Genomic DNA, 56,386 nt, shown 5'->3' with positions numbered 1-56,386 from the left:
GCCCCGGCTGACGCCGGGAGGTGCTCCCTGAAGGCCTGGCTCAGCTTTCGGCCAGGATGTGGGAGAGCTCCTTGTCGAGATCGAAGTGCCGGTGTTCGGTCCCGGGTGGAACCGCGGCGTCCGTCCGCTTGAGGAACGACTCCAGTGCGCGGGCGGGTGCTTCGAGCAGGGCTTCTCCCTCCGGTGAGCTCAGGGCGATGCAGACGACGCCCTGACCGTGGCTGCGGGACGGCCAGACGCGGACGTCTCCGGTTCCGGTGGGCCGGTGGAGGCCCTCAGCGAGGAGGTCTCGGGCGAATACCCATTCGACCGTCTCCTCGGCGCCGGTGTGGAAGGTGGCGTGCACGGCGTAGGGATCGGCCGTGTCATACCGCAGGCCCGCCGGGACAGGCAGGGAGGACTCGCTCGACACAACGAGGCGCAGGTGCAGCTCGCAGCTGACCGTGGTGTTCATAAGCGCCAGGGCCTTTCGCTCAGTGTGCGCTCGGGGATTCGCACGTCGGCGAAATCGACATGCCACCTACGGTGCCGTTGTAAACCCCTCTGACCGTTTTGCGGACCTCTGGGTCCCTCGTACGGCGGATCCAAACCACCATTCACGTGTGCTTCCGGCTCCGGTAGATTCGGTGCCATGAATACGGGGAGTGACCGCGGGACCCGCGAGTCCACAGCAGACGACACCACTCAGCAGACCACGCCGAACGCGCCGCACGTCTCGAAGGCGCCAGCTTTCATCAAGTCGCGCCGCACCCTGCACCTCAGCTGGCAGGTCGGCGTCTTCGTCGTCGGCCTCGCCGTCGTCGGGGCGGGCGTCGCGATGCTCGTCCTCCCGGGTCCCGGCTGGGTCGCGATCTTCGCCGGCCTCGCGATCTGGGCCACCGAGTTCGCCTGGGCGTCGCTCGTCCTGCGCTGGACCAAGCACAAGGTCACCGAGGCCGCGCAGAAGGCCCTGGACCCGAAGGTCCGCCGCCGCAACCTCATCCTCACCAGTGTGGGGCTCGTGATCGCCGGCGCGCTGATCGGCTTCTACCTGTGGAAGTACGGCCTGACCATGCCCTGGGCCATCAAGGACCAGTGATGGTCGGGAACCACCGCTGACATGGGGTAATGTTTGCGGTGCGTCCGGGCGATTAGCTCAGTGGGAGAGCACTTCGTTCACACCGAAGGGGTCACTGGTTCGAACCCAGTATCGCCCACCCGGACCGAGGGCCCGGAGACTTCCAAAGTCTCCGGGCCCTCGGCGTTCTCATGGCGTTCTTCCCGACCGCCGTCACCCGAGCCGGCCGAGGGCCGCCCGCAGCCGGCGCGCGTCCCGCAGCCGCTTCTCGTACGTCGCGCCCACCACCAGGAGCAGCAGCCCCGCCAAGGCCGGCGGCAGCCAGCGCGGCAGCGCGTCGACGACCTGGACCACGTACGGTGCCAGCTCGTGCAGTGCCACCGCCGCGAGGGCGCCGCCACCGAGCAGCAGCGGAGCCTGGAGCCGCCGGTGCGCGCCGAGCAGCGTCACCGCGAGCGCCGCCAGGCCCAGCAGCAGCGGCCGCAACCAGTGCGGATCGCCCCATGCGGCGATCAGGCTCGGCAGCAGGGTCGCGGCCAGCCCCGGCCCGTAGGCCGTCCAGGACGAGGCCCGCCCGTCCCCGCGGCGGCGCAGGAAGCCCACCGCGAGCGCGAGCACCGTCACCGGCAGCGTGTACGCCTCGGGCGCCGCCACGCCGGACACCCAGAGCCGGATCCATGTCGCCGCCACGAACAGGACCCCGGCCGCCGGGCCGAGCCCGCGCCGGTCCGCGCGTACCGCCCCGCCCGCGCAGATCACCCCGACCAGGGCGCACACCAGCGCCAGCAGCGGCAGCTCCGCTGCCGCGAGGAGCAGCGCTGCGGCGCCGACCGCCGCCGCAGCGACCTCCGCCGGGATCCGGACCCGGCCCAGGCGCGGTCCGAGCGCCACCACCGCAGCCGGGACCGCCAGCACCGGCAGCGCCCACCAGGACACCGCCAGGCCCTGCAGCGCGCACAGGGCCGCCACCGTGGCCGCCGCGTACCCGACGGCGAGCACCGCGCCGCCCGCCCGCGTGGGCTGCGCGCCGGGCGCGTACGCCGCCCCCGCCGCGCAGCCCGCGCCCACCAGCACGAACACCGCGAAGGTGGCCGTACGGCCGTCCAGCGCGGACACCGACAGGTTCAGTGCGCCCACGGCGGTGCACACCGCAGCCGCGTACCCCGGGCCCCGCGCGGCCTTGAGCGCGAACACCCCGGCCGCCGCCGTCACCGTCAGCTGCGCCCCGAGCACCACCGCCACCGGCAGTCCGTACGGCATCGGCGCAACGAACAGCCCCGCCCAGCCGAGGGCCACCGCGATCACGCCCGGCTCGGGGCGCGGCAGTACCCGCGCCAGCCACCACGCCGCCCCCGCGGCGACGACCAGGGTCAGCGGGACCGCCGTACCCGGCCCGTACGGCCCCTCGGGCGGGGTTGTCGCCGCCCACACCTCGCGCAGTACGCCGAAGCGGGCCCCCAGCGAGCCCGCCGCGGGCAGCAGCGCCGAGAGCGCGGCCAGCGCGGCCACCCCGGCCCCGGCGAGGGCCAGGCCGCGCCGGACCGCCGCCGGGAGCGCGTTCGCCCGTACCGCCGCCAGCAGTGGCAGGGCGAGCACCAGGAAGACCACCACGGCCCAGTCCCGCGACAGGGCGGGCCGAGCCGGCCCGCCGAGCGCCGCCACCCCCGACAGGGCGCCCGCGACCGCGACCGCCGTCGCCGAAGGCTCCCGCCAGGCCACTGCGACGCCCAGCGCCGCACAGGCCGCCAGCAGCAGCGACGGATCCAGCGCCGCCGCAGCCGAGCCGGCCTGCACCGACCCCGACAGGCCGATCAGCAGCGCTCCCGCGCCCCAAACGGCCCCGCTCGCCACCGCCGGACCGCACACCGGGCCCCGCGACCGGGCCCCCGGCACCAGCAGCACAAGGGCCGCGTCCAGCGCCGCCGTCGCCAGCAGCGCCCAGCCGAACCCCACCGGGTCCGCCCCGGCGGCCAGCGCCGCCAGCGGCAGGGGCAACTGCGCCGTCACCACCGCCGCCGGCAGCGGGACCACCAGCTTCCCCAGCAGCGGGGCGTACCCCGCCCACAGCGCCGCCAGCACGGCGGACGCGCCCGCCGCGTACGCGGTGCCGTCGACCTCTGGCAGGGCGACCGCGTACAGCGCGTACGCGTCCAGGACCGTCAGCAGCAGCCCCACCGCAGCCACCGACTCGGCCGTCGACCGCAGTCCGCGCCGCAGCAGCAGCGCCGGCGCACCCAGCGCGGCCACCGTCAGTACGACCAGTACGGCCGAGCGCCCGGCGATCCCCATCGCCCCCCAGCTGACCAGCGTGAACGCGAGCGCGGCCACCGCCAGCAACACCGCGCCCAGGATCAGCAGCACGTTCTGGGCGCTCGGGGCCGAGGCGTCCTTCGGACCGGCGGGGGCGACCGGAGCCCAGCCGGGCGCGACCGGCAGCCGCAGCAGCCAGGCACGGCGGGCCAACAAGTACGTGCGCCGGGCATCGAGTTGGGCCAGTTCCCGGTCGATGAGCGCCAGCTCCTGGGCGGGCGGCAGGGGTGTGTTCGGTGGTGGAGGTGCCATGCCCAGGAGTGTGGCGCCCGTCACGCCACCGGAACATGGGCGTGCGTACTCAGATCCGCCCTGAGTACACACAGAAGCGGCGGATGTGCGCAAGCGGCGCCTACGGAGGGGCCCCCGGGCCAGACTGGGCGCATGGACCGCAGCCACGGGGACCGCAGTCGTACGGACCGCAGCCACTGGGACCGCTGGACCCGCTACCGCTTCCGCAGCGTGTGGGACCTCGACGCCCCACCCGCGCGGGTCTACGGCGTCCTGGAGCGGACCGACGCGTACCCGTGCTGGTGGCCCCAAGTCCGCGGGGTCCGGCCGATCGACGGGCGCAGCAGCACCCTGTTCATCCGCTCCGTCCTCCCGTACGAGATCCGGGTGACCGTCACCGAACTGCTCCGCGATCCCGACCGGGGCCTCCTGGAGGCTGCCCTGCACGGTGACATCGAGGGCTGGGCGCGGTGGACCGTACGGGCGCACTGGGGCCGGGACGGGTACGGGACCCGGGCCCTGTACGAGCAGGAGGTCGAGGTGCGCAGCCCCCTGCTGCGACGCCTCGCGGTGCCCGCGCGGCCGGCGTTCCGGCTCAACCACGCCCTGATGATGCGGGCCGGCCGGCGCGCCCTCGCGACCCGTCTGGGGGCTTCGTCGGAAGCGGTTTGAACCAGACCCCGTGCCTCTTGTATTGTTCAACCCGTTCCCGGGCGATTAGCTCAGCGGGAGAGCACTTCGTTCACACCGAAGGGGTCACTGGTTCGATCCCAGTATCGCCCACCGGGAGAGGCCGGTCCGTCATCAGACGGACCGGCCTTCCGCATCTCCGGGCCCCGCCCCGGGCCGCGTTGCCGACCGGCCTAGGCCGCCGCCGACACCTCGGGCCGCAGCGGCCAGTGCGGGTCCACCGTCTCCGGCGTCCCCTGGCGCGCGAACCACGCCTGCAACCCACGGGCCTGCGCCGCGTGCCACACCGCCTGGAGCGTGTGCAGTTCGGCCGGGGTCAGCCGCTCCAGTCGGGCCGCGAACCGGCGCCCCACCGCCCGTACGACCTCCAGCGAGGCCAGCGCGTCCGCCGCCGCGTCGTGCGCACCCTCCAGCTCTATCCCGTAGTGCGCGCACAGGTCCGTCAGTGTCCGGCGGCCCTTGCGGTACCGGTCTAGGTGCTTGTCCAGCACCCGCGGATCCAGCACCGTCAGCGGCCGGTTGTCCAGGTAGCGGGCCAGCGTCGAGGCCCGGTGCCGGCGCAACTCCCGGTCCAACAGCGTCAGATCGAACGGCGCGTTCATCACCACCACCGGCCGGCCCGCCACCTGCTGTTCCCCGAGCGCGCGGGCTATCTCCTCCACGACCGGCGCGGGCCACCGCCCGTTGCGCTGGAGGTGCTCGTCGGTCAGACCGTGCACTTCCGTGGCCCCCGGGGGCACCGGAACGCCGGGATTGACCAGCCAGCGGGTGGAGCGGACCCGGCCGCCCGCACACTCCTGCACGATGAGCGCGGCGGACACGATCCGGTCCTGCTCCACGTCCACCCCTGTCGTTTCCGTGTCGAATGCGGCCAGCGGGCCCTCGTACCAGCGCGTCATGGCGAACTCCTCGTCCCGGATCGGCAGATGGGGCGCACCCGAAACACGCCACCCTTGCCCGAATCCGTGATACCCGGCCCGTTTGCGCCGTACGCCGTTTGCGACCCCTCTGGTACGGAGACAACTTCTTCGGGGGACCGCACACATGACCGGTCGTCACCCCGACCACCTCTCACTCGGCAGAGCCCGGAAGGCATGGGGAGCCGGCCATGGCGCTCGCGCAGCCCGAACCGGGCGGGGTGCTGCAGGGGCGGATCGATCCGCGGAGCGGGGCGCGGACCGAACTGCTGCGCGGCACACTCGCCACCACCGCCTGTATGGAGACCCTTCAAGTGGGATACCTGCACGCCGTCGCCGCCGCGGCCGGCTGCTCGCTCTCCCAGCCCTTCCCGGACAACGGCATCGACTGGCACGTCAGCCACGGCGCGCCCGAACACGTCATCGACGACGAGGTCACCATCAAGGTGCAGCTGAAGGCGACCTACCAGGTGCCGCCCAGGCCGGCCGGCCCCTCCTTCGCCTTCACCCTCGACAACGAACACCTGGTGAAACTGGCCCGCACGCCGGTCGCCGTCCACAAGATCCTCGTCGTGATGCTCGTCCCGCGAGACCGCGACCAGTGGCTGGCGGCCGGCCACGACCGGCTCGACCTGAGGCACTGCTGCTACTGGACCAACCTCGCCGGACACCCCGCGACCGGCCGGCGCCGGACCACCGTACGGATCCCGACCACGCGGATCTTCGACGACCGCGCGCTGTGCGAGATCATGACCCGGGTCGGGTCGGGAGGGACACCCTGATGCACCGGAACTCACCGAACCTCGAACCGTTGTCGTCCCCTTCGGAGTACGGGTACGCCGACTGGCCGGACGACTCGGGTGCACCCGATCCCGCCCTCGTGGACCCGGCCGTACTGGGGGCCCTGCTGCACCGGCACGGCTGGCAGCGCCGGGGCGGGTCGGCCGGGCGGTACGGGCGCTGGACGCCGCCCGGCTACGGGGGCACCAGCCTCCTCGTCCCGGAGAGCCGGGCCTTCCCCGACTGCGGCGACCTGCTGGAGGAGGCGCTGACCGCGCTCTCGCGCAGCGCGCTGCCGTCCGCGCGCGAGGTGCTGTACGGGCTGAGCGTGCCCAGCGACGAGATCCGGTGGGACCGACGGATCCCGGAGGGCCCGGGGGGCCCGTACGGGCCCCGGGGCGCAGCCGCGTGGACCATGCAGGAACAGCTCCGCTCGGCCGCCAGGCAGCTCCTGCTGGCCGGCGCCCTCGCGGACCGGGCGAGGGCCGGGTACTACGGCGCCCGGCACCGGGGACAGGCGGAACGGGCCCTGGACGGGGTCCTGGTGGGTCCGGCCCCCGGCGGGCGCAGGCTGACCGCGTACGTACCGGTGGACGGCGGCCGGGGCACGATGACGCGGCTGCACCACGCGCTGCACGCGGCCCGCGAAGCCGTGGACTACCAGCGCGCCACCGGTGGCATGGAGGCCTTCGACGCGGCGGTCGGAGCCGGCGTCAGCCGGGAACTCGCCGATGCGCTCATCGCGTTGGTCAGGGGTTCCGAGGGGGCCCGCATCGCGCTGGCCTGGGCACCGGCGGCCGGTGTACCGGCCGGGTGCGCGGCCCGGCCGGAGCCGGTGGAGTTCTCGCCCGGAGACCTGCCGGTGCTCCGGGACGCTGCGGCGCGGTACACCCGGGACGAACCGGCGGTCGCGGTCCGTGTGGCGGGGGCCGTGGTCCGGATGCGGCGCTCGGCCGCCGGGGGCGGGGGCACGATCCGGCTGCGGGTCCTCGCCGGGGCGGAGGTCCCCTACGTACGGGCGGTGCTGGACGAAGAGGCGTACCGGGTGGCGGGGCACGCGCACCTCGTGGGCGTGCCGATCAGGGTGAGCGGGCGCTTGCAGCGCCGCGGCGGGTTCCGGCGGTTGACCGAGGCCACGGACGTGACGCCGGTCCCGCTCGACGAGGTCGAGCGGGACCGGCTGATGAAGTCGCTGGACGAGTCCCTCGACGCGACGGACGTCCTGCCGACCGACGACTAGTGCGGTGAGCGGACGGGTCCGCCGCGGCCCCGGTGGGGATCTCGTCGGTGCGCTGGTCTCCCGCAGGGGATCGCACGCCCTCCCCTCGGCCGGGTCCACCTCGCCGCGCAGAGCGCGCGCTGCTGCTCGACCCCGTGGTGATCTTCCCGGCCCGGTGCCCCGGCCCCGGGCACCGGCGGATCCGCCCGCCGATCCGCCCGCCGATCCGCCCGCCGATCCGCCCGCCGATCCGCTCGTCGGCGGGTCGCCGGGCGGGTCGTTCCCGGGGTGGCCGGTGGGGCCGGGTAGGGGCAGGGCAGGGGCAGGGTGGGGCCGGCGGTGACAGCCCGGTCGATATCCGTTTCGCGGCGGAGCCGTTCGGCTCGGTACGATTCAAGCGCGCAGCGTTCGCTCGCGCACCCCCAGAGTTCAGGAGAGACCGGTGTCAGACGTCCGTGTGATCATCCAACGCGATTCCGAGCGGGACGAGCGCGTGGTGGCCACGGGCACTACGGCGGCCGAGCTCTTCGCCGGCGAGCGCACCATCGTCGCCGCGCGCGTTGCGGGCGAGCTCAAGGACCTCTCGTACGAGGTCAAGGACGGCGAGACCGTCGAGCCGGTGGAGATCTCCTCCGAGGACGGTCTGAACATCCTGCGCCACTCGACCGCGCACGTCATGGCGCAGGCCGTGCAGGAGCTCTTCCCCGAGGCGAAGCTGGGCATCGGCCCGCCGGTCCAGAACGGCTTCTACTACGACTTCGACGTTGCGAAGCCCTTCACCCCCGATGACCTCAAGGCCATCGAGAAGAAGATGCAGGAGATCCAGAAGCGCGGCCAGCGCTTCGCCCGCCGCGTGGTCACCGACGAGGCGGCCCGCGAGGAGCTCGCCGACGAGCCGTACAAGCTGGAGCTCATCGGCATCAAGGGCTCCGCGTCGACCGACGACGGTGCGAACGTCGAGGTGGGCGGCGGCGAGCTGACCATCTACGACAACCTGGACGCCAAGACCGGGGAGCTGTGCTGGAAGGACCTCTGCCGTGGTCCCCACCTGCCCACCACCCGCAACATCCCGGCGTTCAAGCTGATGCGCAACGCGGCCGCCTACTGGCGCGGCAGCGAGAAGAACCCGATGCTCCAGCGCATCTACGGCACCGCGTGGCCGTCGAAGGAGGAGCTGAAGGCGCACCTCGACTTCCTCGCCGAGGCCGAGAAGCGCGACCACCGCAAGCTCGGCAACGAGCTGGACCTCTTCTCCATCCCGGACGAGATCGGCTCCGGCCTGGCCGTCTTCCACCCGCGCGGCGGCATCATCCGCCGGACCATGGAGGACTACTCGCGCCGCCGGCACGAGGAAGAGGGCTACGAGTTCGTCTACTCCCCGCACGCCACCAAGGGCGCGCTCTTCGAGAAGAGCGGCCACCTGGACTGGTACGCGGAGGGCATGTACCCCCCCATGCAGCTCGACGGTGGTACCGACTACTACCTCAAGCCCATGAACTGCCCGATGCACAACCTGATCTTCGACGCTCGCGGTCGCTCCTACCGCGAGCTGCCGCTGCGCCTGTTCGAGTTCGGCACCGTGTACCGGTACGAGAAGTCGGGCGTGGTGCACGGCCTGACCCGCGCCCGCGGCTTCACCCAGGACGACGCGCACATCTACTGCACCCGTGAGCAGATGGCCGAGGAGCTCGACCGGACGCTCACCTTCGTGCTGAACCTGCTCCGCGACTACGGTCTGACCGACTTCTACCTGGAGCTGTCGACCAAGGACCCGGAGAAGTTCGTCGGCTCGGACGAGGCCTGGGAGGAGGCCACCGCGGTCCTCCAGCAGGTCGCCGAGAAGCAGGGCCTCCCGCTGACCCCCGACCCGGGCGGCGCGGCCTTCTACGGACCGAAGATCTCCGTGCAGGCGCGCGACGCCATCGGCCGCACCTGGCAGATGTCGACGGTCCAGCTCGACTTCAACCTGCCCGAGCGCTTCAACCTGGAGTACACCGCCCCGGACGGCTCGCGCCAGCGGCCGGTCATGATCCACCGCGCCCTGTTCGGTTCGATCGAGCGGTTCTTCGCCGTACTGCTGGAGCACTACGCGGGTGCCATGCCGCCGTGGCTGGCCCCGGTCCAGGCGGTCGGCATCCCGATCGGCGACGGGCACGTGGAGTACCTCCAGGAGTTCGCCGCCGCGGCGAAGAAGAAGGGTCTGCGGGTCGAGGTGGACGCCTCCTCCGACCGGATGCAGAAGAAGATCCGCAACCACCAGAAGCTCAAGGTCCCGTTCATGATCATCGTCGGTGACGAGGACATGGCCGCGGGCACCGTCTCCTTCCGCTACCGCGACGGTTCGCAGGAGAACGGCATCCCCAAGGACGAGGCCCTCGCCAAGCTGGTCAAGGTCGTCGAGGACCGCGTCCAGGTCTGAGCCGCGCAGCACGTCACCGAGGGGCCCCCGGGGAACTTCATTTCCCCGGGGGCCCCTCTTCGTCCTCCCGGCGGAAGATCTGGATCAACCAGGACGAGAACGAGCCGGTCACCGCGCCCAACAGGGCAACACCGGCCGCCATCAGCCCGATCGCGATCAACCGGCCCGGCACGGTCACGGGGACGACGTCGCCGTAGCCGACCGTCGTGATGGTCTCGCACATCCACCACACGGAATCCCAGAAGGTGCGGATCGAGGAGCCGGGCGCCCGATGCTCGTGCTCGTAGACGCCTAGCGCACCGGAGAAGCCGAGCAGGACGACCGCCATGCAGGTGTACGTCATGACGCGGGCGTAGAGGCCGCGGCGCGGGCGGTCCATCTTGGCCTGCACCGCGTCGTGGACCTTGACGAGGCGCAGCGGTCGCAGCGTCGGCAGGAGGACCACCAACGCGTCCAGCCAGTGGCGGCGGATGAAGCGCAGCGGACGGAGATCGCTCAGTACCATCCGGATCGCGTAGTCCAGGATGAAGCACAGCCAGGTCGTGAAGACCACGCCACTGGCGATGTCGCGCAGGAGCCGATCGGTGTCGCCGGCGAGCACGCGGACCGCGTAGCCTGCGAGGAAGAACAGCGAGGCGAAGAAGAGGGGCAGCTCGGTACGGCGCTCCCAGGCTTGATCACGGGTCTCGGCTACGTCGTGCATGAGCCCAGCATCGCCGCTGTGCGACCGGTCTTCGCCCCGGCGACACGCCCTACGGGGGCAAGGTCATATGCTGCATCCCATGACCAGTGAGCCGGAGCAGCAGATGGGTGTGGGCACGCAGGACGCGTTCCAGCGTCTGTGGACGCCCCACCGGATGGCGTACATCCAAGGGGAGAACAAGCCGACCGGTCCGGAAGCCGGCGACGGCTGTCCCTTCTGCGGGATTCCGGAGTCCTCCGACCAGGACGGCCTGATTGTGGCCCGGGGCAAGCACGTCTACGCCGTGCTCAACCTGTACCCGTACAACGGCGGTCACCTGATGGTGGTGCCGTACCGGCACGTCGCCGACTATACGGAGCTCGACGCCGCCGAGACGGCCGAGCTGGCCGACCTCACCAAGCGGGCCATGACCGCGCTGCGCAAGGCGTCCGGGGCGCACGGCTTCAACATCGGTATGAACCAGGGCGCGGCTGCGGGGGCCGGGATCGCCGCGCACCTGCACCAGCACATCGTGCCCCGCTGGGGCGGGGACACGAACTTCATGCCGGTCGTCGGCCACACCAAGGTGCTGCCGCAACTTCTGGCGGACACGCGCCAGATGCTCGCCGACGCCTGGCCCTCCGAGTAGCGCCGGCGGCCGGGCCCCGCGCACCGTTGCCGCGTCCCGTGCACCGGGCACCGGCCCGGGCGGCGGGGCCCCGGCCGGGCGGCGGGCGACGCCGTCCGGCCACAGGGGGCCCGCTACGCCTCGTAGACGTCGGCCTTGCGCGGGGACGCGTCCTGGACGAGCCCGCTGACGATCATCGAGCGGTTGCTGAAGCGGTCGATGTCGGCGCCGTTCTCCTCCAGGACCCGCATCGCGGCCGCGTGCACCGCCCGCAGGACCGGGGTCGCGGCGCGCAGCGCGTCATCAGCCATGAACCGGTGGCGCCAGGGCTGGCCCGCCCAGACGTGGCGCAGGCCGAAGGGCTCGGGCAGGACCAGCTTCCCGCCGAAGAAGTCGAGGATCGGCGGGAACCAGGTCAACGGGGCGCGGACGGCGAGGCGGACCACCTCCTGGGCGTCCACCAGCGGGAGGGGCCGCTCCACGGTCTCCCAGAACCGGATGGACTTCGGCACCTCGACGGTCGGGGCCGCGGACTTGCTGGTGAACAGGCCGTGCACGGGTCCGAGCGCGTGGCCGGTCACCTCGACGCGCAGGGTCTTGTAGAGCACGGTGACCGTCACCAGCATGGTGATCACCAACTGGCCGTCCCAGAGCGGGTACTGGATGCCGAGGTAGTGCCGGTTGCCACCGCTGAACTGCTGCTCGTTGCAGATCCGGGTGATCTCGTGCGACTTGATCAGGAAGGTGTCCACGTCCGCTCCGGTGGGGCGGGCCACCTCCGCGGCGCCCTCGCCGACCGGAGTGACGATCCAGTGCTGGATCGAGGCCGGCGGCAGTCCCCCGGTGTGCAGCGGGCCGCGCTCCAGCTTGCGCAGTTCGGTGTCGATCGCACGTATGACGTCCCAGCTGCGGAACGGGTGGATCTCCATGCCCTCGGTCTTGGGGACGAGCTCCTCCGCCATCTGCCAGCTGCCCCAGCGGGTGCCCATGCCGAGGATGCCCTTGGGGCCGGCGTAGAAGACGGAGTTGCTGCGGTCCTCGGCCGTGAGCTTGGCGAGCGAGTGGCGCAGGTCCTCGCGGGCCTTCTCGTCGGGGTTGCCGGGCACCGCCTCCGGGATCTTGGCGCCGATGCCGTTGCCGGCGAGCAGCCCGTCCCAGCGTGAGCGCAGGTCGGCGGCGGTGGCCTCGCAGATGCGGCGGGCGAGGAGCCAGCCGACGGCGGGGGCGATGATCATGCCGCGTAGGTAGAGGCCGAGGAAGCCGGTGAACGGCAGCCGGAACATGAGGACGGCCGCCACGACGGCGACCCCGACGAGCAGCAGGGTGCCCATCCAGGAGGAGTGCTTGCCCTCGCTGCCGGCCAGGGTCCTGCGGAGCTGGAACAGGCCCAGCCACAGCAGCAGGCCGGGCAGGAACAGTACGCCCGCGATCAGCATGATCAGCCGCAGCTTGCGGTCGCGCTCCTTGCGGATGCGGGAGGCGGCCAGGCAGTGCTCGACGACGGTCTGCGGGTCGAGGCCGAAGGACTGGATCAGCGGCTTGCGCCCGCTGGCGAGGGTGCGGGCCTCGACGGCCCGACAGAAGGCCTCGCCCAGGTTGGGTTCGAAGAGCGAGATCTTCGGAGGTTTGACCGTGGACTTGTGGTACTCGTTGTCGGCCGTGAGTATCGCGGACAGCTTCGTGTCCTTGCCGCCGTCCCGGTACGCGGCCGAGGCGAGCGCGTTGGTCGCCGCGGTCTGGCCGCCGGCCCCCTGAAGAGGCACCTGCGCCCCCGGCCTGAAGTCGAATCCGTCGTCCGCCACCGCTGCCCCCATCGCTGTGCGTTGTGCCCTTTTGGCGCGCAGATGAGCCTATCGGCGTATCTCTTCCCATGGTCATGGGACAGGGAAAAGCCGCCCACCGCAAGACGATTGGGTGGGCGGTCCCTGGCGCTACGTCAATCAGGTTCCCTTCTCGGCCTGTTCGCGCACCTTTTCCGCGATCTGGGGCGGCATCGGTTCGTGCCGGGCGTAGGAGCGGGTGAACCGGCCCGTGCCGTGCGAGACCGAACGCAGTTCGACGGCGTACCGGCCGATCTCGATCTCGGGGATCTCGGCGCGGACCTGGGTGCGGCCGGTACCGGCCTGTTCGGTGCCGACCACGCGCCCACGGCGGCCGGCGAGGTCGCTCATGACCGAACCGACGTACTCGTCGGGGACGAGGACGGTGAGCTCGGCGACGGGTTCGAGGAGGTGGATGCGCGCTTGGGCGGCGGCTTCGCGCAGGGCGAGGGCGCCGGCGGTCTGGAACGCGGCGTCGGAGGAGTCCACCGAGTGCGCCTTGCCGTCGAGGAGGGTGATGCGTACGTCGACCAGCGGATAGCCGGCCGCGACCCCGCGGGCGGCCTGGATGCGTACGCCCTTCTCGACGGACGGGATGAACTGGCGGGGCACGGCGCCGCCGACGACCTTGTCGACGAACTCGATGCCGCTGCCGGGCGGGAGCGGTTCGACTTCGATCTCGCAGATGGCGAACTGGCCGTGACCACCCGACTGTTTGACGTGACGGCCGCGCCCGGCGGCCTTGGCGCCGAAGGTCTCGCGCAGGCTCACCTTGTGGGGGACGGGATCGACCTGGACCCCGTAGCGGGCGCGCAGCCGTTCGAGGGCGACGTCCTGGTGGGCCTCGCCGAGGCACCACAGGACGACCTGGTGGGTGTGCGGGTTCTGTTCCAGCCGCATCGTGGGGTCCTCGGCGACGAGCCGGGCCAGGCCCTGGGAGAGCTTGTCCTCGTCGGCCTTGCTGTGGGCCTCGATGGCGAGGGGGAGCAGCGGGTCGGGCATCGGCCAGGGCTCCATCAGCAGGGGCCGGTCCTTGGCCGAGAGGGTGTCGCCGGTCTCGGCGCGGGTGAGTTTCGCCACGCACGCGAGGTCGCCGGCGATGGCCTGGGCCAGGGGCCGCTGCTGTTTGCCGAAGGGGGTGGAGAGGGCGCCGATCCGTTCGTCGACGTCGTGGTCCTCATGCCCGCGGTCGGTGAGGCCGTGGCCGCTGACGTGCACGGTCTCCTCGGGGCGCAGCGTGCCGGAGAAGACGCGGACGAGGGAGATGCGGCCGACGTAGGGGTCGGAGGAGGTTTTGACCACTTCGGCGACGAGGGGCCCCTCCGGGTCACAGGTGACGGCCGGGCGAGTGGCGCCGTCCGGTGCGGTGACGGCGACGGGGGCCCGTTCCAGCGGGGTGGGGAAGCCACCGGTGATCAGTTCCAGGATCTCGACGGTGCCGAGGCCCTGGCGGGCGCCGTCGGCGGCGGGGGCGGCCATCAGGACCGGGTGGAAGGTGCCGCGGGCCACGGCGCGTTCGAGGTCGTCGACGAGCGTCTTGACGTCGATGTCCTCGCCGCCGAGGTAGCGGTCCATGAGGCTCTCGTCCTCGCTCTCCGCGATGATCCCCTCGATGAGGCGGGAGCGGGCGTCGGCGATGAGGGCGAGCTCGGCCGGCTCGGGGTCGCGCTCCACGCGTTCCCCCGAGGTGTAGTCGTACACGCGCTGGGAGAGGAGGCCGAGGAGCCCGGCCACGGGGGCGTGTCCGTCGGGGCCGGCGGGGCCGTACAGGGGCAGGTGGAGCGGTACGACGGCGTCGGGGTCCTCGGCGCCGAAGATCTCGCCGCAGACGGTGGTCATCTGCGCGTAGTCGGCCCGGGCCGCTTCCAGGTGGGTGACGACGATGGCGCGGGGCATGCCGACGGCCTCGCACTCGTCCCAGACCATGCGGGTGGCGCCGTCGATGCCGTCCGAGGAGGAGACGACGAAGAGGGCCGCGTCCGCGGCGCGCAGGCCGGCCCTGAGCTCGCCGACGAAGTCGGCGTATCCGGGGGTGTCCAGGATGTTGATCTTGATTCCGCCCCATTCGACGGGGACGAGGGACAGCTGCACCGACCGCTGCTGCCGGTGTTCGATCTCATCGTGGTCGGAGACGGTGCTGCCGTCCTCGACCCGGCCGGCCCGTTTGACGGCTCCGGCCGTCAGGGCCAGGGCCTCGACCAGTGTGGTCTTGCCGGCTCCGCTGTGGCCGACCAGCACGACGTTCCGTACGGAGGACGGTCGGTCGGCCGTCGGTGCCCTGCCGGCGGCTCCGGCTTGGTGTGATGTGGCTCCCATGGTGCTCGTGCCTCCCGGTGTGACGGTGAGGAGGATGATCGGGGTCCTTCGAGCTTTGCACTGGCGTCACACTGCGTCCATACGTAGTACCCGGCGCGGTCCGGAGCGCGGCGCGGACACCGGCCGGCGATCGTCCGGCGCGAACCGGTGGGTGCGCGGCGGTACGGGCCCGGGGCGCTGGCTACGATGGGCCAGCCGGTGGCCGACGGGGCCGTGCGGCCCACCGACCCTCCGGGAAGGCCATGCTGAACAAGTACGCGCGTGCATTCTTCACGCGTGTTCTCACGCCATTCGCCGCATTTCTGCTCCGGCGGGGGGTGAGCCCGGACGCCGTCACCCTCATCGGCACGGCCGGAGTGGTGGCGGGAGCGCTGGTCTTCTTCCCCAGGGGAGAGTTCTTCTGGGGCACGATCGTCATCACCCTGTTCGTGTTCTCCGACCTGGTGGACGGGAACATGGCCCGCCAGGCCGGTGTCTCCAGCCGCTGGGGCGCCTTCCTCGACTCCACGCTCGACCGGGTGGCCGACGCGGCGATCTTCGGCGGCCTCGCGCTCTGGTACGCGGGCTCCGGGAACGACAACGCGCTGTGCGCGGTCGCGATCTTCTGCCTGGCCAGCGGTCAGGTCGTCTCGTACACCAAGGCCCGTGGCGAGTCGATCGGCTTGCCGGTGGCCGTCAACGGGCTCGTCGAGCGCGCCGAGCGGCTGGTGATCTCTCTCGTCGCGGCGGGTCTGGCCGGGCTGCAGACCTTCGGGGCGCCCTCGTGGCTCGGCGTGCTGCTGCCGATCGCCCTGTGGGTCGTGGCCGCGGGCTCGCTCGTCACCTTGATCCAGCGGGTGGTCACCGTACGCCGCGAGGCGGCGGAGGCCGACGCGCAGGCCTCCGCGTCCGAGGCGGGAGCGGCCTGATGGGCACGGTGCAGGACCGGCTCGTGGACGGGCTGTACGGGCTCGGTTGGGCCGCGGTGAAGAAGCTGCCGGAGCCGGCCGCCGTGGCCCTCGGCCGCCGGATAGCGGACTTCGTTTGGAAGAAGCGCGGCAAGGGCGTGCTGCGGCTGGAGTCGAACCTGGCCCGGGTCGTGCCCGACGCCGGACCTGAGCGGCTTCGGGAACTGTCCCGGGCGGGCATGCGCTCGTACATGCGGTACTGGATGGAATCCTTCAGGCTGCCGACCATGGACCCCGAGCGCTTCAGCACGGACGTCGAGTTCGAGGACGAGCACCTGCTGCGCGAGGCACTCGCCTCCGGGCGCGGAGTCGTCGTCGCCCTGCCGCACCTGGCCAACTGGGACCTCGCTGGCGCCTGGGCCATCGGCCACATCGGCGTCCCGTTCACCACGGTCGCCGAGCGGCTCAAGCCGGAGACCCTCTACGACCGCTTCGTGGCCTATCGGGAGAGCCTCGGCATGGAGGTGCTGCCCCACAACGGCGGCGTGGCCTTCGGGACCCTCGCCCGCCGGCTCCGCTCCGGAGGCCTGGTGTGCCTGGTCGCGGATCGCGACCTGTCGGCCTCCGGGGTCGAGGTGGACTTCTTCGGTTCGGCGGCGCGCATGCCGGCCGGGCCGGCGCTGCTGGCCCAGCAGACGGGGGCGGTGCTGCTCCCGGCGACCCTGCACTACGGGGAAACGCCGAAGATGTACGGCCGGATCCACCCCGAGGTGGCGGTGCCGAAGGCCGGCACCCGGACCGAGAAGACATCCGTCATGACCCAGGCGGTGGCCGACGCGTTCGCCCGGGGGATCGCCGAGCACCCGGAGGACTGGCACATGCTCCAGCGATTGTGGCTGGACGACCTGGAGGAGCGCTCCGCGTGAAGATCGGCATCGTCTGCCCGTACTCGTGGGACGTACCGGGCGGCGTCCAGTTCCACATCCGGGATCTCGCGGAGCACCTGATCCGGCTCGGTCACGAGGTGTCGGTGCTGGCCCCGGCGGACGACGAGACACCGCTGCCGCCGTACGTGGTCTCGGCGGGACGGGCGGTGCCCGTGCCGTACAACGGTTCGGTGGCCCGACTGAACTTCGGGTTCCTCTCGGCGGCCCGGGTGCGGCGGTGGCTGCACGACGGCGTCTTCGACGTGATCCACATCCACGAGCCGGCCTCGCCTTCGCTGGGACTGCTGACCTGCTGGGCGGCGCAGGGTCCGATCGTGGCCACCTTCCACACCTCGAACCCGCGGTCCCGGGCCATGATCGCGGCGTACCCGATCCTGCAGCCGGCACTGGAGAAGATCAGCGCGCGGATCGCGGTGAGCGAGTACGCGCGCCGGACGCTCGTCGAGCACCTGGGCGGGGACGCCGTGGTCATCCCGAACGGGGTGGACGTGGACTTCTTCGCCTCGGCCGAGCCGAAGGCGGAGTGGGGCGGCCAGACCCTCGGCTTCATCGGCCGGATCGACGAACCCCGCAAGGGGCTCCCGGTCCTGATGGAAGCGTTCCCCCGCATCGTCCGGGATTGCCCGGACGTACGGCTCCTCGTGGCGGGACGCGGCGACGAGGAGGAGGCGGTGGCCTCCCTGCCCGCCGACCTGCGCTCCCGCGTGGAGTTCCTGGGTATGGTTTCGGACGAGGACAAGGCGCGCCTGCTGCGCAGCGTCGACGTGTACGTGGCCCCCAATACGGGCGGCGAGAGCTTCGGCATCATCCTGGTCGAGGCGCTGTCCGCGGGGGCCGCGGTGCTGGCCTCCGACCTGGACGCGTTCGCGCAGGTGCTGGACCAGGGGTCGGCGGGGGAGCTGTTCGCGAACGAGGACGCGGACGCGCTGGCCGTCGGCGCGGTGGCGCTGCTCCGCGATCCGGCCCGGCGGGCGGAACTGAGCGCACGCGGCTCGGCCCACGTCCGCCGCTTCGACTGGTCGACGGTCGGGGCGGACATCCTGGCGGTCTACGAAACGGTGACGGACGGCGCGGCGGCGGTGGCCACGGACGAACGCGTCCCCCTGCGCCACCGCCTGGGCTTCACCCGGGACCCCTCGGCCTGACGGCCTCCGCGCGCCGGCTTCCCGCGCAGCGGTCCGATGTGACACGGGACGCTGCGCGGGCGCGGGACGGCCGGGCGGCCCCGGGGGCGCGCGGTGCGGGTAACGCGGCGAAGAGTAGAGTCGCCGGCCGTGATCGAAACCCTTGTCTGGACTGCCCTGGCGCTCGGCGTCATCGGCGTCTACCTCAGCTGGACCGCCGGACGGCTGGACCGGCTGCACTCGCGGATGGACGCCGCCCGCGCCGCCCTCGACGCGCAGCTCGTACGGCGTGCGTCGGTGGTGCTCGAAGTGGCCACCTCCGGGGTCCTCGACCCTGCCTCCTCGATCGTCCTGTACGAGGCCGCCCACGGCGCCCGCCAGGCCGAGGAGGAGAACCGCGAGGTCGCCGAGAGCGAGCTCAGCCAGGCCCTGCGCGCGGTGTTCTCAGACGCCGCCCAGGTGGAAGTGCTCAAGGAGGCTCCCGGTGGTGAGGCCGCCGCCGAGGAGCTGGCCGCGGCCGTGCGCCGGGTGCCGATGGCGCGGCGCTTCCACAACGACTCCGTACGGGCCGCCCGCGCGCTGCGCCGCCACCGCAAGGTCCGCTGGTTCCGACTGGCCGGCCACGCCCCCTTCCCGCTGGCCTTCGAGATGGACGACGAGCCCCCGGTGGATCTTGCCGACCGGCCCTGAGCTGGTCGGGTGGGTCCGGGCGGCGTCGCGGGCTACGCACCCGGACCCACCCGGACCCGTCGAGTTGTACCCGACGGCCAACTTGGAAGGAGCCACCGGCTCCTCATTGGCCCTTGCGGTGGACTGGTCCGGGACGGTTTGCTCAGCCCAGTAGCAAACTGCAGCACCCGTCTTCCTTCGAGTGAGGTCAATCCGTGAGCACGCTTCCCTCCACCCCGCAGTCCGCTGAGTCCGCGATCGGCACCTCCCGCGTCAAGCGCGGCATGGCCGAGCAGCTCAAGGGCGGCGTGATCATGGACGTGGTCAACGCCGAGCAGGCCAAGATCGCCGAGGACGCCGGCGCCGTGGCCGTCATGGCCCTGGAGCGGGTCCCCGCGGACATCCGCAAGGACGGCGGCGTGGCGCGCATGTCCGACCCGAACATGATCGAAGAGATCATCGAGGCCGTCTCCATCCCGGTCATGGCCAAGTCCCGCATCGGTCACTTCGTCGAGGCCCAGGTCCTGCAGTCCCTCGGCGTCGACTACATCGACGAGTCCGAGGTCCTGACCCCGGCCGACGAGGTCAACCACTCCGACAAGTGGGCGTTCACCACCCCCTTCGTCTGCGGTGCCACCAACCTGGGCGAGGCCCTGCGCCGCATCGCCGAGGGCGCGGCCATGATCCGCTCCAAGGGCGAGGCCGGTACCGGCAACGTCGTCGAGGCCGTCCGTCACCTGCGCCAGATCAAGAACGAGATCGCCAAGCTGCGCGGCTTCGACAACAACGAGCTGTACGCCGCCGCCAAGGAGCTGCGCGCCCCGTACGAGCTGGTCAAGGAAGTCGCCGAGCTCGGCAAGCTCCCGGTCGTGCTGTTCTCCGCCGGTGGCGTCGCCACCCCGGCCGACGCCGCCCTGATGCGTCAGCTCGGCGCCGAGGGCGTCTTCGTCGGCTCCGGCATCTTCAAGTCGGGCGACCCGGCCAAGCGTGCCGCCGCCATCGTGAAGGCCACCACCTTCTTCGACGACCCGAAGATCATCGCGGACGCGTCGCGCAACCTGGGCGAGGCCATGGTCGGCATCAACTGCGACACCCTCCCCGAGGCCGAGCGCTACGCCAACCGCGGCTGGTAGTCGGTCATGACCCAAACCCCCGTGATCGGTGTCCTGGCCCTCCAGGGCGATGTACGGGAACACCTGATCGCCCTGGCCGCGGCGGACGCCGTGGCCAGGCCGGTCCGGCGTCCCGAAGAGCTCGCCGAGGTCGACGCCCTGGTGATCCCCGGCGGCGAGTCCACGACCATGTCGAAGCTCGCCGTCCTGTTCGGCATGCTGGAGCCGCTGCGCGAGCGTGTCCGTGCCGGCATGCCCGTGTACGGCACCTGCGCCGGCATGATCATGCTCGCCGACAAGCTGCTCGACGGTCGTGAGGACCAGGAGACGCTCGGCGGCATCGACATGATCGTCCGCCGCAACGCCTTCGGCCGGCAGAACGAATCCTTCGAGGCGAAGATCGACTTCGCCGGCATCGCCGGCGGCCCGGTCGAGGGCGTCTTCATCCGCGCCCCGTGGGTCGAGTCGGTCGGTGGCGCCGCCGAGGTGCTCGCCACGTACGACGGCCACACCGTCGCCGTGCGTCAGGGCAACGTGTTGGCCACCTCGTTCCACCCCGAGCTGACCGGCGACGACCGCGTCCACGCGTACTTCGTCGACATGGTGCGCGCGGGGCTGTAATCAGGTCCCGGTAGGATCGGGGACGAACACTGTTGGTGACGCGAAGGAGACAGGCGGATGTCCGGCCACTCTAAATGGGCTACGACGAAGCACAAGAAGGCCGTGATCGATGCCAAGCGCGGCAAGCTCTTCGCGAAGCTGATCAAGAACATCGAGGTCGCGGCCCGTATGGGCGGCGCCGACATCGACGGCAACCCGACCCTCTTCGACGCCATCCAGAAGGCCAAGAAGAGCTCGGTCCCGAACAAGAACATCGACTCCGCGGTCAAGCGCGGCGGCGGCCTTGAGGCCGGCGGCGTGGACTACGAGACGATCATGTACGAAGGCTACGGTCCCAACGGTGTCGCGGTGCTCATCGAGTGCCTCACCGACAACCGCAACCGTGCCGCGTCCGACGTGCGCGTCGCCATGACCCGCAACGGCGGTTCGATGGCCGACCCGGGTTCGGTCTCGTACCTGTTCAACCGCAAGGGCGTCGTCATCCTGCCCAAGGGCGAGCTGACCGAGGACGACGTCCTCGGCGCGGTGCTCGAGGCCGGAGCCGAAGAAGTCAACGACAACGGTGACACCTTCGAGATCATCAGCGAGGCCACCGACATGGTCGCGGTCCGCACCGCGCTCCAGGAGGCGGGCATCGACTACGACTCGGCCGACTCCAGCTTCGTCCCGACCATGCAGGTCGAACTGGACGAAGAGGGCGCGCGCAAGATCTTCAAGCTGATCGACGCGCTGGAGGACAGCGACGACGTGCAGAACGTCTTCGCCAACTTCGACGTCTCGGACGAGGTCATGGAGAAGGTCGACGCCTGATCCGGCATCAGCGGCGGGCCGGCGGGGAACACACCCCGCCGGCCCGCCGTCGCTTTGTGCGCGATGTCAGTGGCGCCGGATAGCCTGACGGCGAGCGGCGGCTGTTCGTCCGTTCGAGCCGTAACCATCGATGCAGGAACCACCGCGGCGATCAGCCGGGACCGCGAGAGCGGCGCCCGTTCAGGCGCAAAGGGGGAGGGGCGGGTGCGAGTTCTCGGCGTGGACCCGGGGCTGACGCGGTGCGGCGTCGGCGTGGTCGAGGGCGTCGCCGGCCGTCCGTTGACCATGATCGGTGTGGGGGTCGTACGGACCCCGGTGGATGCGGAGTTGGGGCAGCGGCTCGTCGCCATCGAGCAGGGCATCGAGCAGTGGCTGGACGAGCACCGGCCCGAAGTGGTGGCCGTGGAGCGGGTCTTCAGCCAGCACAACGTCAGCACCGTGATGGGGACCGCCCAGGCGAGCGCCGTCGCCATGCTCTGCGCCGCCCGCCGGGGACTCCCGGTGGCCCTGCACACCCCCAGCGAGGTCAAGGCCGCCGTCACCGGCGCCGGCCGGGCCGACAAGGCGCAGGTCGGGGCGATGGTCACCCGGCTGCTGCGGCTCTCCGCCCCGCCGAAACCGGCCGACGCCGCGGACGCCCTCGCACTCGCCATCTGCCACATCTGGCGGGCCCCCGCCCAGAACCGCCTCCAGCAGGCGGTCGCCCTGCACGCCTCGAAAGGCCGCCCCTCATGATCGCCTTCGTCAGCGGCCCGGTCGCCGCGCTCGCCCCCACCCTGGCCGTGATCGAGGTCGGCGGAGTCGGCATGGCCGTCCAGTGCACGCCCACCACCCTCTCCGGCCTGCGGCTGGGGGAGACGGCGCGCCTGGCCACCTCGCTGGTCGTACGGGAGGACTCCCTCACGCTGTACGGCTTCGCCGACGACGACGAGCGGCAGGTCTTCGAACTGCTCCAGACCGCCAGCGGGGTCGGCCCGCGGCTGGCCCAGGCGATGCTCGGGGTGCACAGCCCGGACGCGCTGCGCCTCGCCGTGTCGACGGGGGACGAGAAGTCCCTGATGGCCGTGCCCGGCATCGGCAAGAAGGGCGCCCAGAAGCTGCTGCTGGAGCTGAAGGGCAAGCTGGGCCAGCCGCTCGGCACCGGAGCGCTGGTCGGGGCCCAGCGGGCGGCAGCCGCGGGGCCCGCGCCGTGGACGGAACAGCTCTCCGCAGCCCTCGTCGGGCTCGGCTATGCCTCCCGAGAGGCGGAGGAGGCGGTCTCGGCGGTGACGCCGCAGGCCGAGGCGGCGATCGCCGCCGGCGGCAGCGCCCCCGTTCCGCAGCTCCTGAGGGCCGCCCTGCAGACCCTGAACCGGGCCCGCTGATCCGCAGCACCCCGCGGGGCCTCTCCCGGGCCCCGCGCGGGAGCCGGGGCAACGGGCGAGGGCCGGGGGACGGGAACTGCCCCGCGGGGGCCCCGCCCGGCCCGCACACGAAGAACGCACGAGACGAAGGCAGACACCCGTGAACTGGGACGACGACACCGACGCCACGACCGCAGGAGAGCGCATCGTGGCGCCGGCGGCGGACGGCGAGGACACCGCCATCGAGGCCGCCCTGCGCCCCAAGGACCTCGGCGAGTTCGTCGGCCAGGAGAAGGTCCGTCAGCAACTGGACCTCGTCCTGAAGGCGGCCCTCCAGCGCGGGGCCACCGCCGACCACGTCCTGCTGTCGGGTGCTCCGGGCCTCGGGAAGACCACCCTCTCCATGATCATCGCGGCGGAGATGGGTGCGCCCATCCGGATCACCTCCGGTCCCGCCATCCAGCACGCAGGCGACCTCGCCGCGATCCTCTCCTCCCTCCAGGAGGGCGAGGTCCTCTTCCTCGACGAGATCCACCGCATGTCCCGGCCCGCCGAGGAGATGCTGTACATGGCCATGGAGGACTTCCGGGTCGACGTGATCGTCGGCAAGGGCCCGGGGGCCACCGCCATCCCGCTGGAGCTGCCGCCCTTCACCCTCGTCGGGGCGACCACCCGGGCCGGTCTGCTGCCGCCGCCGCTGCGCGATCGTTTCGGCTTCACCGGGCACATGGAGTTCTACGCTCCCGAGGAGCTGGAACGCGTCATCCACCGCTCCGCCCGCCTCCTCGACGTGGAGATCGACACGGCCGGCGCCGCCGAGATCGCCGGCCGCTCCCGCGGCACCCCGCGCATCGCCAACCGCCTGCTGCGCCGCGTCCGCGACTACGCCCAGGTCCGGGCCGACGGAGTGATCACCCGCGAAGTGGCCGGTACCGCCCTCCAGGTCTACGAGGTGGACGCGCGCGGCCTCGACCGCCTCGACCGTGCCGTGCTGGAGGCGCTGCTCAAGCTGTTCGGCGGCGGCCCCGTCGGGCTGTCCACCCTCGCGGTCGCCGTCGGCGAGGAGCGGGAGACGGTGGAGGAGGTCGCCGAGCCGTTCCTCGTCCGCGAGGGGCTGCTCGCACGGACCCCCAGGGGGCGGGTCGCGACCCCCGCCGCATGGGCTCACCTGGGGCTCGTCCCGCCGCAGCACGGTGGGAGTGGATCAAGCGGACAACAGGGCTTGTTCGGGGCCTGACGGCGCGGAGGTTCGCCCCGTCAGGAACTGCGGTGCCATGCTGGGCGTTGTTCCATCGGTGCGGACTCGCCTAGACTCCGCCGATGCCGACCCTTCGGGTCGGTGTGCCCACCCCCGTAGAAACTGGCCGTCTCCCGTGCGGTCGTGAGAAGGATCTCCGTCCCGTGAATCTCATGACACTCCTCCCGTTCATCGTGCTCATCGGGGCGATGTTCCTGATGACCCGCTCCGCGAAGAAGAAGCAGCAGGCGGCCGCGCAGATGCGCGACCACATGACGCCCGGTACCGGCGTCCGCACCATCGGCGGCATGTACGCCACGGTGAAGGAGATCGGCGAGGACACCGTCACCCTGGAGGTGGCCCCCGGTGTCCACGCGATCTACGCGAAGAACTCCATCGGCGCCGTGCTGGACGACGCGGAGTACAACCGCATCGTCCACGGCACCGGTGACGATCTGACCCTCGACTCGCCCGTCGTCCCGGACGACGCCTCCTCGATCACCCTCGACAAGGGCGCGGACGAGACCGAGGCCCCGAAGCTCGACCTGGGCAAGAAGGACGAGCCCAAGGCGGACGAGCCCAAGGCCGAGGGGTCCGACGACACGGAGCCGAAGGACGGCAAGGCCGACGGCGAGGCCGGCGCGAAGTAGCGCGCGGCCGGGACCGCGAGGGCGCCTGACCGGCGACCGGCGCGGTCCCCGTCAGTGACACTTCTGCGGGGGGCAGGGGTCCCCACCACACATTTCGTGGCCGTCCGCGCGCTGACCCGGCGCGGGGCGGTTGGACAGGGAGATACGACAAGGTGGCAGCACCGAAGAAGGGCCGGCGGCCCACGGGGGCTCAGGGGAGGCCGGGGCGTGCCCTGGCGATCATCCTGATCGCAATGGTGGCGCTCACCGCGGGGATGTTCCTCACGAAGCAGACGACCCCCCGGCTGGGCATCGACCTCGCGGGCGGTACGAGCATCACGCTCAAGGCCAAGAGCGAGCCCGGCAAGCCGGACGCGATCAACGAGACCAACATGAACACGGCGGTCGGCATCATCGAGCGCCGCGTCAACGGTCTCGGCGTCTCGGAGGCCGAGGTCCAGACCCAGGGCCGCGACCACATCATCGTGAACATCCCCAAGGGGACGAACGAGAAGCAGGCTCGCGAGCAGGTCGGTACCACCGCCCAGCTGTACTTCCGCCCGGTCCTGGCCTTCGCGGACGGCGCCCCGGCGGCCCCCGAGGCCACGCCGAGCCCCTCCGTGAGCCCCTCCGGCGCTCCGAAGGCCGAGGGCAGCGCCAAGCCCAGCGCGTCGGTCACCCCGTCGTCCAGCGCCACTTCCCAGGGCCGTGTGCTCAGCGAGGCCCTCAAGGCCCCGAGCACCCCCACTCCCTCGCCCTCGGCGAGCGAGTCGAAGAAGGCAGACGACACCAAGGCTCCCGCTCCGACACCGGCCCCGTCAGGTGCCGACGCGGCTGCCGCCGACCTCCAGGCGAAGTTCGCCGCTCTGGACTGCACCAACGAGGCGCAGCGCGCCGCGGCGGGGAAGGGCGCCAAGCCCGAGGAGCCGACGCTCGCCTGTGGCAAGCGCGGCAACACCTGGGGCAAGTGGATCCTCGGTCCCGCCGGTGTCGCCGGTACGGACGTGAAGGACGCCAAGGGCGTCATCGACCCGCAGCGCGGTCAGTGGATCGTCACCATGCAGTTCACCGACAAGGGCGCCGACAAGTTCGCCAAGATCACCGGTGAGCTCGCCACCAAGCAGATGCCGCAGAACCAGTTCGCGATCGTGCTCGACGGCGAGGTCGTCTCCGACCCGTCCGTGAGCCAGGCGCTGACCGGCGGCAACGCCGAGATCTCCGGCGGCTTCACCCAGCAGACGGCGCAGGACCTGGGCAACATGCTCTCGTACGGCGCCCTGCCGCTCTCCTTCAGCGAGGACAGCGTCACCACCGTCACCGCCGCGCTCGGCGGCGAGCAGCTGAAGGCCGGCCTGATCGCCGGTGCCATCGGCCTGGCCCTCGTGGTGATCTACCTGCTCGTGTACTACCGGGGCCTGTCCTTCATCGCCATCGTCAGCCTCATGGTGTCCGCGATCCTCACGTACACGATCATGGCGCTGCTCGGCAAGGGCATCGGCTTCGCGCTCAACCTGCCCGCCGTCTGCGGTGCGATCGTGGCCATCGGCATCACGGCGGACTCGTTCATCGTGTACTTCGAGCGCATCCGCGACGAGATCCGCGAGGGCCGCACCCTGCGTCCCGCCGTGGAGCGGGCCTGGCCGCGCGCCCGGCGCACCATCCTGGTCTCCGACTTCGTGTCGTTCCTGGCCGCCGCGGTGCTCTTCATCGTCACGGTGGGCAAGGTGCAGGGCTTCGCCTTCACCCTCGGCCTGACCACCCTGCTCGACGTGGTCGTGGTGTTCCTCTTCACCAAGCCGATCATGACGCTGATGGCCCGTACGAAGTTCTTCTCCAGCGGTCACCCCTGGTCCGGACTGGACCCGAAGCGGCTCGGCGCCAAGCCGCCGCTGCGCCGGTCCCGTCGCACCGGCTCCGGTTCCGTCACCGCTCCCGTCGACGTAAAGGAGGCGTGAGAGATGTCGAAGCTGGGAGATCTCGGCGCCAGGCTGTACCGCGGTGAGGTCGGCTACGACTTCGTCGGCAAGCGCTTCATCTGGTACGGCGTTTCCATCCTGATCACCATCACGGCGATCGTGGCCCTGGCCGTACAGGGCCTCAACATGGGCATCGAGTTCAAGGGCGGTGCCGTCTTCACCACCCCGAAGACGGCCGTCTCCGTCGCCAGGGCGACCGAGGAGGCGGAGAAGGCCTCGGGCCACGACGCGATCGTCCAGGAGCTCGGTACCGGCGGTCTGCGCATCCAGATCTCGGGTCTGGACACGGACTCCGCGGCGGGTGTGAAGAAGCAGCTCGCCACCGACCTCAAGGTGTCCGAGGCCGACATCAACGCGGACCTGGTCGGTCCCAGCTGGGGCGACCAGATCGCGAACAAGGCCTGGACCGGCCTGGGCGTCTTCATGGTCCTCGTGGTGATCTACCTCGCCATCGCCTTCGAGTGGCGGATGGCGGTCGCCGCGCTGATCGCCCTGATCCACGACCTCACCATCACCGTCGGCGTGTACGCGCTGGTCGGCTTCGAGGTCACGCCGGGCACCGTGATCGGTCTGCTGACGATCCTCGGTTACTCCCTCTACGACACCGTCGTCGTCTTCGACGGTCTGAAGGAGGGCTCGAAGGACATCACCAAGCAGACCCGCTACACGTTCAGCGAGATCGCCAACCGCAGCATCAACGGCACCCTGGTCCGCTCGATCAACACCACGGTCGTGGCGCTGCTCCCGGTCGGTGCCCTGCTCTTCATCGGCGGCGGCTTCCTGGGCGCGGGCATGCTGAACGACATCTCGCTGTCGCTGTTCGTCGGCCTCGCAGCCGGTGCGTACTCCTCGATCTTCATCGCGACCCCGCTGGTCGTGGACTTCAAGGAGCGCGAGCCGTCGATGAAGGCGCTCAAGAAGCGGGTGCTCGCCAAGCGGGCGGCCGCGGCGGCGAAGGGCGAGTCCGCCGACGGGGACTACGAGACCGAGGACGCGCCGCAGATCGTGGCCCAGGGCCGCGCGGGACGGCGCCGGTGAGCGTGCTGTCCCCCGAGGTACATGAGCTGCTGCTCAGCCGGATCAAGGACGTCCCGGACTACCCGAAGCCCGGGGTGATGTTTAAGGACATCACCCCGCTGCTGGCGGACCCGAAGGCCTTCGCGGCCCTGACGCAGGCGCTGGTGGAGCTGGCCGGGCAGTACGGCGCGACGAAGATCGTCGGGTTGGAGGCGCGCGGGTTCATCCTCGCCGCCCCGGTGGCGGTGCAGGCGGGCATCGGCTTCGTTCCGGTCCGCAAGGCCGGCAAGCTGCCGGGGGCCACGCTCGCGCAGGCGTACGAGCTGGAGTACGGCACCGCGGAGATCGAGGTCCATGCCGAGGACCTGACGGCCGGCGACCGGGTCATGGTCATCGACGACGTCCTGGCCACCGGAGGCACCGCCGAAGCCTCGCTCTCGCTGATCCGGCGGGCCGGCGCGGAGGTCGCCGGTGCGGCGGTCCTGATGGAGCTGTCGTTCCTGCCGGGCCGCGAGCGGTTGGCCGGCGCCCTTGCGGGGGCCCCGCTGGACGTGCTCATCGTCGTCTGACGAAACCCACCGCGAAGCGGGCGGGTACCCCGGGACCCCGGGGTACCCGCCCGCTTCCGCATCACCGGGGGCCCGTGCCACGTCCGGGTGGTGGGCACGGCGAACGGGCCGGGGCAACCCTCGCTACCATGGTTTATCCGGACCTGACCGGGGCACCGGATCCTCCCCCCGGGACTCCGTCCGGGGGGGACCCCCAGAGGAGCGCTCTTGCCAGACGAGGTCCAGCCAATCTCCGCCGCGCAGCCCGACCCGCAGGCCGAGCAGGCCGCGGCTCACCCCGCCACGCCCCCGCCGGCCCCGCCCGTGAAGCCGGCGCCCGTGAAGCCGGCGCCCGTGAAGCCGGCGCCCGCGAAGCCCGCGTCCGCGAAGTCGGCCGGGTCCTCCAACCGCGTGCGCGCACGGCTCGCCCGCCTCGGCGTCCAGCGTTCCAACCCGTACAACCCGGTACTGGAACCGCTGCTCCGCATAGTCCGCAGCAACGATCCGAAGATCGAGACGGCCACGCTGCGCCAGATCGAGCAGGCCTACCAGGTGGCCGAGCGCTGGCACCGCGGTCAGAAGCGCAAGAGCGGCGATCCGTACATCACCCATCCGCTCGCGGTGACCACCATCCTCGCCGAGCTCGGCATGGACCCGGCCACCCTGATGGCCGGTCTGCTGCACGACACCGTCGAGGACACCGAGTACGGGCTGGAGGACCTGCGCCGCGACTTCGGCGACGCCGTGGCCCTGCTCGTCGACGGCGTCACCAAGCTCGACCGGGTCAAGTTCGGCGAAGCCGCCCAGGCGGAGACCGTCCGCAAGATGGTCGTCGCCATGGCCAAGGACCCCCGGGTCCTGGTCATCAAGCTGGCCGACCGCCTGCACAACATGCGCACCATGCGCTACCTCAAGCGGGAGAAGCAGGAGAAGAAGGCCCGCGAGACCCTTGAGATCTACGCCCCGCTGGCACACCGGCTGGGCATGAACACGATCAAGTGGGAGCTGGAGGACCTCGCCTTCGCGATCCTCTACCCCAAGATGTACGACGAGATCGTCCGGCTGGTGGCGGAGCGCGCCCCCAAGCGCGACGAGTACCTCACCATCGTCACCGACGAGGTGCAGGCCGACCTCCGGGCGGCCCGGATCAAGGCCACCGTCACCGGTCGGCCCAAGCACTACTACAGCGTCTACCAGAAGATGATCGTCCGCGGTCGGGACTTCGCGGAGATCTACGACCTGGTCGGCATCCGCGTCCTCGTGGACACGGTACGGGACTGCTACGCGGCCCTCGGCACGGTGCACGCGCGATGGAATCCGGTCCCCGGCCGGTTCAAGGACTACATCGCGATGCCCAAGTTCAACATGTACCAGTCGCTCCACACGACGGTCATCGGACCCAACGGCAAGCCGGTCGAACTCCAGATCCGCACCTTCGACATGCACCGGCGCGCCGAATACGGCATCGCCGCGCACTGGAAGTACAAGCAGCAGACCGTCGCGGGCGCCTCCAAGGTCCGCACCGACGTCCCGCAGGCCGCCAAGGGCAGCGCCGGCCAGGACACGGTCAACGACATGGCCTGGCTGCGGCAACTGCTGGACTGGCAGAAGGAGACCGAGGACCCGGGCGAGTTCCTCGACTCGCTGCGCTTCGATCTCTCCCGCAACGAGGTCTTCGTCTTCACCCCCAAGGGTGACGTCATCGCGCTGCCCGCCGGCGCCACTCCGGTGGACTTCGCGTACGCGGTCCACACCGAGGTCGGTCACCGGACCATAGGCGCACGCGTCAACGGCCGGCTCGTCCCGCTGGAATCGACCCTCGACAACGGCGACCTCGTCGAGGTCTTCACCTCCAAGGCCGAGGGCGCGGGCCCGTCACGCGACTGGCTCGGCTTCGTCAAGTCCCCGCGGGCCCGCAACAAGATCCGCGCCTGGTTCTCCAAGGAGCGCCGCGACGAGGCCATCGAGCACGGCAAGGACGCCATCGCGCGGGCCATGCGCAAGCAGAACCTGCCGATCCAACGCATCCTCACCGGCGACTCGCTCGTCACCCTCGCGCACGAGATGCGCTACCCGGACATCTCCTCCCTGTACGCGGCGATCGGCGAGGGCCACGTGGCCGCGCAGGGCGTCGTGCAGAAGCTGGTGCAGGCCCTCGGTGGCGAGGAAGCCGCCAACGAGGACATCGAGGAGAGCGTCCCGCCGTCCCGTGCCCGCGGCAAGCGGCGCGGCAACGCCGACCCCGGCGTGGTCGTCAAGGGCGTGGACGACGTCTGGGTCAAGCTGGCCCGCTGCTGCACCCCGGTGCCCGGCGACCCGATCATCGGGTTCGTCACGCGCGGCAGTGGCGTATCGGTTCACCGCGCGGACTGCGTCAACGTGGACTCCCTCTCCCAGCAGCCCGAACGGATGCTGGAAGTGGAATGGGCGCCGACCCAGTCCTCCGTCTTCCTCGTCGCCATCCAGGTCGAGGCGCTGGACCGGTCCCGGCTCCTCTCGGACGTCACCCGGGTCCTGTCGGACCAGCACGTGAACATCCTCTCGGCGGCCGTCCAGACCTCCCGCGACCGCGTCGCCACCTCCCGGTTCACCTTCGAGATGGGCGACCCCAAGCACCTGGGCCACGTCCTGAAGGCGGTACGGAGCGTCGAGGGCGTCTACGACGTCTACCGCGTCACCTCCGCCCGCCGGCCGTAGCACCGGCCGTCCGGCCGCACGAACGAGGGCCCCGGTACGCACGTACCGGGGCCCTCGTTCGTGCAACGGGCGAGCCCGGCCGACGCCAACCGACGTCAGCCGATCTCGGCCGATCTCAGCAGCTTCAGCCGCCGAACTCCTCCAGGCCCTTCAGCGCCTGGTCCAGCAGGGCCTGGCGGCCCTCCAGCTCACGGGCGAGCTTGTCGGCCTTCGCATTGTTGCCCGCGGCACGAGCCGCGTCGATCTGCTCGCGCAGCTTGTCCACGGCCGCCTGGAGCTGGCCCGTCAGACCGGCCGCACGGGCCCGCGCCTCCGGGTTCGTCCGACGCCACTCGCCCTCCTCGGCCTCCTGGATCGCCCGCTCCACCGCGTGCATGCGACCCTCGACCTTCGGACGGGCGTCCCGCGGCACGTGGCCGATGGCCTCCCAGCGCTCGTTGAGGGAACGGAACGCGGCACGGGCCGCCTTCAGATCCGTCACCGGGACGAGCTTCTCGGCCTCGTCGGCCAGCTCTTCCTTCAGCTTCAGGTTCTCGATCTGTTCGGCGTCACGCTCCGCGAACACCTCGCCGCGCGCCGCGAAGAACACGTCCTGGGCACCGCGGAAGCGGTCCCACAGGTCGTCCTCGGCCTCGCGCTGCGCCCGGCCCGCGGCCTTCCAGTCCGCCATCAACTCGCGGTAACGGGCGGCCGTGGGACCCCAGTCGGTCGACTTCGACAGCGACTCGGCCTCCGCGACCAGCCTCTCCTTGAGCTTGCGGGCGTCCTCGCGCTGCGCGTCCAGCGAGGCGAAGTGCGCCTTGCGGCGCTTGGAGAAGGCGGAGCGGGCATGCGAGAAGCGGTGCCACAACTCGTCGTCCGACTTGCGGTCGAGACGAGGCAGCCCCTTCCAGGTGTCCACCAGGGCACGCAGCCGCTCGCCCGCGCTGCGCCACTGGTCGCTCTGCGCCAGCTCCTCGGCCTCGGCCACCAGCGCGTCCTTGGCCGCACGGGCCTCGTCGGTCTGCTTGGCCTTCTGGACCTTGCGCTCCTCGCGCCGCGACTCCACGGTCGCGACCAGCTTGTCCAGCCGGACGCGCAGGGCGTCGAGGTCACCGACGGCGTGGTGCTCCTCCACCTGCGTGCGCAGGTGGTCGATCGCGGTCTGCGCGTCCTTGGCGGACAGATCGGTGGTCCGCACCCGCCGTTCGAGGAGGCCGATCTCGACCACCAGGCCCTCGTACTTGCGCTCGAAGTAGGCCAGGGCCTCCTCAGGGGTGCCCGCCTGCCACGAGCCGACGACCTTCTCGCCCTCGGCAGTACGCACGTACACGGTGCCCGTCTCGTCGACGCGGCCCCACGGGTCGCTGCTCACAGCGCCTCCTCCACCTGATGCCTGCGAGGGGTTCACCCCCTGGGCATCGTCCACAGTTTCCTGGGGCGGGCAGCGCCCGCCCTGCACAACGCCAACATAGGCGACCGCCGGGCCAGCTGTCCGCATCCCGCACGACGGAATATCGCCGTACGGGCGGTCGCCGGCCGGGCCCGCGGTCGCCGGACCCGTCAGTTCTGGCTGACGGCGCCCTTCTCGATGGTCACGGGGGTCTTCGGGGCCCCGTCCTGCGCGCCGTCGGCCGTGCCGGCCTTGGCCACCGCCTCAAGCGCCTTCAGGCCCGCCGCGTCGATCTTGCCGAACGGCGTGTACGACGGAGCCAGCGGGCTGTCCTTGTAGACCAGGAAGAACTGGCTGCCGCCGCTGTGCGGCTGGCCGGTATTGGCCATCGCCACCGTGCCCGCCGGGTAGATCACCTGACCCTGCTCGTTCGGCTTGCCCAGCGAGTCGAGGTTCTCGTCCGCGATGGTGTAGCCGGGGCCGCCCATGCCCGTGCCCTCGGGGTCACCGCACTGGAGCACGAAGATCCCGGAGGTGGTCAGGCGGTGGCACTTGGTGTTGTTGAAGAAGCCCTTGTCCGCGAGCGACTTGAACGAGTTGACGGTCTCCGGCGTCTTCGCCGCGTCCATCTCGAACTTGATCTCACCCGCGCTGGTCTTCAGGTCGAAGGTGTACTTCGCGTTCTTGTCGATCGCCATCGCCGGCGCAGGGGACTGCTTCGGCGTGGGCGAGGCCGACGGGTTCGCCGACGGGTCGGCCGCCTGGTCCTTCTTGTCCTTGTCGAAGACCCCGCCCACGACCAGGCCGACCAGCGTCGCGACCACCACGGCCACCGCCGCGCCGATCACCGCCGCTCGCTGCCGTGACTTGCGCTGGGCCTCGGCCCGGCGCTTCTGCTGGCGCTCGTACTTCTCCCTGGCGAGCTGTCGCCGCCGCTGATCGCTCGTGACCACCGGGTCGTCTCCTTGTACGTATCTGGCACCGCTGTCCGGGCTCGGATAGGCCGTACCGTATATGGGTTCGCTGTGTAACGAGCGGCGCCGGTAGGCTCTGAGCAGCAGCATTCCTATCCACGGCCGCTGCCGAAACTCCCACTGGACGACGATTGAGGACGAACGTGCTGATTGCCGGGTTCCCCGCAGGGGCCTGGGGGACCAACTGTTACGTGGTCGCCCCCGCCGCCGGTGAGGAGTGCGTCATCATCGACCCGGGCCACCAGGCCACCCGGGGTGTCGAGGAGACGCTGAAGAAGCATCGGCTCAAGCCCGTCGCGGTCGTCCTCACCCACGGCCACATCGACCATGTCGCCTCGGTGGTCCCGGTGTGCGGAGCGCACGACGTACCGGCCTGGATCCACCCCGAGGACCGCTACATGATGAGCGACCCCGAGAAGGCGCTCGGCCGCTCCATCGGGATGCCGCTCATGGGCGAGATCGCCGTGGGCGAGCCGGACGACGTCCGCGAGCTGACGGACGGCGCCGCGCTGAAGCTGGCCGGTCTGGACTTCACGGTGGCCCATGCGCCCGGCCATACCAAGGGGTCGGTGACCTTCAGGATGCCCGAGCTGGCTGACGTCCCGTCGGTCTTCTTCTCGGGCGACCTGCTCTTCGCCGGCTCCATCGGACGCACCGACCTGCCCGGCGGCTCCCACGCCGAGATCCTCGAATCGCTGGCCCGCGTGTGCCTGCCGCTCGACGACTCGACCGTGGTGCTGTCCGGACACGGCGGACAGACCACCATCGGCCGTGAGCGCGCGACGAACCCGTACCTGCGGGAGGTCGCCGCCGGCCTCGGAGCGACACCCAGTGATGCCGCGCCCGCTCCACGACGAGGAATGTGACGAGAGTTTCGTGAGTACCTTCAAGGCCCCCAAGGGCACGTACGACCTGATCCCGCCGTACTCGGCGAAGTACCTGGCCGTCCGGGACGCCATCTCCGGCCCCCTCCGGCTGTCCGGCTACGGGTACGTCGAGACCCCCGGCTTCGAGGACGTGGACCTGTTCGCCCGCGGTGTCGGTGAGTCCACCGACATCGTGACCAAGGAGATGTACACCCTCACCACGAAGGGCGGCGCCAATCTGGCGCTGCGTCCCGAGGGGACCGCCTCCGTGCTGCGCGCGGCGCTGGAGGCGAACCTGCACAAGGCCGGCGGCCTGCCGGTGAAGCTCTGGTACTCGGGCTCGTACTACCGCTACGAGCGCCCGCAGAAGGGCCGCTACCGCCACTTCTCGCAGGTGGGCGCGGAGGCGATCGGCGCCGAGGACCCGGCGCTGGACGCCGAGCTGATCATCCTGGCAGACCAGGCGTACCGCGCGCTGGGCCTGCGCAACTTCCGCATCCTGCTGAACTCGCTGGGCGACAAGGAGTGCCGCCCGGTGTACCGGGAGGCGCTGCAGTCCTTCCTGCGCGGGCTGGACCTGGACGCGGAGACCGTGCGCCGCGCCGAGATCAACCCGCTGCGCGTGCTCGACGACAAGCGGGCGGACGTCCAGAAGCAGCTGGTCGGTGCGCCGATGCTGCGCGACTACCTGTGCGACGCGTGCAAGGCGTACCACGAGGAGGTGCGGACGCTGATCACGGCGGCCGGAGTCGCCTTCGAGGACGACGAGAAGCTGGTGCGCGGGCTGGACTACTACACGCGGACCACGTTCGAGTTCGTGCACGACGGCCTTGGGTCGCAGTCGGCGGTCGGCGGCGGCGGTCGCTACGACGGCCTGTCCGAGATGATCGGCGGTCCGGCGCTGCCGTCGGTGGGCTGGGCGCTGGGCGTGGACCGTACGGTGCTGGCGCTCGAAGCGGAGGGCGTCGAACTGGACATCCCGCCGGCGACGTCGGTGTTCGCGGTGGCGCTGGGCGAGGCGAAGCCGGTCCTGTTCGGCCTCGTGACCGAGCTGCGGCGGGCGGGTGTCGCCGCCGACATCTCGTACGGGGGCAAGGGCCTCAAGGGTGCGATGAAGGACGCCAACCGGTCGGGCGCGCGGTTCGCGATCGTCGCGGGCGACCGTGACCTCGCCGAGGGCGTGGTCCAGCTGAAGGACATGGAGTCCGGGGAGCAGTCCCCGGTCGCCGTGACGGACGTGGTCGAGGTCCTGCGGACCAAGCTGGCCTGAGGGCCACGACCGCCGAGCCTCGGGCGGGGCCGGGAGCCGTTCCGCTGCGCGGAACCCTCCCGGCCCCGCCCTTTCGTCGTACCCCCGGTCCGGGGCGTCGCCATCGGACCGGGGGAAGGCGGCGCCCGTCACAGCAGGCCGTGGCGCATCGCCGTGGTCACCGCCGCAGTGCGGTCCGTGACCTCCAGTTTTCCGAAGACGCGGAGCAGATGGGTCTTGACCGTGGATTCCGCCACGAACAGGCGACGGCCGATCTCGGCATTCGTCGCCCCCTCCGCGACCAGGCGGAGCACCGCCACCTCCCGGTCCGACAGCCTCGGCCGCTCCGGCCGGGTGCGGAGCTGGTCGACCAGGCGGCTCGCCACCGTCGGGGCGAGCACCGTCTCGCCCCGCACCGCCGCCCGTACCGCGGCCGCGAGCTCCGCCCGCGCCATGTCCTTCAGCAGGTAGCCCGCCGCCCCCGCCTCCACCGCGCGCAGGATGTCCCGGTCGTTCTCGTACGTCGTCAGGACCACCACCTTCACCGGCAGCCCGGCCGCGCCGATGCGGGCGATGGACTCTACGCCGTCGCCGCCCGGCATCCGCAGGTCCATCAGGATCAGGTCCAGGTCGGGCAGCAGCTGCGCGGCCAGCGCCTCCGCCTGCGGGCCGTTCGCGGCCTCCGCGACGACCTCCAAGTCCGGCTCGGCGCTGAGCATGCCGCGCAGGCCCTCGCGTACCACCGGGTGGTCGTCGGCCAACAGGATGCGGATCATGTCGTACGGCTCCTCAGCAGGTCGGGAGGGTGACGGTGACGGTGGTGCCGGACCCCGCGGAGCTGTCGACCGTGGCCGTGCCGCCGACCTCCCCCGCACGGGCGCGGAGCCCCCGCAGGCCGTAGCCCGGGGTGGGGGCCGCCGGATCGAAGCCGCGCCCGGTGTCCCGGACCGTGACGGTCAGTTCCTCGTCGCCGTAGGCCAGGGACAGCGTGCAGCGGGCGTCCGGGCCGGCGTGCTTCGAGGCGTTCGACAGGGATTCCTGACAGGAGCGCAGGGCCACCACCTCCAGGGCCGCGGCCAGCGGGCGGACCTCCCCGGTCACCGTCACGGCCGCCGGCGGGTCGTGCCGGGCCGCGAGGCGGCGCACCGCGTCCGGCAGGGAGCCGACGTCCAGGTCGGTGGGGGCGCCGCCGGAGATCAGGGCCCGAGCTTCGGCCAGGTTCTGCCGGGCGGTGGCGGCCATCAGGTCCAGGTGGCGGTGGGCCTGCCCCGGATCCGTGTCCAGCTCCGACTGGACGGCCTGGACCAGCATCAGCAGGCTCGTGAAGCCCTGGGCGAGGGTGTCGTGGATCTCGCGGGACATGCGTTCCCTTTCGGCGTGCGCGCCGTGCGCGGCGGAGAGCCGGGCCACCTCCTCCCGGCTGGCGTCGAGTTCTGTGATCAGTGAGGCCCGCTCCTGGCTCTGCTCGATGATCCGGATGATCCAGGCACCGAAGAAGGCGGAGAAGGCGAAGCTGACGACCGCGCCGGCCGCGTCGATGAAGACGACGTGGGCCGCCGGACGCCACAGCAGCGTCCACCCGGCCACCGGCAGCACGGACACCACTCCCATCGCCCCGATCGCCCGGCGCACCGGCAGCAGCATGAAGCAGTGCGGGGCCAGCGCGAAAGTGATCAGCCGGGTCTCGCCGACCAGGCAGGCGGCGGGCAGGAACAGGGCCAGCGCCACGCCCAAGTAGCGCAGGGACAGGGCCGGTTCGGCGCCGGACTCGCGCAGCAGCAGGGGCCGACCGGCCCACGCGTACCACGGCACCATCAGTGCGAGCAGGGCGAAGGCGGGGAACCGGTACGACAGCGACGGGAAGTCCGCGCCCAGCACGAAGGCGACGGTCGCGACCCACACGACGCCGAAGTAGACGTCCCACGGCCCGAACGCGCGGTCCCAGACGTGGGCCTCGCGCGCTCCGGCCGGTCCGGTGAAGCCGCTCAGCCGTCCCGGCGGTTCTTCCACGTGAAGGTCAGCAGACACAGGACCAATCCTCCGACGACCCAGGCCCCCAGGACCAGGGCGACCTTTCCGTACTCCCAACTGCCCGTCTGTTCCAGGACGGCCGCGGACTCCGGCAGGAACACCCCGCGCAGGCCCTGGCACATCCACTTGAGGGGGAAGAGCGCGCCGATGTTCAGCAGCCAGTTGGGAATCGCGTTGACCGGGATGAAGACGCCGGAGACGAACTGCAGGATCAGGAAGGGCAGGACGACCACCGAGCTGGCGCTCTTGCCCGACTTGGGCAGGCTGCTGACGGCGATGCCGAGCAGGGCGCAGCCGGTCAGGCCGAGGACGAAGATCCAGCCGAAGGTGAGCCACTTGGCGGCGGAGGTCGGCAGGTCGAGGCCGAAGAGGGTGGAGCCGACGAGCAGCAGGATCGCGGTCTCGGCGAGTCCGGTGGCGAGCACCATCCAGACCTTGCCGAGGAAGTACGCGGCCGGCGGCATCGGGGTCCCGCGCAGCCGGCGCAGCACCTTCTCGTCCCGTTCGACGGCGATCGATATGCCGAGCGACTGGAAGCTGGTGGACATGATGCCCGCGGCGATCATGCCGGCGGCGTAGAGCTGGGAGGCGGTGATCCCCGTGTTCTCCACGCTGTCGCGGAAGATCGAGGCGAACAGGGCGAGGAAGACGACCGGGAACGCGAAGGTGAAGACCATCGAGTCGCGCTGGCGGACGAACTGCTTGATCTCCAGGGCCCCGCGGCTCAGGCCCAGCGCCCAGGCTCCGGGCAGTGCCTTCGCGGTCGCGGCGGGCCCACCGGTCGTGGTGGTGGCGGCGGTCGTGCTCATCGTGCGTCCTGCGAGTCCTGCGGCGTGGCCATGGGTGCGAGCTGGCCCGTGAGGCGCAGGTACACGTCCTCCAGGGTGGGCCGGCCGATCTTCAGCCCCGGGATCTCTCCCTCGAAGCGGGACATGAGCCGGGCGACCGTACGGGTGGGGGTGTCGGTGGCGATGCTCCGCGGGGTGCCGTCAGCCTCCGTCCATTCGACGGTGGCGCCGGTGCCGAAGCGGGAGCGCAGCTCGGCCGGCTCGCCTTCGGCGACGAGCTTGCCGCTCGAAATGACCGCGAGGCGGTCGGCGAGGGCTTCGGCCTCCTCCAGGTAGTGCGTGGTGAGCACGATGGTGGTGCCCTCGGCGGAGAGCAGCCGGATCAGGTCCCAGAACCGGCGGCGGGCCGCCGGGTCGAAGCCGGTGGTCGGCTCGTCGAGGAGCAGCAGTTCGGGATCCCCGATGATGCCGAGCGCCACGTCGAGGCGGCGTCGCTGGCCGCCCGAGAGGCCCTTCACGCGCTGGTCGCGCTTCTGCTCCAGGCCGACCAGGGCGATGACCCCGGCGGGGTCACGCGGGGCCGGGTAGTAGCGGGCGAAGTGCTCGACCGTCTCCCGTACCGTCAGTTCGGCGGGCGCGGACTCGTCCTGCCAGACGATCCCGACGCGCGAGCGCCAGGCCCGGCCCGCCGAGGCCGGGTCCGCGCCGAGCACGCTGACCTCGCCGCCGTCCCGTTCGCGGTGGCCCTGGAGGATCTCCACCGTGGTGCTCTTGCCGGCGCCGTTGGGACCGAGAAGTCCGAAGACCTCGCCCTGCCGGATCGTCAGGTCCAGACCGTCCACCGCGGTGACTTCGCCGTACTGCTTGCGAAGCCCCCGTACTTCCACCGCGTTCTGTGTCATGTTCCGAATGGTGCGGCCCCAAGGGCTCCGCCGGTCCCCCCGTGCGTACGTCCTTATGTCCATCGAACGGTGGACACCGGGCTCCGTACGGCACAATGGCCGGTGCTTGTTGACCTTGCAGATGTGGAGCGGGCGGTATGACGATACGAGGTACGGACGCAGACGCCGCCCCGCGGACGGTCGGTGCCAGCCGGGCACTGGCCCTGCTGCTGGTGATCACGGGCGCCGCGGGACTGCTCGCGGCCTGGGTGATCACGATCGACAAGTTCAAACTGCTGGAGGACCCGAACTTCACGCCGGGTTGCAGCCTGAACCCGATCGTCTCGTGCGGCAACATCATGAAGAGCGAGCAGGCGTCGGTCTTCGGCTTCCCGAACCCGATGCTGGGACTCGTCGGGTACGGCATCGTGATCTGCGTGGGCATGAGCGTGCTGGCCGGGGCTCGCTTCCGCCCCTGGTACTGGCTCACCTTCAACGCGGGCACCTTGTTCGGGGTCGTCTTCTGCACCTGGCTGATGTACCAGTCGCTGTACAACATCAACTCGCTGTGCCTGTGGTGCAGCCTGGCCTGGGTCGCCACGATCTTCATGTTCTGGTACGTCACCGCGCACAACGTGACCGAGGGCCTGCTGCCCGCCCCGGGCTGGCTGCGGGGCTTCCTCGACGAGTTCACCTGGGTGCTGCCGGTACTGCACGTCGGGATCATCGGCATGCTGATCCTGACCCGCTGGTGGGACTTCTGGACGTCCTGAGCCGGCAGTCGGTGCCCGAGCTCGTCACCGGTGTCGGTGGGCTCGCTTAGGCTTCCCGTGTGGAACCAGACCTGTTCACCGCTGCTGCCGAAGACCGCAGGGAGAAGGACCCGGCGAGTTCCCCGCTCGCCGTCCGGATGCGCCCGCGCACCCTGGACGAGGTCGTCGGCCAGCAGCACCTGCTGAAACCCGGATCGCCGCTGCGGCGGCTGGTCGGGGACGGAGCAGGGGGGCCGGCCGGCGCCTCGTCGGTGATCCTGTGGGGCCCGCCGGGCATCGGCAAGACCACCCTGGCGTACGTGGTGAGCCAGGCGACGCAGAAGCGGTTCGTGGAACTGTCGGCCATCACGGCGGGCGTCAAAGAGGTACGGGCCGTCATCGAGGGCGCCAAGCGGGCGGCCGGCGGGTACGGCAAGGAGACCGTCCTCTTCCTCGACGAGATCCACCGCTTCAGCAAGGCCCAACAGGACTCGCTGCTCCCGGCCGTGGAGAACCGCTGGGTGACCCTGATCGCGGCGACCACGGAGAACCCGTACTTCGCGATCATCTCCCCCCTGCTGTCGCGGTCGCTGCTGCTGACGCTGGAGCCGCTGACGGACGAGGACCTGAGCGCGCTGATGCGGCGGGCGCTGACGGAGGAGCGGGGGCTGGGCGGTGCCGTCTCCCTCCCGGCGGACGCGGAGGCGCACCTGCTGCGGATCGCCGGTGGCGACGCACGGCGGGCGCTGACGGCGTTGGAGGCCGGAGCCGGTTCGGCGATCGCCAAGGGGGAGTCCGAGATCAGCCTCCGGACGGTGGAGGAGGCCGTCGACCGGGCGGCAGTGACCTACGACCGGGACGGCGACCAGCACTACGACGTCGCGAGCGCGCTGATCAAGTCGATCCGGGGCTCGGACGTGGACGCCGCGCTGCACTACCTGGCGCGGATGATCGAGGCGGGTGAGGACCCGCGGTTCATCGCACGGCGTCTGATGATCTCGGCGAGCGAGGACATCGGGCTGGCGGACCCGACGGCCCTGCCGCTCGCGGTGGCCGCGGCGCAGGCGGTGGCGATGATCGGCTTCCCCGAGGCGGCGCTGACGCTGTCGCACGCGACGATCGCGCTGGCGCTGGCCCCGAAGTCGAACACGGCGACGACGGCGATCGGCGCGGCGCTGGCGGACGTCCGGGCGGGCCTGGCGGGCCCGGTGCCCACGCACCTGCGCGACGGCCACTACAAGGGGGCGGCGAAGCTGGGGCACGCGGTCGGGTACGTGTACCCGCACGACGTGCCGGGCGCGATCGCCGCGCAGCAGTACGCCCCCGATGCGGTGCACGGCAAGCGGTACTACGAGCCGACCCGGTACGGCGCCGAGGCGCGGTACGCGGACGTGGTGGACAAGGTCCGCGAGAGGCTCCGCGGCGCCTGACCCCGCGCGTTCGGGGCGCGGGTACGGTCGGGCCCGGTGCTGTGACCGGAAGCGTTCACCGGCAAACCCTTGCGGTCACAGCACTAGCCGCCCGCCGTCGCGAACAGCGCGTGCATCGCCCCGCGCAGGTCGCGGACGTCGCGCACCGGCGAGGGGAAGTCGAAGCGGGCGTCGAAGCAGGACCCGTCGCCCGTGAAGCGGACCCGCAGGCCCAGCCGGTCCAGCGCCAGCGGGACGGCCGTCAGGCCCGCCCCCTCCCGCGGGTCGAGCAGCGCGCCCAGGTCCGCGATCCGGTCCCGGTGGGCGGCGGCCAGGTGCTGGAGGAGCTCCGTCTCGTGGGCGACCAGCGGGTCCGGTTCCGTCGCGGACAGGGCGTCCGGGTCCACGTGCGCCGTGCCCCACAGATCGTCCACCGCTATCTCGCCGACCTCCAGGCGGAGCATCACGAAGTACGGACGGCCGTGCAGCCCGAGCAGCTCGCCCACAGGGTGGCGCTCCGCCAGCAGTGCGGCGCAGGCCGCGCGGTCCCCCCGGGGCACCTGCGTCAGCCACCCGGCCAGCCACGCGCGGCCTCGGATACGATGGGGAACGGACACCGGCGCCACGTCCGTGATCTCGATCACGGCGGTGAGGTCGTCGTCCTGGGCGTGAGCGGCTGCTCTGGCAACCGCGGATTCCCCTGGTACCAGGAGAATCACGTCCCCGTCCGGGGTGACGGTCCGCGCGACCGGCATCCCTGTCCCACACTCTCCCTGGTCAAGGGACCACAGCTGGTCACGAGCACCTGGCAGCGTGAGGGATACTGAGGCGTTGGACTCTACGAGGGTTCGTACGCGTTCGGCTCCGGTGAGCTGCCGAACGCCTTCCCTGGGACGCGGCTGACCTTGCTTATCGTCGTCGAAAGCGGATTCCGTTTCGTTGGAACCCGAACTGCGATGCGCACTGGGCAGGGGGATCCCATGCGGTCGAGACATTACGTCCTCCTCGCTAAGGTAAGCCTCACCTAACTTACATGGAGGTAGGTTCCACGTGAACCAGAAGCGACCCAAGGTCAAGAAGTCGCGTGCCCTCGGCATTGCGCTGACCCCGAAGGCCGTCAAGTACTTCGAGGCCCGCCCCTACCCGCCGGGCGAGCACGGCCGTGGCCGCAAGCAGAACTCGGACTACAAGGTTCGTCTGCTCGAGAAGCAGCGTCTGCGCGCTCAGTACGACATCTCTGAGCGTCAGATGGCCCGCGCGTACGACCGCGCCAAGAAGGCCGAAGGCAAGACGGGCGAGGCGCTGGTCGTCGAGCTCGAGCGTCGCCTCGACGCCCTGGTCCTGCGTTCGGGCATCGCCCGCACCATCTACCAGGCCCGCCAGATGGTCGTTCACGGCCACATCGAGGTCAACGGTGGCAAGGTCGACAAGCCGTCGTTCCGTGTCCGTCCGGACGACGTCATCACCGTGCGCGAGCGCAGCCGTGAGAAGGTTCCGTTCCAGGTTGCCCGCGAGGGTGGCTACGCAGGCGAGGGCGAGACCCCGCGCTACCTGCAGGTCAACCTGAAGGCCCTGGCCTTCCGCCTGGACCGTGACCCGAACCGCAAGGAAATCCCGGTCATCTGCGACGAGCAGCTCGTCGTCGAGTACTACGCCCGCTGATCCAGCGGTCGTAGCCTCACAGGCTGGTCAGCCCGTCGGTTCCCCCTGGGGGGAGCCGACGGGCTTCCTGCTTTCCGGCCGGCCCGGCCGCGCCGTGTTCCGGCCCCTGTCACACGGGACACGGAAGGCGGCGGTTCGGATGCGTGGCGTACGCGGCGGATCCGGCGGACCCGGAATTCCGGTACGGCGGTGGATCTCCGGCGCGATAGGGTCGGAGGACGACTTTTCTATGTAGTGATCAACAGGCAGAGAGCGGTGCAAACGTGTCCGGTGGAGAGGTGGCCGGGATCCTCGTGGCCGTCTTCTGGGCCATCCTGGTCTCCTTCCTCGCCGTGGTGCTGGTGAGGCTGGCCCAGGTGCTCAAGGCGGCCACTCGACTGGTGGCCGACGTGACCGACCAGGCCGTCCCGCTCCTGGCGGACGCCTCCACCACCGTCCGCTCCGCGCGCACCCAGCTCGACCGGGTCGACGCCATCGCGAGCGACGTCCAGGAAGTCACGTCGAACGCCTCCGCACTGTCCTCCACCGTTGCCTCCACCTTCGGCGGTCCGCTGGTCAAGGTCGCGGCCTTCGGCTACGGAGTCCGCAAGGCCCTGGGCAAAAACACGGAAGACGCACCGCGCAAGACGTCCCGACGTACCGTGATCGTTGGCCGTACGGTGCCGGCGGCCCGGCGCCGGAAGCAGAAGGGCTGAAACCTCCGATGTTCCGCCGAGCCTTCTGGTTCACCGCAGGCGCAGCCGCCGGCGTGTGGGCCACCACCAAGGTCAACCGCCAGCTCAAGAAGCTGACGCCGGAGAGCCTCGCCGCCCAGGCCGCCGACAAGGCCGTGGAGGCGGGTCACCGCCTCAAGGACTTCGCCCTCGACGTGAAGGCGGGAATGTCGCAGCGCGAGCACGAGCTGAACGACGCACTGGGGTTGCACCAGGACCCCGACCGGCCCGACAACGTCACCGCCCTCCCCGGGCCGCGGCGGCTGCGGGCCCTCCAGAACGACAAGACCACCCACGAGATCCGCTCGGCGGGTTCGTACAACCGGAATGAGGACCACTGATGGAGTCGGCTGAAATCCGCCGCCGCTGGCTGAGCTTCTTCGAGGAGCGCGGTCACGCCGTTGTCCCTTCGGCGTCGCTCATCGCGGACGACCCGACTCTGCTGCTGGTCAACGCGGGCATGGTCCCCTTCAAGCCGTACTTCCTCGGCGAGACCAAGCCCCCGGCCCCGCGGGCCACGAGCGTGCAGAAGTGCGTCCGTACGCCGGACATCGAAGAGGTCGGCAAGACCACCCGCCACGGCACGTTCTTCCAGATGTGCGGCAACTTCTCCTTCGGCGACTACTTCAAGGAAGGCGCCATCAAGTACGCCTGGGAGCTGCTCACCAGCTCCGTGGCGGACGGTGGCTACGGCCTGGAGCCGGAGAAGCTCTGGATCACCGTCTACCTCGACGACGACGAGGCGGAGACGATCTGGCGCGACGTCATCGGCGTCCCCGCCGAGCGCATCCAGCGCCTGGGCAAGAAGGACAACTTCTGGTCCATGGGCGTCCCGGGTCCCTGCGGCCCGTGCTCCGAGATCAACTACGACCGCGGCCCGGAATTCGGCGTCGAGGGCGGCCCGGCCGTCAACGACGAGCGCTACGTGGAGATCTGGAACCTGGTCTTCATGCAGTACGAGCGCGGCGCCGGCGAGGGCAAGGAAGACTTCCCGATCCTCGGTGACCTGCCGTCGAAGAACATCGACACCGGCCTCGGCCTCGAACGCCTCGCGATGATCCTGCAGGGCGTGCAGAACATGTACGAGACCGACACCCTGCGCGTGGTCATGGACAAGGCCACCGAGCTGACCGGCGTGCGGTACGGCGCCGCGCAAGACACGGACGTCTCGATGCGCGTGGTCGCCGACCACATCCGCACCTCCGTGATGCTCATCGGCGACGGCGTGACCCCCGGCAACGAGGGCCGCGGTTATGTGCTGCGCCGCATCATGCGCCGCGCCATCCGCAACATGCGCCTCATGGGTGCAACGGGTCCGGTCGTCCAGGACCTCGTCGACGTAGTGATCAACACGATGGGGCAGCAGTACCCGGAGCTGATCACCGACCGCAAGCGCATCGAGACCGTCGCGCTCGCCGAAGAGGCCGCCTTCCTCAAGGCCCTCAAGGGCGGCACCAACATCCTCGACACCGCCGTGACCGAGACCAAGGCCGCCGGCGGCACGGTCCTCTCCGGCGACCAGGCGTTCCTGCTCCACGACACCTGGGGCTTCCCGATCGACCTCACCCTGGAGATGGCCTCCGAGCAGGGCCTCTCCGTGGACGAGGCCGGCTTCCGGCGCCTGATGCAGGAGCAGCGCGACCGGGCCAAGGCCGACGCCAGGGCCAAGAAGACCGGCCACGCCGACGTCTCCTCGTACCGCGAGATCGCCGACAGCGCCGGTGCCACCGAGTTCACCGGCTACGCCACCACGCAGGGCGAGTCCACCATCGTCGGCCTCCTGGTCAACGGCGTCTCCGCGCCCGCGGCCTCCGAAGGCGACGAGGTCGAGGTCGTCCTCGACCGGACCCCCTTCTACGCCGAGGGCGGCGGCCAGCTCGCCGACCAGGGCCGCATCAAGCTCGACTCGGGCGCGATCATCCAGGTCCGCGACGTGCAGCAGCCGGTCCCGGGCGTCTCCGTCCACAAGGGCTCAGTCCAGGTCGGCGAGGTGACGGTGGGCGCCTCCGCGTACGCCGCCATCGACGTGCACCGTCGCCGGGCCATCGCCCGCGCCCACTCGGCCACGCACCTGACCCACCAGGCGCTGCGCGACGCCCTCGGCCCGACGGCCGCCCAGGCCGGTTCCGAGAACTCGCCCGGGCGCTTCCGCTTCGACTTCGGCTCCCCGAACGCCGTCCCCGGCACGGTCCTCACCGACGTCGAGCAGAAGATCAACGACGTGCTCTCCCGTGAACTCGAAGTCACGGCCGAGATCATGAGCATCGACGAGGCGAAGAAGCAGGGCGCCATCGCCGAGTTCGGCGAGAAGTACGGCGAGCGCGTGCGCGTCGTCACCATCGGCGACTTCTCCAAGGAGCTGTGCGGCGGTACGCACGTCGGCAACACCGCCCAGCTGGGTCTGGTGAAGCTGCTCGGCGAGTCCTCCATCGGCTCCGGCGTTCGCCGCGTCGAAGCCCTCGTCGGTGTGGACGCGTACAACTTCCTCGCCAAGGAGCACACGGTCGTCGCCCAGCTCCAGGAGCTGGTCAAGGGGCGTCCGGAGGAGCTGCCGGAGAAGATCGCCTCCATGCTCGGCAAGCTGAAGGACGCCGAGAAGGAGATCGAGAAGTTCCGCGCGGAGAAGGTCCTCCAGGCCGCCGCGGGGCTCGCCGAGAACGCCCAGGACATCCGCGGCGTCGCCCTCGTCGTGGGGACGGTGCCGGATGGCACCGGCGCCGACGACCTGCGCAAGCTGGTCCTCGACGTCCGCGGCCGCATCCAGGGCGACCGCCCGGTCGTCGTGGCCCTGTTCACCACGGCGGGCGGGCGCCCGCTGACCGTCATCGCCACCAACGAGGCCGCCCGCGAGCGCGGCCTCAAGGCCGGTGAACTGGTCCGCACCGCGGCCAAGACCCTCGGAGGCGGCGGAGGCGGCAAGCCGGACGTCGCCCAGGGCGGCGGCCAGAACCCGGCCGCCATCCCCGAGGCCATCGCCGCGGTCGAACGCCTCGTCGTCGAGACGGTCTGACCATGACGTTGCGCCGCGGTCGCCGTCTCGCCATCGACGTCGGGGACGCCCGGATCGGGGTCGCCTCGTGCGACCCCGACGGGGTGCTGGCCACACCGGTGGAAACCGTTCCGGGCCGGGACATCCCCTTCGCTCACCGTCGGCTGCGGCAGCTCGTCGAGGAGTACGACCCCCTGGAAGTCGTGGTCGGTCTGCCCCGCTCGCTCAGCGGGCGGGAGGGTCCGGCCGCGGCCAAGGTGCGGGCCTTCGCCACGGAACTCGCCAAGGGCATCAAGCCGGTGACGGTCCGGCTCGTGGACGAGCGGATGACCACGGTCACCGCCGCCCAGGGGCTGCGCGCCTCGGGAAGGAACGCCAAGAAGGGCCGCTCCGTGATCGACCAGGCGGCCGCGGTGGTGATCCTTCAGAACGCTCTTGAGACCGAACGGGTATCGGGTAATCCTCCCGGTGAGTGCGTCGAAGTGGTTGTCTGATCGCGATACGGTAACGTTCCGCGCGATGCGGCGGCATTCGAACAGTCGTCGCCCACCACTTCAGAGGCGGAACCGGGTGCCGCGGCGGACCTAGCCGTTGTACTCCGTCTCGCGGCTCTAGGGGATCGATGACTGAGTATGGCCGGGGCCGTGGCCCCGAACCGTGGCACCCGGAGGACCCCCTGTACGGGGACCCCGGGTGGACCGGGCACGAGGCCCAGCAGGCTCAGACGCCCTATGCCGGTGGCCCGCAGCAGCAGTACCCACAGGAGCCGCAGTACCCGCAGCAGCAGGAGCCGCAGTACCCGCAGCAGTACGTGCAGCAGGGGCAGTACCCGGAGCAGCACCCGGGCTACGCCCAGCAGCCGCAACAGGGCTACGCCCCGCAACAGGCTCAGCAGGGCTATGCCCCGCAACAGCCTCAGCAACAGCTTCCCCAGCAGCAGCAGCCGCAGCAGCCGACGTACGCCGGCCAGGCCTGGGACACCGGCCAGGGCCAGTACGTCGGCGTCCCGCAGGCCGACCCGTACGTCGGCGCGGATCCGTACGCCCAGCAGCCCGTCGGCGGCTACCCGGGCGAGACCCCTGATCTCTACGGCACCGAAGAGGCCTATCCGCCTCCGGAGCCCCCGGGCCGGCGCCAGCCGCAGCTCCCCGAGCAGCAGGACGAGGAGTCCGACTCCTTCTTCGCCGCCGGCGGTGACGGCGAGGACGGTGACGGCGAGGACAGCGACGAGGGTGACGGCGGGCGCCGCGGGGGCCGCTCCAAGGGCGGCAAGCCCAAGAAGCGCAGCGGTGCGGCCTGCCTGATCGCCTCCCTCGTCATCGTCGGCGTGCTCGGCGGTGGCGGCTACTACGGCTTTACGTACCTCAAGGCGAGGTTCGGCGCCACCGAGGACTTCGTGGGCGAGGGCACGGGCGAGGTCGTCGACGTGGAGATCCCCAAGGGCGCGGGCCTGGGACAGATGGGCCGGATCCTCAAGGAGGCCGGAGTGGTCGCCAGCGCCCAGGCCTTCGTCGACGCCGCGAACGCCAATCCCAAGGGCAAGTCCATTCAGCCGGGCATCTACCCGATGCAGAAGAAGATGTCGGGTGCGGCGGCCGTCGCGCTGATGATCGACCCCACCAAGCTGAACGTCATCACCGTCACCGAGGGCATGCGCAACGCCAGGGTGTACGAAGCGATCGACAAGAAGCTGGGCAAGCCCGAGGGCACCACCCGGGACATTGCCCAGCGCGATGCCAAGAACCTCGGACTTCCGGCCTGGGCCGGCAACAACCCGAAGATCATGGACCCGCTCGAAGGCTTCCTGTACCCGGCGCGCTACGACCTCAGCAAGGACAGCACGCCCGAGTCGCTGCTCAAGCAGATGGTCACGAACGCGACCGCCAAGTACTCGGAGCTGGGCATCGAGGGCAAGGCCAAGGAGCTGGGCCTGGAGAACCCGCTCCAGGTGGTCACGGTCGCCAGCCTCGTCAACGCCGAGGGCAAGAACCACGACGACTTCCGGAAGATGTCCGAGGTGGTCTACAACCGCCTGAAGAAGACCAACGACGTCACCAACCAGAAGCTCGAATTCGACTCGACGTACAACTACATCAAGGGCAGGAGCGACCTCAATTTCTCCATCAAGGAGGCGAGGGCGCTCGACCACCCGTACAACACGCACTTCGTCAAGGGCCTGCCCCCCGGCCCGATCGGGAACCCCGGAGCGGACGCGCTGAACGCTACGCTCAACCCCGATCACGGCGGCTGGATGTTCTTCGTGTCGGTCGACGGCGACAAGACGACCTTCACCCAGACCTACGAGGAGCACATGAAGCTCGTCGCCGAGTTCCAGGCACGGCAGAAGCAGAAGAACGGCGGGTAGCAGGACATGTCACGGATACGGGCCGCGGTGCTGGGGTCGCCCATCGAGCATTCCCTCTCCCCGGTGCTGCACCGCGCCGCGTACCGGGAGCTCGGCCTCGACGACTGGTCGTACGACCGTTTCGAGATAGACGAGGCCGCGCTCCCGCGGTTCGTGGCCGGACTCGGCCCCGAGTGGGCCGGGCTGTCCCTGACCATGCCGCTGAAGCGGGCGATCATCCCGTTGCTCGACGGCATCAGTGACACCGCCGCCTCGGTGGAGGCGGTCAACACGGTCGTCCTGACGGAGGACGGCCGGCGCCTCGGTGACAACACCGACATCCCCGGGATCGTCGCCGCGTTCCACGAGCGCGGCGTAGAGCAGGTGGAGAAGGCCGCCATCCTCGGCGCCGGCGCCACCGCCTCCTCGGCGCTGGCCGCACTCGCGCGGATCTGCTCCGGCGAGGTCACCGTGTACGTGCGCTCCCGGGCCCGGGCCGACGAGATGCGGCAGTGGGGCGAGCGCCTCGGCGTCGCCGTCCGCGCGGCCGACTGGTCCGACGCCGCCGCGGCGCTGACCGCGCCGCTGGTGATCGCCACCACCCCGGCGGGCGCCACGGACTGGCTGGCACCCGCCGTACCGGCCGCCGGTGCCGGGACCCTGTTCGACGTCCTGTACGACCCGTGGCCGACCGCTCTCGCCGCGGCCTGGTCGGAGCGCGGAGGTCAGCTCCTCGGAGGCTTGGACCTCCTCGTCCACCAAGCGGTGCTCCAGGTCCAACAGATGACCGGGCGCCCCACCGCACCACTGGCCGCCATGCGGGCCGCGGGCGAGGCCGCGCTGCGCGCTCGCCACTGAACCGCCGGCACACCTGATGCACTCCATGCGCTGATCTTGCTCGCGGACGGTCGGACCAGCAGGGTGAGTACGGGGTGCACGGCCGTCCGACAGCTGGACCGGATCGCCGTGCACCGGCCCGGACGTGGGAGGATCGGGTGTGGCGGGTCCGGGCCGCTTCCCCAGCTGTCGCTGGGTGGAGGTGCCCCCGGCCGGAGGCTGGGGGAGCGCCCCCAGGGCCGCGCCGCCGCAGTACCAGGCGCGAGCATGAGGAGCATCGTTGAGCAGGTTGCGTTGGCTGACCGCCGGGGAGTCGCACGGTCCGGCGTTGGTGGCGACGCTGGAGGGGCTTCCCGCCGGCGTTCCGGTCACCACGGAGTTGGTGGCCGATCATCTGGCGCGGCGTCGGCTCGGGTACGGGCGTGGTGCGCGGATGAAGTTCGAGCAGGACGAGGTGACGTTCCTGGGCGGGGTCCGGCACGGGTTGTCTTTGGGCTCGCCCATCGCGGTGATGGTGGGGAACACGGAGTGGCCGAAGTGGGAGAAGGTGATGTCGGCCGACCCCGTGGATCCGTCCGAGTTGAAGGAGACGGGTCGTAATGCGCCGTTGACGCGTCCGCGGCCGGGCCATGCGGATCTGGCGGGGATGCAGAAGTACGGGTTCGACGAGGCGCGGCCGATCTTGGAGCGTGCGAGTGCGCGGGAGACCGCGGCGCGGGTGGCGTTGGGTGCGATCGCGCGGTCGTTCGTGAAGGAGACGGCGGGGATCGAGATCGTCTCGCACGTGGTGGAGTTGGCTTCGGCGAGGGCCCCGTACGGTGTGTACCCGACGCCGGAGGACGTGGCGGCGCTGGATGCGGACCCGGTGCGGTGTTTGGACGCGGATGCGTCGGCAGCGATGGTCGCGGAGATCGATCAGGCGCACAAGGACGGCGACACCCTGGGTGGGGTGGTGGAGGTCCTGGCGTACGGGGTGCCGGTGGGTCTCGGGTCGCACGTGCACTGGGACCGACGGCTGGACGCGCGGTTGGCGGCTGCGTTGATGGGCATCCAGGCGATCAAGGGTGTGGAGGTCGGTGACGGTTTCGACCTGGCGCGGGTGCCGGGTTCGAAGGCGCACGACGAGATCGTGGCGACGGCCGAGGGCATCCGGCGTACTTCGGGTCGTTCCGGTGGTACGGAGGGTGGTCTGTCCACGGGTGAATTGCTGCGGGTGCGGGCGGCGATGAAGCCGATCGCGACGGTTCCCAAGGCGTTGGCGACGGTCGACGTGGCCACCGGTGAGGCCGCTGCCGCGCATCATCAGCGGTCCGATGTGTGTGCGGTTCCGGCGGCGGGCATCGTGGCCGAGGCGATGGTCGCGCTGGTCCTCGCGGACGCGGTCGTGGAGAAGTTCGGTGGGGACTCGGTGCCCGAGACCCGCCGCAACGTCCGCTCGTACCTCGACAACCTGCAGATCCGGTGACGGGCGGACCGCTGGTCGTCCTCGTCGGCCCCATGGGGTCCGGCAAGTCCACGGTGGGCGGGCTGCTCGCCGAGCGGCTCGGCGTCCCCTACCGGGACACCGACGCCGATATCGTCGCGGCCCAGGGCCGCGAGATCTCGGACATCTTCGTCGACGAGGGCGAACCGTACTTCCGTGAACTGGAACGGCAGGCGGTCGCCGCCGCCGTCGCCGAGCACACCGGCGTCCTCGCCCTCGGCGGCGGCGCCGTCCTCGACGCGGGCACCCGGGAACTGCTGGCTGGCCTGCCCGTCGCCTACCTGTCGATGGACGTCGAGGAAGCCGTCCGACGCGTCGGCCTGGGCGCCGCGCGCCCGCTGCTCGCCGTCAACCCGCGCCGCCAGTGGCGCGAGCTGATGGAGGCCCGCCGCCCCCTGTACACCGAAGTCGCGCGCGTCGTGGTGGCCACCGACGACCGCACCCCCACAGAGGTCGCCCAGGCGGTCCTCGATGCTCTGGAGTTGAAGGACGTATGACAGACCAGGTGACGCGCATCCACGTCGGTGGCAGCAGCGGCCACGATCCGTACGACGTGCTGGTCGGGCGGCAGCTGCTCGGCGAGCTGGGCAACCTGATCGGTACGAAGGCCCAGAGGGTCGCCGTGATCCACCCCGAGGCGCTGGCCTCGACCGGTGAGGCGCTGCGAGACGACCTGGCCGAGCAGGGCTACGAGGCCGTCGCCATCCAGGTGCCGAACGCCGAAGAGGCCAAGACGGTCGAGGTCGCCGCGTACTGCTGGAAGGCCCTCGGCCAGTCCGGCTTCACCCGCACCGACGTGATCGTCGGCGTCGGGGGCGGTGCCACCACGGACCTGGCGGGCTTCGTCGCGGCCTCCTGGCTGCGCGGGGTGCGCTGGATCGCCGTACCGACCACCGTACTGGCGATGGTGGACGCGGCCGTCGGCGGTAAGACCGGCATCAACACCGCCGAGGGCAAGAACCTGGTGGGCGCCTTCCACCCGCCCGCCGGCGTGCTGTGCGACCTGGCGGCACTGGACTCGCTGCCGGTCAACGACTACGTCAGCGGCCTCGCCGAGATCATCAAGGCCGGCTTCATCTCCGATCCGGTGATCCTCGACCTGATCGAGGCGGACCCGGCGGCGGCCCGCACCCCCGACGGCCCGCACACCGCGGAGCTCATCGTGCGCTCGATCCAGGTCAAGGCGGACGTCGTCTCCAGCGACCTGAAGGAATCGGGCCTGCGGGAGATCCTCAACTACGGCCACACGCTGGCGCACGCCATCGAGAAGAACGAGCGCTACAAGTGGCGGCACGGCGCGGCCGTGTCGGTCGGCATGGTCTTCGCGGCCGAGCTCGGCAGACTCGCGGGCCGGCTGGACGACGCCACGGCCGACCGCCACCGGGAGATCCTGGCCGCCGTTGGGCTGCCGCTGACCTACCGCGGCGACCAGTGGCCCAAGCTGCTCCAGACCATGCAGGTCGACAAGAAGTCCCGCGGCAACCTGCTGCGCTTCATCGTCCTGGACGGGCTGGCCAAGCCCACCGTCCTGGAGGGCCCCGACCCGGCCCACCTCGTCGCCGCGTACGGCGAGGTGTCGGCGTGAGCCGCAAGGTCCTCGTGCTGAACGGCCCGAACCTGGGCCGGCTCGGGTCGCGCGAGCCCGACGTGTACGGCGCCACCTCTTACGCCGGGCTGGTCGAGAGCTGCCGCACGCTCGGCGAGGAACTCGGCTTCGACGTGGAGGTCCGCGAGACCAACGACGAGGGCGAGCTGATCCGCTGGCTGCACGAGGCGGCGGACGGCAAGATTCCGGTGGTCATCAACCCGGGTGCCTTCACGCACTACTCGTACGGGATGCGGGACGCGGCCGCGCAGCGCACCGCTCCGCTGATCGAGGTGCACATCTCGAACCCGTACGCCCGGGAGGAGTTCCGGCACACCTCGGTCATCGCCTCGGTGGCGACCGGGACGGTGGCGGGCTTCGGCATCGGCTCGTACCGGCTGGCGCTGCGCGCACTGGCGGACGAAGTCTCGCCCTGACGGTGCCGGTGGGCGGCGCGGCCTTCGTGGTCATATAACGTTCTCGCATCAGTCGCCGGAACGAGACGGAGTGGCAGCGGATGCAGCACGGAGTGGGGGGCGGCGGGGCGGGCTGGGGGCAGCCGGGACATCATCCGGCGGCGCCCCCGCAGCCGCCGATACCCCCTGCCCACGGGTGGCCGGTCCCTGCCCCGCCGCAGGGGCCGCCGCCCATGTCGCCACCATCGATGCCGCCCGGGCCGGAGGCCACGGGCCACATTCCGCTGCCGCCCGCGGTGGCCGGCGGCACTGGCGGGGCGACGCTGGCCGTGCTGCTGATCGGCCCGGCGGGCGCGGGGAAGACCACGGTCGCCCGGCACTGGGCGAGCACCCGGCCGGTGCCGACCGCGCACGTGAGCCTGGACGACGTCCGCGAGTGGGTGTGCTCGGGCTTCGCCGACCCGCAGGCGGGCTGGAACGACCATTCCGAGGCCCAGTACCGCCTGGCCCGCCGCACCTGCGGCTTCGCCGCCCGTAACTTCCTGGCGAACGGGATCTCGTGCATCGTCGACGACGCCGTCTTCCCCGACCGCCCGGCAGTCGGCCTGGGAGGGTGGAAGCGGCACGTGGGCCCGGCACTGCTGCCGGTGGTCCTCCTGCCGGGCTTGGAGATCGTCCTGGAGCGCAATGCCGCCCGCTCCGGGAACCGGCGCCTGTCGGACGAGGAGGTCGCCCGCATCCACGGCCGGATGGCGGGTTGGTACGGCTCCGGCCTGCCGATCATCGACAACTCGGACCTCGACGTGGAAGGCACGTCGCGCGCGTTGGACGAAGTCCTGGCCCGCGCCATCACCGCACCCGCCTTCTGAGCCGGGGTCGAGGACTTCCGCCGGCCCATCGGGCGCGCCTGCGGCGCCGTTCTCGACCACGGCCCGGCCGGCCCACGTACGGACCTGCTCATCAGGCCGGATGAGCGGCACGCTCGTAGGCTCGAAGACATGTCAGACGTGTACGCGGCCCGCCGGGGCCTGCTTCGCGACCGCTGTGCCGCCGCCGGGAACGCCGCCGCACTGATCACGCGTCCGGCGAACGTCCGCTACCTCGCCGGGGCGTCCCCACGGGGCGCCGTCCTGCTCGTCGGGCCGGGGAGCGAGGACGTGCTGTTCACCGTCGGCGCGCCCACGGGCGCAGCCGACGAAGGGCGCCTCGACGACCAGCTCAGGCTCTCCGTGCTCTCCAGCCCCGGCAGCGACGCCGCGGTAGCGGCCGGCGACATGGCCGGCTCCGCACGGGCCGAGTCACTGGCCGTCGAGGAACACCACCTCACCGTCGCCCGCCACCGTGCCCTGCGGTCCGTGGCGCCCGCACTGCGGCTCGAAGACCTCGGGAGCGCCGTGGAGCAGCAGCGCCTCGTCAAGGACGAGGAGGAGATCGCCTGCCTGCGGATCGCCGCCGAGATCGCCGACCAGGCGCTCGGAGAACTGCTGGAGTCGATCCTGGTGGGGCGTACGGAGCGACACCTCGCCCTGGAACTGGAACGGCGCCTCGTCGACCACGGTGCCGACGGACCGGCCTTCCCCACGTCCGTCGGCACCGGCCCCAACTCCGGCCGCCCCCGGCACCGGCCTTCAGACCGCCGCGTGGAGGAGGGCGACTTCCTCTCCGTCTGCCTCGGGGCCAACTACCGGGGCTACCGGTGCGAGATCGGCCGGACGTTCGTGATCGGCACCAGCCCCGCCGATTGGCAGATCGAGCTCTACGAACTCGTTTTCGCGGCCCAGCGGGCCGGGCGCGAGGCGCTCGTGCCGGGTGCCGCGTACCGAGAGGTCGACCGTGCTGCGCGCTCCGTACTCGACTCCGCCGGGCACGGGGAGGCACTCGCTCCGTGGACCGGACACGGGGTCGGTCTCGAAATCGACGAGGACCCGCAGCTTGCACCTACGGCAATGGGTAAACTGGACGCTTGCGTGCCGGTCACCGTCGAACCGGGGGTCCACCTCCCGGGCCGGGGCGGAGTCCGGATCGATGACACGCTCGTCGTACGCCCCGAGGCGGACGGCGGTCCCGAGCTACTCACCATTACGACCAAGGAGCTGCTCGCGCTCTAGCCGCTGCGGCGAGCTGTGCGCGCACCCGTGGTCTTCCAGTGCAGGAGATTCCGCAACCGTGGCTTCCACGAACGACCTCAAGAACGGCATGGTGCTCAAGCTCGACGGTGACCAGCTCTGGTCCGTCGTCGAGTTCCAGCACGTCAAGCCCGGCAAGGGCCCGGCCTTCGTGCGCACCAAGCTCAAGCACGTGCTCTCCGGCAAGGTCGTCGACAAGACGTTCAACGCCGGCACGAAGGTCGAGACGGCCACCATCGACCGCCGCGACATGCAGTTCTCGTACATGGACGGCGACTACTTCGTCTTCATGGACATGCAGACCTACGACCAGCTGATGGTCGACCGCAAGGCCGTCGGCGACTCCGCCAACTTCCTGATCGAGGGCATGACCGCCTCGGTGGCCCAGCACGAGGGCGAGGTGCTCTACGTCGAGCTCCCGGCCGCCGTCGAACTGGTCATCGAGCACACCGACCCGGGCGTCCAGGGCGACCGCTCCACCGGTGGCACCAAGCCGGCGCGCCTGGAGACCGGCTACGAGATCCAGGTTCCGCTCTTCGTCACCACGGGCGAGAAGGTCAAGGTCGACACCCGTACCAGCGACTACCTCGGCCGGGTGAGCAGCTAACCGTGGCTGCCCGCAGCAACGCGCGCAAGCGCGCCTTCCAGATCCTGTTCGAGGCCGACCAGCGCGGCGTGCCCGTGCGCGAGGTCCTCGCGGACTGGATTCGCCACGCACGGTCGGACGACCGGCAGCCGCCCGTCAGCGCCTTCACGATGGATCTCGTCGAGGGCTACGCCGACAAGGTGAACCGCATCGACGACCTGATCGTCACTTACGCCGTGGACTGGGAACTCGACCGCATGCCGGTCGTGGACCGGAACATCGTGCGGCTCGGTGCCTACGAGCTGATCTGGGTGGACGACACCCCGGACGCCGTAGCCATCGACGAGGCCGTGCAGCTGGCCAAGGAGTTCTCGACGGACGAGTCGCCCTCGTTCGTGAACGGGCTGCTGGCCCGCTTCAAGGACCTGAAGCCGAGCCTGCGCCGGGGCGAGTAGCCCCCGGCTGTTCGGCACGGAACGGAGGGCCCGCAGCGCGTCGCTGCGGGCCCTCCGTCGTGAGCCGCGAGATACGGCTTCGGGCCGCGAGATACGGCGCCCGGCGACATGAAACCGGCGTGGGGGGGGGGGGGGGGGGGGGGGGGGGGCCCCCCCGCGGCGCGGGGTAGGGGTTGGTGGGT

53 protein-coding genes and 2 tRNA genes are annotated in these 56,386 nt (G+C 71.1%); 42 read left to right on the top strand and 13 right to left on the bottom strand.

What is annotated here, in order from left to right; all coding sequences use genetic code 11:
* Positions 1-40: 40 nt before the first annotated feature.
* Entirely contained in the window at positions 41-454 is a 414-nt protein-coding gene (locus ABZZ20_RS13810) for an SsgA family sporulation/cell division regulator (protein ID WP_030011909.1), read from the bottom strand.
* 177 nt (positions 455-631) lie between these two features.
* Between ABZZ20_RS13810 and ABZZ20_RS13805 the strand changes: the two genes are divergently transcribed.
* A complete protein-coding gene (locus ABZZ20_RS13805; RefSeq protein WP_356869616.1) occupies positions 632-1,078 on the top strand; it encodes a TIGR02611 family protein in 447 nt (148 codons plus the stop codon).
* Between the two features lie 46 nt (positions 1,079-1,124).
* A tRNA-Val gene (locus ABZZ20_RS13800) sits at positions 1,125-1,196 on the top strand.
* Between the two features lie 74 nt (positions 1,197-1,270).
* On the opposite strand, the gene ABZZ20_RS13795 is transcribed toward ABZZ20_RS13800, so the two are convergent.
* Positions 1,271-3,619, bottom strand: a complete 2,349-nt coding sequence (locus ABZZ20_RS13795) for a hypothetical protein (protein WP_356869615.1) — start codon at positions 3,617-3,619, stop codon at positions 1,271-1,273.
* Between the two features lie 132 nt (positions 3,620-3,751).
* Here ABZZ20_RS13795 and ABZZ20_RS13790 point away from each other — a divergent pair, with 132 nt between their 5' ends.
* The gene (locus ABZZ20_RS13790; protein WP_356869614.1) at positions 3,752-4,270 is read left to right on the top strand and encodes an SRPBCC family protein; all 519 of its coding nucleotides are present in this window, start codon (positions 3,752-3,754) and stop codon (positions 4,268-4,270) included.
* Between the two features lie 39 nt (positions 4,271-4,309).
* Positions 4,310-4,381: transfer RNA gene (locus tag ABZZ20_RS13785), tRNA-Val, on the top strand.
* 80 nt (positions 4,382-4,461) lie between these two features.
* On the opposite strand, the gene ABZZ20_RS13780 is transcribed toward ABZZ20_RS13785, so the two are convergent.
* The gene (locus ABZZ20_RS13780) at positions 4,462-5,187 is read right to left on the bottom strand and encodes a 3'-5' exonuclease (RefSeq protein WP_356869613.1); all 726 of its coding nucleotides are present in this window, start codon (positions 5,185-5,187) and stop codon (positions 4,462-4,464) included.
* 209 nt (positions 5,188-5,396) lie between these two features.
* Here ABZZ20_RS13780 and ABZZ20_RS13775 point away from each other — a divergent pair, with 209 nt between their 5' ends.
* The 3 genes from ABZZ20_RS13775 to thrS all read left to right on the top strand — a co-directional run bounded on the left by ABZZ20_RS13775 (position 5,397) and on the right by thrS (position 9,623).
* Positions 5,397-5,987: a DUF4365 domain-containing protein gene (locus tag ABZZ20_RS13775; protein WP_356869612.1), complete on the top strand. Its 591-nt coding sequence runs from the start codon at positions 5,397-5,399 to the stop codon at positions 5,985-5,987.
* A gap of 29 nt (positions 5,988-6,016) precedes the next feature.
* Positions 6,017-7,225, top strand: a complete 1,209-nt coding sequence (locus ABZZ20_RS13770) for a hypothetical protein (protein WP_356869611.1) — start codon at positions 6,017-6,019, stop codon at positions 7,223-7,225.
* Between the two features lie 421 nt (positions 7,226-7,646).
* Positions 7,647-9,623 carry a threonine--tRNA ligase gene (gene thrS / locus ABZZ20_RS13765; RefSeq protein ID WP_356869610.1) on the top strand — a complete coding sequence of 659 codons (1,977 nt, stop codon included), beginning with the start codon at positions 7,647-7,649 and terminating at the stop codon, positions 9,621-9,623.
* Positions 9,624-9,660: 37 nt separating this feature from the next.
* Here thrS and ABZZ20_RS13760 read toward each other — a convergent pair whose 3' ends face one another.
* Positions 9,661-10,326: a potassium channel family protein gene (locus tag ABZZ20_RS13760; RefSeq protein WP_356869609.1), complete on the bottom strand. Its 666-nt coding sequence runs from the start codon at positions 10,324-10,326 to the stop codon at positions 9,661-9,663.
* 67 nt (positions 10,327-10,393) lie between these two features.
* On the opposite strand from ABZZ20_RS13760, the gene ABZZ20_RS13755 reads away from it, so the two are divergent.
* Positions 10,394-10,954, top strand: coding sequence for an HIT domain-containing protein (locus ABZZ20_RS13755; protein WP_356869608.1), 561 nt, complete (start codon positions 10,394-10,396; stop codon positions 10,952-10,954).
* A gap of 113 nt (positions 10,955-11,067) precedes the next feature.
* Here ABZZ20_RS13755 and ABZZ20_RS13750 read toward each other — a convergent pair whose 3' ends face one another.
* The gene (locus tag ABZZ20_RS13750) at positions 11,068-12,735 is read right to left on the bottom strand and encodes a hypothetical protein (RefSeq protein ID WP_356869607.1); all 1,668 of its coding nucleotides are present in this window, start codon (positions 12,733-12,735) and stop codon (positions 11,068-11,070) included.
* A 138-nt stretch (positions 12,736-12,873) separates the two neighbouring features.
* Positions 12,874-15,069 carry an elongation factor G-like protein EF-G2 gene (locus tag ABZZ20_RS13745; protein WP_356869606.1) on the bottom strand — a complete coding sequence of 732 codons (2,196 nt, stop codon included), beginning with the start codon at positions 15,067-15,069 and terminating at the stop codon, positions 12,874-12,876.
* A gap of 242 nt (positions 15,070-15,311) precedes the next feature.
* On the opposite strand from ABZZ20_RS13745, the gene pgsA reads away from it, so the two are divergent.
* The 15 genes from pgsA to ABZZ20_RS13670 all read left to right on the top strand — a co-directional run bounded on the left by pgsA (position 15,312) and on the right by ABZZ20_RS13670 (position 30,686).
* Positions 15,312-15,977, top strand: a complete 666-nt coding sequence (pgsA, locus tag ABZZ20_RS13740; protein ID WP_356869605.1) for a phosphatidylinositol phosphate synthase — start codon at positions 15,312-15,314, stop codon at positions 15,975-15,977.
* Positions 15,977-16,882 carry a phosphatidylinositol mannoside acyltransferase gene (locus ABZZ20_RS13735; RefSeq protein ID WP_356869604.1) on the top strand — a complete coding sequence of 302 codons (906 nt, stop codon included), beginning with the start codon at positions 15,977-15,979 and terminating at the stop codon, positions 16,880-16,882. The genes pgsA and ABZZ20_RS13735 overlap by 1 nt, the downstream gene beginning before the upstream one ends.
* On the top strand, positions 16,879-18,048 hold the full coding sequence (locus ABZZ20_RS13730) for a glycosyltransferase family 4 protein (RefSeq protein WP_356869603.1): 1,170 nt from the start codon (positions 16,879-16,881) through the stop codon (positions 18,046-18,048). Before ABZZ20_RS13735 ends, ABZZ20_RS13730 begins: the two co-directional genes overlap by 4 nt.
* Positions 18,049-18,177: 129 nt before the next feature.
* Positions 18,178-18,717, top strand: a complete 540-nt coding sequence (locus tag ABZZ20_RS13725) for a hypothetical protein (RefSeq protein WP_356869602.1) — start codon at positions 18,178-18,180, stop codon at positions 18,715-18,717.
* Between the two features lie 194 nt (positions 18,718-18,911).
* Entirely contained in the window at positions 18,912-19,829 is a 918-nt protein-coding gene (gene pdxS / locus ABZZ20_RS13720) for a pyridoxal 5'-phosphate synthase lyase subunit PdxS (protein WP_356869601.1), read from the top strand.
* A gap of 6 nt (positions 19,830-19,835) precedes the next feature.
* Complete coding sequence (pdxT, locus tag ABZZ20_RS13715; RefSeq protein WP_356869600.1) at positions 19,836-20,429, top strand: pyridoxal 5'-phosphate synthase glutaminase subunit PdxT; 594 nt, start codon at positions 19,836-19,838, stop codon at positions 20,427-20,429.
* A gap of 57 nt (positions 20,430-20,486) precedes the next feature.
* Entirely contained in the window at positions 20,487-21,239 is a 753-nt protein-coding gene (locus tag ABZZ20_RS13710) for a YebC/PmpR family DNA-binding transcriptional regulator (RefSeq protein WP_136210956.1), read from the top strand.
* A gap of 204 nt (positions 21,240-21,443) precedes the next feature.
* Positions 21,444-21,974 carry a crossover junction endodeoxyribonuclease RuvC gene (gene ruvC / locus ABZZ20_RS13705; protein ID WP_356869599.1) on the top strand — a complete coding sequence of 177 codons (531 nt, stop codon included), beginning with the start codon at positions 21,444-21,446 and terminating at the stop codon, positions 21,972-21,974.
* Positions 21,971-22,603, top strand: a complete 633-nt coding sequence (ruvA, locus tag ABZZ20_RS13700; protein WP_356869598.1) for a Holliday junction branch migration protein RuvA — start codon at positions 21,971-21,973, stop codon at positions 22,601-22,603. The genes ruvC and ruvA overlap by 4 nt, the downstream gene beginning before the upstream one ends.
* A 139-nt stretch (positions 22,604-22,742) precedes the next feature.
* Complete coding sequence (gene ruvB / locus ABZZ20_RS13695; protein ID WP_356869597.1) at positions 22,743-23,819, top strand: Holliday junction branch migration DNA helicase RuvB; 1,077 nt, start codon at positions 22,743-22,745, stop codon at positions 23,817-23,819.
* A 164-nt stretch (positions 23,820-23,983) separates the two neighbouring features.
* A complete protein-coding gene (yajC, locus tag ABZZ20_RS13690) occupies positions 23,984-24,469 on the top strand; it encodes a preprotein translocase subunit YajC (RefSeq protein ID WP_356869596.1) in 486 nt (161 codons plus the stop codon).
* Between the two features lie 152 nt (positions 24,470-24,621).
* On the top strand, positions 24,622-26,403 hold the full coding sequence (secD, locus tag ABZZ20_RS13685; protein ID WP_356869595.1) for a protein translocase subunit SecD: 1,782 nt from the start codon (positions 24,622-24,624) through the stop codon (positions 26,401-26,403).
* Between the two features lie 3 nt (positions 26,404-26,406).
* Positions 26,407-27,462 carry a protein translocase subunit SecF gene (gene secF / locus ABZZ20_RS13680; protein WP_356869594.1) on the top strand — a complete coding sequence of 352 codons (1,056 nt, stop codon included), beginning with the start codon at positions 26,407-26,409 and terminating at the stop codon, positions 27,460-27,462.
* On the top strand, positions 27,459-28,010 hold the full coding sequence (locus ABZZ20_RS13675) for an adenine phosphoribosyltransferase (RefSeq protein WP_356869593.1): 552 nt from the start codon (positions 27,459-27,461) through the stop codon (positions 28,008-28,010). The genes secF and ABZZ20_RS13675 overlap by 4 nt, the downstream gene beginning before the upstream one ends.
* A 207-nt stretch (positions 28,011-28,217) precedes the next feature.
* Positions 28,218-30,686, top strand: a complete 2,469-nt coding sequence (locus ABZZ20_RS13670; RefSeq protein WP_356869592.1) for a bifunctional (p)ppGpp synthetase/guanosine-3',5'-bis(diphosphate) 3'-pyrophosphohydrolase — start codon at positions 28,218-28,220, stop codon at positions 30,684-30,686.
* Positions 30,687-30,810: 124 nt separating this feature from the next.
* Here the strand turns inward: ABZZ20_RS13670 and ABZZ20_RS13665 are convergent, their stop codons facing one another.
* Positions 30,811-32,040 carry a DUF349 domain-containing protein gene (locus ABZZ20_RS13665; RefSeq protein WP_356869591.1) on the bottom strand — a complete coding sequence of 410 codons (1,230 nt, stop codon included), beginning with the start codon at positions 32,038-32,040 and terminating at the stop codon, positions 30,811-30,813.
* A 188-nt stretch (positions 32,041-32,228) separates the two neighbouring features.
* A complete protein-coding gene (locus ABZZ20_RS13660; RefSeq protein WP_356869590.1) occupies positions 32,229-33,011 on the bottom strand; it encodes a peptidylprolyl isomerase in 783 nt (260 codons plus the stop codon).
* A 164-nt stretch (positions 33,012-33,175) separates the two neighbouring features.
* Here ABZZ20_RS13660 and ABZZ20_RS13655 point away from each other — a divergent pair, with 164 nt between their 5' ends.
* Both ABZZ20_RS13655 and hisS read left to right on the top strand, forming a co-directional pair.
* Entirely contained in the window at positions 33,176-33,898 is a 723-nt protein-coding gene (locus ABZZ20_RS13655; protein WP_356869589.1) for an MBL fold metallo-hydrolase, read from the top strand.
* A 10-nt stretch (positions 33,899-33,908) separates the two neighbouring features.
* Positions 33,909-35,168 (top strand): histidine--tRNA ligase, encoded by a 1,260-nt coding sequence (gene hisS / locus ABZZ20_RS13650; RefSeq protein WP_356869588.1) that lies wholly within the window; start codon positions 33,909-33,911, stop codon positions 35,166-35,168.
* A gap of 128 nt (positions 35,169-35,296) precedes the next feature.
* On the opposite strand, the gene ABZZ20_RS13645 is transcribed toward hisS, so the two are convergent.
* From ABZZ20_RS13645 to ABZZ20_RS13630, 4 genes are read right to left on the bottom strand one after another with little or no spacing between them, the layout of a single operon-like run.
* The gene (locus ABZZ20_RS13645; RefSeq protein ID WP_356869587.1) at positions 35,297-35,923 is read right to left on the bottom strand and encodes a response regulator transcription factor; all 627 of its coding nucleotides are present in this window, start codon (positions 35,921-35,923) and stop codon (positions 35,297-35,299) included.
* Positions 35,924-35,936: 13 nt separating this feature from the next.
* Positions 35,937-37,175, bottom strand: coding sequence for a sensor histidine kinase (locus ABZZ20_RS13640; RefSeq protein ID WP_356869586.1), 1,239 nt, complete (start codon positions 37,173-37,175; stop codon positions 35,937-35,939).
* On the bottom strand, positions 37,133-37,987 hold the full coding sequence (locus ABZZ20_RS13635) for an ABC transporter permease (protein ID WP_356869585.1): 855 nt from the start codon (positions 37,985-37,987) through the stop codon (positions 37,133-37,135). The genes ABZZ20_RS13640 and ABZZ20_RS13635 overlap by 43 nt, the downstream gene beginning before the upstream one ends.
* The gene (locus ABZZ20_RS13630) at positions 37,984-38,868 is read right to left on the bottom strand and encodes an ABC transporter ATP-binding protein (RefSeq protein ID WP_356869584.1); all 885 of its coding nucleotides are present in this window, start codon (positions 38,866-38,868) and stop codon (positions 37,984-37,986) included. The genes ABZZ20_RS13635 and ABZZ20_RS13630 overlap by 4 nt, the downstream gene beginning before the upstream one ends.
* 137 nt (positions 38,869-39,005) lie before the next feature.
* On the opposite strand from ABZZ20_RS13630, the gene ABZZ20_RS13625 reads away from it, so the two are divergent.
* Together ABZZ20_RS13625 and ABZZ20_RS13620 are read left to right on the top strand one after the other, a co-directional pair.
* Positions 39,006-39,620 (top strand): vitamin K epoxide reductase family protein, encoded by a 615-nt coding sequence (locus ABZZ20_RS13625; RefSeq protein WP_356869583.1) that lies wholly within the window; start codon positions 39,006-39,008, stop codon positions 39,618-39,620.
* 59 nt (positions 39,621-39,679) lie between these two features.
* On the top strand, positions 39,680-41,029 hold the full coding sequence (locus ABZZ20_RS13620) for a replication-associated recombination protein A (protein WP_356869582.1): 1,350 nt from the start codon (positions 39,680-39,682) through the stop codon (positions 41,027-41,029).
* Positions 41,030-41,112: 83 nt separating this feature from the next.
* Here the strand turns inward: ABZZ20_RS13620 and ABZZ20_RS13615 are convergent, their stop codons facing one another.
* The gene (locus ABZZ20_RS13615) at positions 41,113-41,763 is read right to left on the bottom strand and encodes a DUF2470 domain-containing protein (protein ID WP_356869581.1); all 651 of its coding nucleotides are present in this window, start codon (positions 41,761-41,763) and stop codon (positions 41,113-41,115) included.
* Between the two features lie 295 nt (positions 41,764-42,058).
* On the opposite strand from ABZZ20_RS13615, the gene rpsD reads away from it, so the two are divergent.
* The 15 genes from rpsD to nusB all read left to right on the top strand — a co-directional run bounded on the left by rpsD (position 42,059) and on the right by nusB (position 56,204).
* Positions 42,059-42,670, top strand: a complete 612-nt coding sequence (rpsD, locus tag ABZZ20_RS13610; RefSeq protein ID WP_030294564.1) for a 30S ribosomal protein S4 — start codon at positions 42,059-42,061, stop codon at positions 42,668-42,670.
* A gap of 263 nt (positions 42,671-42,933) precedes the next feature.
* Positions 42,934-43,365 carry a DUF948 domain-containing protein gene (locus ABZZ20_RS13605; protein ID WP_356869580.1) on the top strand — a complete coding sequence of 144 codons (432 nt, stop codon included), beginning with the start codon at positions 42,934-42,936 and terminating at the stop codon, positions 43,363-43,365.
* A gap of 8 nt (positions 43,366-43,373) precedes the next feature.
* The gene (locus tag ABZZ20_RS13600; protein ID WP_356869579.1) at positions 43,374-43,724 is read left to right on the top strand and encodes a DUF6167 family protein; all 351 of its coding nucleotides are present in this window, start codon (positions 43,374-43,376) and stop codon (positions 43,722-43,724) included.
* Positions 43,724-46,393: an alanine--tRNA ligase gene (alaS, locus tag ABZZ20_RS13595; protein WP_356869578.1), complete on the top strand. Its 2,670-nt coding sequence runs from the start codon at positions 43,724-43,726 to the stop codon at positions 46,391-46,393. The genes ABZZ20_RS13600 and alaS overlap by 1 nt, the downstream gene beginning before the upstream one ends.
* Positions 46,394-46,395: 2 nt before the next feature.
* Positions 46,396-46,866 (top strand): Holliday junction resolvase RuvX, encoded by a 471-nt coding sequence (ruvX, locus tag ABZZ20_RS13590; RefSeq protein WP_356869577.1) that lies wholly within the window; start codon positions 46,396-46,398, stop codon positions 46,864-46,866.
* A gap of 128 nt (positions 46,867-46,994) precedes the next feature.
* On the top strand, positions 46,995-48,737 hold the full coding sequence (gene mltG / locus ABZZ20_RS13585) for an endolytic transglycosylase MltG (RefSeq protein ID WP_356869576.1): 1,743 nt from the start codon (positions 46,995-46,997) through the stop codon (positions 48,735-48,737).
* A gap of 6 nt (positions 48,738-48,743) precedes the next feature.
* Entirely contained in the window at positions 48,744-49,574 is an 831-nt protein-coding gene (locus ABZZ20_RS13580; RefSeq protein WP_356869575.1) for a shikimate dehydrogenase, read from the top strand.
* Between the two features lie 259 nt (positions 49,575-49,833).
* Positions 49,834-51,018 (top strand): chorismate synthase, encoded by a 1,185-nt coding sequence (gene aroC, locus ABZZ20_RS13575; RefSeq protein WP_356869574.1) that lies wholly within the window; start codon positions 49,834-49,836, stop codon positions 51,016-51,018.
* Complete coding sequence (locus ABZZ20_RS13570) at positions 51,015-51,533, top strand: shikimate kinase (RefSeq protein WP_356869573.1); 519 nt, start codon at positions 51,015-51,017, stop codon at positions 51,531-51,533. The genes aroC and ABZZ20_RS13570 overlap by 4 nt, the downstream gene beginning before the upstream one ends.
* Positions 51,530-52,621, top strand: a complete 1,092-nt coding sequence (gene aroB / locus ABZZ20_RS13565; RefSeq protein WP_356869572.1) for a 3-dehydroquinate synthase — start codon at positions 51,530-51,532, stop codon at positions 52,619-52,621. The genes ABZZ20_RS13570 and aroB overlap by 4 nt, the downstream gene beginning before the upstream one ends.
* Entirely contained in the window at positions 52,618-53,058 is a 441-nt protein-coding gene (aroQ, locus tag ABZZ20_RS13560) for a type II 3-dehydroquinate dehydratase (RefSeq protein WP_356869571.1), read from the top strand. The genes aroB and aroQ overlap by 4 nt, the downstream gene beginning before the upstream one ends.
* A gap of 80 nt (positions 53,059-53,138) precedes the next feature.
* Positions 53,139-53,906, top strand: a complete 768-nt coding sequence (locus tag ABZZ20_RS13555; protein WP_356869570.1) for an AAA family ATPase — start codon at positions 53,139-53,141, stop codon at positions 53,904-53,906.
* Positions 53,907-54,035: 129 nt separating this feature from the next.
* Positions 54,036-55,145, top strand: a complete 1,110-nt coding sequence (locus ABZZ20_RS13550; protein WP_356869569.1) for an aminopeptidase P family protein — start codon at positions 54,036-54,038, stop codon at positions 55,143-55,145.
* A 58-nt stretch (positions 55,146-55,203) separates the two neighbouring features.
* Positions 55,204-55,770, top strand: coding sequence for an elongation factor P (gene efp, locus ABZZ20_RS13545; protein WP_356869568.1), 567 nt, complete (start codon positions 55,204-55,206; stop codon positions 55,768-55,770).
* Positions 55,771-55,772: 2 nt separating this feature from the next.
* Positions 55,773-56,204, top strand: a complete 432-nt coding sequence (nusB, locus tag ABZZ20_RS13540; protein ID WP_356848408.1) for a transcription antitermination factor NusB — start codon at positions 55,773-55,775, stop codon at positions 56,202-56,204.
* The last annotated feature ends 182 nt before the right edge of the window (positions 56,205-56,386 follow it).

Origin of the sequence: Streptomyces sp. NPDC006430 (assembly GCF_040612395.1) — a bacterium.
Classification (GTDB): domain Bacteria; phylum Actinomycetota; class Actinomycetes; order Streptomycetales; family Streptomycetaceae; genus Streptomyces.
The sequence above is the reverse complement of the archived record's forward strand: the minus strand, read 5'-3'. Positions and strand labels throughout refer to the sequence as shown.

What these genes read in the sequence shown, in the direction of transcription:
- ABZZ20_RS13790 (WP_356869614.1), top strand. Translation starts at nt 3,752, where the DNA reads ATGGACCGCAGCCACGGGGACCGCAGTCGTACGGACCGCAGCCACTGG.
- ABZZ20_RS13580 (WP_356869575.1), top strand. Translation starts at nt 48,744, where the DNA reads ATGTCACGGATACGGGCCGCGGTGCTGGGGTCGCCCATCGAGCATTCC.
- pdxT (WP_356869600.1), top strand. Translation starts at nt 19,836, where the DNA reads ATGACCCAAACCCCCGTGATCGGTGTCCTGGCCCTCCAGGGCGATGTA.
- ABZZ20_RS13805 (WP_356869616.1), top strand. Translation starts at nt 632, where the DNA reads ATGAATACGGGGAGTGACCGCGGGACCCGCGAGTCCACAGCAGACGAC.
- ABZZ20_RS13625 (WP_356869583.1), top strand. Translation starts at nt 39,006, where the DNA reads ATGACGATACGAGGTACGGACGCAGACGCCGCCCCGCGGACGGTCGGT.
- secF (WP_356869594.1), top strand. Translation starts at nt 26,407, where the DNA reads ATGTCGAAGCTGGGAGATCTCGGCGCCAGGCTGTACCGCGGTGAGGTC.
- pgsA (WP_356869605.1), top strand. Translation starts at nt 15,312, where the DNA reads ATGCTGAACAAGTACGCGCGTGCATTCTTCACGCGTGTTCTCACGCCA.
- ruvA (WP_356869598.1), top strand. Translation starts at nt 21,971, where the DNA reads ATGATCGCCTTCGTCAGCGGCCCGGTCGCCGCGCTCGCCCCCACCCTG.
- ABZZ20_RS13635 (WP_356869585.1), bottom strand. Translation starts at nt 37,987, where the DNA reads ATGAGCACGACCGCCGCCACCACCACGACCGGTGGGCCCGCCGCGACC.
- ABZZ20_RS13555 (WP_356869570.1), top strand. Translation starts at nt 53,139, where the DNA reads ATGCAGCACGGAGTGGGGGGCGGCGGGGCGGGCTGGGGGCAGCCGGGA.
- ABZZ20_RS13645 (WP_356869587.1), bottom strand. Translation starts at nt 35,923, where the DNA reads ATGATCCGCATCCTGTTGGCCGACGACCACCCGGTGGTACGCGAGGGC.
- ruvX (WP_356869577.1), top strand. Translation starts at nt 46,396, where the DNA reads ATGACGTTGCGCCGCGGTCGCCGTCTCGCCATCGACGTCGGGGACGCC.
- ABZZ20_RS13775 (WP_356869612.1), top strand. Translation starts at nt 5,397, where the DNA reads ATGGCGCTCGCGCAGCCCGAACCGGGCGGGGTGCTGCAGGGGCGGATC.
- mltG (WP_356869576.1), top strand. Translation starts at nt 46,995, where the DNA reads ATGACTGAGTATGGCCGGGGCCGTGGCCCCGAACCGTGGCACCCGGAG.
- ABZZ20_RS13795 (WP_356869615.1), bottom strand. Translation starts at nt 3,619, where the DNA reads ATGGCACCTCCACCACCGAACACACCCCTGCCGCCCGCCCAGGAGCTG.
- ABZZ20_RS13755 (WP_356869608.1), top strand. Translation starts at nt 10,394, where the DNA reads ATGCTGCATCCCATGACCAGTGAGCCGGAGCAGCAGATGGGTGTGGGC.
- ABZZ20_RS13760 (WP_356869609.1), bottom strand. Translation starts at nt 10,326, where the DNA reads ATGCACGACGTAGCCGAGACCCGTGATCAAGCCTGGGAGCGCCGTACC.
- ABZZ20_RS13630 (WP_356869584.1), bottom strand. Translation starts at nt 38,868, where the DNA reads ATGACACAGAACGCGGTGGAAGTACGGGGGCTTCGCAAGCAGTACGGC.
- ABZZ20_RS13735 (WP_356869604.1), top strand. Translation starts at nt 15,977, where the DNA reads ATGGGCACGGTGCAGGACCGGCTCGTGGACGGGCTGTACGGGCTCGGT.
- ABZZ20_RS13745 (WP_356869606.1), bottom strand. Translation starts at nt 15,069, where the DNA reads ATGGGAGCCACATCACACCAAGCCGGAGCCGCCGGCAGGGCACCGACG.
- ABZZ20_RS13780 (WP_356869613.1), bottom strand. Translation starts at nt 5,187, where the DNA reads ATGACGCGCTGGTACGAGGGCCCGCTGGCCGCATTCGACACGGAAACG.
- ABZZ20_RS13810 (WP_030011909.1), bottom strand. Translation starts at nt 454, where the DNA reads ATGAACACCACGGTCAGCTGCGAGCTGCACCTGCGCCTCGTTGTGTCG.
- ABZZ20_RS13550 (WP_356869569.1), top strand. Translation starts at nt 54,036, where the DNA reads ATGTCAGACGTGTACGCGGCCCGCCGGGGCCTGCTTCGCGACCGCTGT.
- ABZZ20_RS13600 (WP_356869579.1), top strand. Translation starts at nt 43,374, where the DNA reads ATGTTCCGCCGAGCCTTCTGGTTCACCGCAGGCGCAGCCGCCGGCGTG.
- ABZZ20_RS13615 (WP_356869581.1), bottom strand. Translation starts at nt 41,763, where the DNA reads ATGCCGGTCGCGCGGACCGTCACCCCGGACGGGGACGTGATTCTCCTG.
- alaS (WP_356869578.1), top strand. Translation starts at nt 43,724, where the DNA reads ATGGAGTCGGCTGAAATCCGCCGCCGCTGGCTGAGCTTCTTCGAGGAG.
- aroB (WP_356869572.1), top strand. Translation starts at nt 51,530, where the DNA reads ATGACAGACCAGGTGACGCGCATCCACGTCGGTGGCAGCAGCGGCCAC.
- ABZZ20_RS13710 (WP_136210956.1), top strand. Translation starts at nt 20,487, where the DNA reads ATGTCCGGCCACTCTAAATGGGCTACGACGAAGCACAAGAAGGCCGTG.